At 71.1% G+C, this 44,518-nt stretch carries 45 protein-coding genes; 21 read left to right on the plus strand and 24 right to left on the minus strand.

The features are described from left to right. Window positions 1–122: 122 nt before the first annotated feature. Entirely contained in the window at window positions 123–1,982 is a 1,860-nt protein-coding gene (locus J5X75_RS24780; RefSeq protein WP_208469903.1) for a DUF5941 domain-containing protein, read from the minus strand. A 218-nt stretch (window positions 1,983–2,200) separates the two neighbouring features. Between J5X75_RS24780 and J5X75_RS24785 the strand changes: the two genes are divergently transcribed. Then, complete coding sequence (locus tag J5X75_RS24785; RefSeq protein ID WP_208469904.1) at window positions 2,201–2,398, plus strand: PspC domain-containing protein; 198 nt, start codon at window positions 2,201–2,203, stop codon at window positions 2,396–2,398. A gap of 153 nt (window positions 2,399–2,551) precedes the next feature. Here J5X75_RS24785 and J5X75_RS24790 read toward each other — a convergent pair whose 3' ends face one another. Genes J5X75_RS24790 through pdxH form a run of 7 tightly spaced genes read right to left on the minus strand, consistent with a single transcriptional unit; the run spans window position 2,552 to window position 8,382 of the window. Further along, a complete protein-coding gene (locus J5X75_RS24790; protein ID WP_208469905.1) occupies window positions 2,552–3,274 on the minus strand; it encodes a DUF4230 domain-containing protein in 723 nt (240 codons plus the stop codon). A gap of 58 nt (window positions 3,275–3,332) precedes the next feature. Next, window positions 3,333–4,508 (minus strand): acyl-CoA dehydrogenase family protein, encoded by a 1,176-nt coding sequence (locus J5X75_RS24795; RefSeq protein WP_208469906.1) that lies wholly within the window; start codon window positions 4,506–4,508, stop codon window positions 3,333–3,335. Between the two features lie 48 nt (window positions 4,509–4,556). Continuing rightward, window positions 4,557–4,853, minus strand: coding sequence for a type II toxin-antitoxin system VapB family antitoxin (locus J5X75_RS24800; RefSeq protein ID WP_208469907.1), 297 nt, complete (start codon window positions 4,851–4,853; stop codon window positions 4,557–4,559). Between the two features lie 50 nt (window positions 4,854–4,903). Next, window positions 4,904–5,521: a nitroreductase family protein gene (locus J5X75_RS24805; RefSeq protein WP_208469908.1), complete on the minus strand. Its 618-nt coding sequence runs from the start codon at window positions 5,519–5,521 to the stop codon at window positions 4,904–4,906. Then, a complete protein-coding gene (locus tag J5X75_RS24810) occupies window positions 5,521–6,441 on the minus strand; it encodes an aldose 1-epimerase family protein (RefSeq protein WP_208469909.1) in 921 nt (306 codons plus the stop codon). The genes J5X75_RS24805 and J5X75_RS24810 overlap by 1 nt, the downstream gene beginning before the upstream one ends. Window positions 6,442–6,451: 10 nt before the next feature. Next, window positions 6,452–7,699, minus strand: coding sequence for an MFS transporter (locus J5X75_RS24815; protein WP_208470077.1), 1,248 nt, complete (start codon window positions 7,697–7,699; stop codon window positions 6,452–6,454). A 29-nt stretch (window positions 7,700–7,728) separates the two neighbouring features. Beyond that, window positions 7,729–8,382, minus strand: coding sequence for a pyridoxamine 5'-phosphate oxidase (pdxH, locus tag J5X75_RS24820; RefSeq protein WP_208469910.1), 654 nt, complete (start codon window positions 8,380–8,382; stop codon window positions 7,729–7,731). A 203-nt stretch (window positions 8,383–8,585) separates the two neighbouring features. Between pdxH and J5X75_RS24825 the strand changes: the two genes are divergently transcribed. From J5X75_RS24825 to thpR, 4 genes are all read left to right on the plus strand, one after another. Further along, the gene (locus J5X75_RS24825) at window positions 8,586–9,692 is read left to right on the plus strand and encodes a citrate synthase 2 (RefSeq protein WP_208469911.1); all 1,107 of its coding nucleotides are present in this window, start codon (window positions 8,586–8,588) and stop codon (window positions 9,690–9,692) included. A 2-nt stretch (window positions 9,693–9,694) separates the two neighbouring features. Next, on the plus strand, window positions 9,695–10,813 hold the full coding sequence (gene serC / locus J5X75_RS24830) for a phosphoserine transaminase (protein ID WP_208469912.1): 1,119 nt from the start codon (window positions 9,695–9,697) through the stop codon (window positions 10,811–10,813). A gap of 201 nt (window positions 10,814–11,014) precedes the next feature. Continuing rightward, complete coding sequence (gene sepH / locus J5X75_RS24835; RefSeq protein WP_208469913.1) at window positions 11,015–12,067, plus strand: septation protein SepH; 1,053 nt, start codon at window positions 11,015–11,017, stop codon at window positions 12,065–12,067. Beyond that, complete coding sequence (thpR, locus tag J5X75_RS24840; protein WP_274383644.1) at window positions 12,064–12,546, plus strand: RNA 2',3'-cyclic phosphodiesterase; 483 nt, start codon at window positions 12,064–12,066, stop codon at window positions 12,544–12,546. Before sepH ends, thpR begins: the two co-directional genes overlap by 4 nt. A gap of 4 nt (window positions 12,547–12,550) precedes the next feature. Here thpR and J5X75_RS24845 read toward each other — a convergent pair whose 3' ends face one another. The 4 genes from J5X75_RS24845 to J5X75_RS24860 all read right to left on the minus strand — a co-directional run bounded on the left by J5X75_RS24845 (window position 12,551) and on the right by J5X75_RS24860 (window position 16,642). Beyond that, on the minus strand, window positions 12,551–13,117 hold the full coding sequence (locus J5X75_RS24845; RefSeq protein WP_208469914.1) for a hypothetical protein: 567 nt from the start codon (window positions 13,115–13,117) through the stop codon (window positions 12,551–12,553). A 102-nt stretch (window positions 13,118–13,219) separates the two neighbouring features. Further along, window positions 13,220–14,566: an MFS transporter gene (locus J5X75_RS24850; RefSeq protein ID WP_208469915.1), complete on the minus strand. Its 1,347-nt coding sequence runs from the start codon at window positions 14,564–14,566 to the stop codon at window positions 13,220–13,222. A gap of 73 nt (window positions 14,567–14,639) precedes the next feature. Then, complete coding sequence (locus J5X75_RS24855) at window positions 14,640–15,074, minus strand: MarR family winged helix-turn-helix transcriptional regulator (protein ID WP_208469916.1); 435 nt, start codon at window positions 15,072–15,074, stop codon at window positions 14,640–14,642. A gap of 116 nt (window positions 15,075–15,190) precedes the next feature. Further along, the gene (locus tag J5X75_RS24860) at window positions 15,191–16,642 is read right to left on the minus strand and encodes an NCS2 family permease (RefSeq protein ID WP_208469917.1); all 1,452 of its coding nucleotides are present in this window, start codon (window positions 16,640–16,642) and stop codon (window positions 15,191–15,193) included. Window positions 16,643–16,776: 134 nt separating this feature from the next. Between J5X75_RS24860 and J5X75_RS24865 the strand changes: the two genes are divergently transcribed. Further along, window positions 16,777–17,082, plus strand: coding sequence for a DUF2530 domain-containing protein (locus tag J5X75_RS24865; protein WP_307798244.1), 306 nt, complete (start codon window positions 16,777–16,779; stop codon window positions 17,080–17,082). 3 nt (window positions 17,083–17,085) lie between these two features. On the opposite strand, the gene J5X75_RS24870 is transcribed toward J5X75_RS24865, so the two are convergent. Then, entirely contained in the window at window positions 17,086–17,955 is an 870-nt protein-coding gene (locus tag J5X75_RS24870; RefSeq protein WP_238489222.1) for a DUF3027 domain-containing protein, read from the minus strand. A 45-nt stretch (window positions 17,956–18,000) separates the two neighbouring features. Here J5X75_RS24870 and J5X75_RS24875 point away from each other — a divergent pair, with 45 nt between their 5' ends. From J5X75_RS24875 to J5X75_RS24890, 4 genes are all read left to right on the plus strand, one after another. Continuing rightward, on the plus strand, window positions 18,001–19,905 hold the full coding sequence (locus J5X75_RS24875; RefSeq protein ID WP_372450945.1) for an MFS transporter: 1,905 nt from the start codon (window positions 18,001–18,003) through the stop codon (window positions 19,903–19,905). Window positions 19,906–19,952: 47 nt separating this feature from the next. Continuing rightward, window positions 19,953–20,585, plus strand: a complete 633-nt coding sequence (locus J5X75_RS24880) for a futalosine hydrolase (RefSeq protein ID WP_208469920.1) — start codon at window positions 19,953–19,955, stop codon at window positions 20,583–20,585. A 385-nt stretch (window positions 20,586–20,970) separates the two neighbouring features. After that, window positions 20,971–22,167 carry an MFS transporter gene (locus tag J5X75_RS24885; protein WP_208469921.1) on the plus strand — a complete coding sequence of 399 codons (1,197 nt, stop codon included), beginning with the start codon at window positions 20,971–20,973 and terminating at the stop codon, window positions 22,165–22,167. 102 nt (window positions 22,168–22,269) lie between these two features. Next, a complete protein-coding gene (locus J5X75_RS24890) occupies window positions 22,270–22,866 on the plus strand; it encodes a TetR/AcrR family transcriptional regulator (RefSeq protein WP_208469922.1) in 597 nt (198 codons plus the stop codon). On the opposite strand, the gene J5X75_RS24895 is transcribed toward J5X75_RS24890, so the two are convergent. The 3 genes from J5X75_RS24895 to J5X75_RS24905 are packed head-to-tail and all read right to left on the minus strand — an operon-like array spanning window position 22,851 to window position 27,399. Then, complete coding sequence (locus J5X75_RS24895) at window positions 22,851–24,203, minus strand: GH1 family beta-glucosidase (protein ID WP_307798245.1); 1,353 nt, start codon at window positions 24,201–24,203, stop codon at window positions 22,851–22,853. The genes J5X75_RS24890 and J5X75_RS24895 overlap by 16 nt on opposite strands. A gap of 11 nt (window positions 24,204–24,214) precedes the next feature. Then, window positions 24,215–25,390, minus strand: coding sequence for an MFS transporter (locus tag J5X75_RS24900; RefSeq protein ID WP_208469924.1), 1,176 nt, complete (start codon window positions 25,388–25,390; stop codon window positions 24,215–24,217). After that, window positions 25,387–27,399 carry an amidohydrolase family protein gene (locus tag J5X75_RS24905; RefSeq protein ID WP_208469925.1) on the minus strand — a complete coding sequence of 671 codons (2,013 nt, stop codon included), beginning with the start codon at window positions 27,397–27,399 and terminating at the stop codon, window positions 25,387–25,389. The genes J5X75_RS24900 and J5X75_RS24905 overlap by 4 nt, the downstream gene beginning before the upstream one ends. 124 nt (window positions 27,400–27,523) lie before the next feature. On the opposite strand from J5X75_RS24905, the gene J5X75_RS24910 reads away from it, so the two are divergent. Then, window positions 27,524–28,333, plus strand: a complete 810-nt coding sequence (locus tag J5X75_RS24910) for a 1,4-dihydroxy-6-naphtoate synthase (RefSeq protein WP_208469926.1) — start codon at window positions 27,524–27,526, stop codon at window positions 28,331–28,333. A 6-nt stretch (window positions 28,334–28,339) separates the two neighbouring features. On the opposite strand, the gene J5X75_RS24915 is transcribed toward J5X75_RS24910, so the two are convergent. The 3 genes from J5X75_RS24915 to J5X75_RS24925 are packed head-to-tail and all read right to left on the minus strand — an operon-like array spanning window position 28,340 to window position 29,596. Continuing rightward, complete coding sequence (locus J5X75_RS24915; protein WP_208469927.1) at window positions 28,340–28,726, minus strand: cold-shock protein; 387 nt, start codon at window positions 28,724–28,726, stop codon at window positions 28,340–28,342. A gap of 46 nt (window positions 28,727–28,772) precedes the next feature. Continuing rightward, window positions 28,773–29,399 (minus strand): HAD family hydrolase, encoded by a 627-nt coding sequence (locus J5X75_RS24920; protein WP_307798246.1) that lies wholly within the window; start codon window positions 29,397–29,399, stop codon window positions 28,773–28,775. Next, window positions 29,396–29,596, minus strand: coding sequence for a hypothetical protein (locus J5X75_RS24925; RefSeq protein WP_208469928.1), 201 nt, complete (start codon window positions 29,594–29,596; stop codon window positions 29,396–29,398). Before J5X75_RS24925 ends, J5X75_RS24920 begins: the two co-directional genes overlap by 4 nt. A gap of 79 nt (window positions 29,597–29,675) precedes the next feature. Between J5X75_RS24925 and J5X75_RS24930 the strand changes: the two genes are divergently transcribed. Together J5X75_RS24930 and J5X75_RS24935 are read left to right on the plus strand one after the other, a co-directional pair. Continuing rightward, a complete protein-coding gene (locus J5X75_RS24930; RefSeq protein WP_208469929.1) occupies window positions 29,676–32,060 on the plus strand; it encodes a helicase-associated domain-containing protein in 2,385 nt (794 codons plus the stop codon). A gap of 190 nt (window positions 32,061–32,250) precedes the next feature. Continuing rightward, window positions 32,251–33,912, plus strand: coding sequence for a DNA repair helicase XPB (locus J5X75_RS24935; protein WP_208469930.1), 1,662 nt, complete (start codon window positions 32,251–32,253; stop codon window positions 33,910–33,912). Between the two features lie 39 nt (window positions 33,913–33,951). On the opposite strand, the gene J5X75_RS24940 is transcribed toward J5X75_RS24935, so the two are convergent. The 3 genes from J5X75_RS24940 to ligD (J5X75_RS24950) form a co-directional block, all read right to left on the minus strand. After that, window positions 33,952–35,076, minus strand: a complete 1,125-nt coding sequence (locus J5X75_RS24940; RefSeq protein ID WP_208469931.1) for an Ig-like domain-containing protein — start codon at window positions 35,074–35,076, stop codon at window positions 33,952–33,954. 65 nt (window positions 35,077–35,141) lie between these two features. Beyond that, window positions 35,142–36,050, minus strand: a complete 909-nt coding sequence (ligD, locus tag J5X75_RS24945; protein ID WP_208469932.1) for a non-homologous end-joining DNA ligase — start codon at window positions 36,048–36,050, stop codon at window positions 35,142–35,144. Continuing rightward, window positions 36,040–36,981, minus strand: a complete 942-nt coding sequence (gene ligD, locus J5X75_RS24950; RefSeq protein ID WP_372450949.1) for a non-homologous end-joining DNA ligase — start codon at window positions 36,979–36,981, stop codon at window positions 36,040–36,042. Before ligD (J5X75_RS24950) ends, ligD (J5X75_RS24945) begins: the two co-directional genes overlap by 11 nt. A gap of 64 nt (window positions 36,982–37,045) precedes the next feature. On the opposite strand from ligD (J5X75_RS24950), the gene ku reads away from it, so the two are divergent. From ku to J5X75_RS24965, 3 genes are read left to right on the plus strand one after another with little or no spacing between them, the layout of a single operon-like run. Then, entirely contained in the window at window positions 37,046–37,984 is a 939-nt protein-coding gene (gene ku, locus J5X75_RS24955; protein WP_208469933.1) for a non-homologous end joining protein Ku, read from the plus strand. 39 nt (window positions 37,985–38,023) lie between these two features. After that, window positions 38,024–38,512, plus strand: a complete 489-nt coding sequence (locus J5X75_RS24960) for an NUDIX domain-containing protein (RefSeq protein WP_208469934.1) — start codon at window positions 38,024–38,026, stop codon at window positions 38,510–38,512. 55 nt (window positions 38,513–38,567) lie between these two features. Next, window positions 38,568–39,872 (plus strand): MFS transporter, encoded by a 1,305-nt coding sequence (locus J5X75_RS24965; protein WP_307798247.1) that lies wholly within the window; start codon window positions 38,568–38,570, stop codon window positions 39,870–39,872. A 21-nt stretch (window positions 39,873–39,893) separates the two neighbouring features. On the opposite strand, the gene J5X75_RS24970 is transcribed toward J5X75_RS24965, so the two are convergent. Both J5X75_RS24970 and J5X75_RS24975 read right to left on the minus strand, forming a co-directional pair. Beyond that, complete coding sequence (locus J5X75_RS24970; RefSeq protein WP_208469935.1) at window positions 39,894–40,652, minus strand: hypothetical protein; 759 nt, start codon at window positions 40,650–40,652, stop codon at window positions 39,894–39,896. A gap of 177 nt (window positions 40,653–40,829) precedes the next feature. Continuing rightward, window positions 40,830–41,288 (minus strand): DUF2231 domain-containing protein, encoded by a 459-nt coding sequence (locus J5X75_RS24975; protein WP_208469936.1) that lies wholly within the window; start codon window positions 41,286–41,288, stop codon window positions 40,830–40,832. Between the two features lie 374 nt (window positions 41,289–41,662). Between J5X75_RS24975 and J5X75_RS24980 the strand changes: the two genes are divergently transcribed. The 5 genes from J5X75_RS24980 (at window position 41,663) to J5X75_RS25000 (ending at window position 44,423) form a co-directional block, all read left to right on the plus strand. Then, on the plus strand, window positions 41,663–42,100 hold the full coding sequence (locus J5X75_RS24980; RefSeq protein ID WP_208469937.1) for a DUF6232 family protein: 438 nt from the start codon (window positions 41,663–41,665) through the stop codon (window positions 42,098–42,100). 190 nt (window positions 42,101–42,290) lie between these two features. After that, window positions 42,291–43,187, plus strand: a complete 897-nt coding sequence (locus tag J5X75_RS24985; RefSeq protein WP_208469938.1) for a helix-turn-helix domain-containing protein — start codon at window positions 42,291–42,293, stop codon at window positions 43,185–43,187. Between the two features lie 43 nt (window positions 43,188–43,230). Then, entirely contained in the window at window positions 43,231–43,428 is a 198-nt protein-coding gene (locus J5X75_RS24990) for a DUF397 domain-containing protein (protein ID WP_208469939.1), read from the plus strand. A gap of 213 nt (window positions 43,429–43,641) precedes the next feature. Then, a complete protein-coding gene (locus tag J5X75_RS24995; protein WP_208469940.1) occupies window positions 43,642–43,845 on the plus strand; it encodes a DUF397 domain-containing protein in 204 nt (67 codons plus the stop codon). 53 nt (window positions 43,846–43,898) lie between these two features. Then, window positions 43,899–44,423 carry a DUF6226 family protein gene (locus tag J5X75_RS25000; protein ID WP_208469941.1) on the plus strand — a complete coding sequence of 175 codons (525 nt, stop codon included), beginning with the start codon at window positions 43,899–43,901 and terminating at the stop codon, window positions 44,421–44,423. Window positions 44,424–44,518: the final 95 nt, after the last annotated feature.

Here is a 44,518-nt window from a genome sequence, read left to right on the forward strand (position 1 = left end):
CCGAGGTCCCGCCGGTGCCCGAGGTCCCGCCGGTGCCCGAGGTCCCGCCGGTGCCCGAGGTCCGGCCGGTGCCCGAGGTCCGGCGGGTGCCCGAGGTCCGGCGGGTGCGGCGGGTGCGGGGGCTAGTGGGACGCCTTCCAGTCCTTTACGGCGGTGAGGGTGAACGTGAACAGCACGGCGGCCGTCAGGAGGGCGGTCGCGGCGGTGGCGTAGCCCAGGAGGGCCACCACGACCAGGAGCAGGACTCGGCCGTCCCAGCCGAGGATCGCGCCACCCGCGCCGGTCGCCGGGGCGCCCTTCTCCATCCGGGCGGTCAGGTCGTAGTGGCGCATCGCCAGGGCGAACAGCAGCAGGAAGACCACCGCCGGCGGTACCGGGCCGTAGAGGCCCACGGCCGCCACGGTCAGGTATTCGGCGGCCCGCAGGGCGGCCGGCACCAGCCAGTCCAGGGAGCCGTCGTGCCGCACCCGGGCCGGGAAGCCGCCGACCAGCACCGGGATCACCACGAGGGCGAGCAGCCACGGACGATGGCCGGGCCCGGCGGCGGCCGTGGCGGCCACCGCGGCCAGGGCGTAGACCGTGAAGAGGGCGGCGAACGGCAGCGGCCACCCGGCGCCCACCCGGCTCAGCACCGACCGCACCAGCGGCCCGTCGTCGCGGTGCCGCATGGTGTCGACCGTGTGCAGCACCCCGACCCGCATGGAGAGGGCCCGCAGCGACCGCAGCGCCAGCGTGTACGCCGCCGCCAGCAGACCGAATCCGACCAGGGCGGCCAGCGTCACCCGGCCGTCGGTGAAGGCGGCCAGCACGGCGATCATCGCCCACCGTTCACCGATCGGGAAGACCACGATCCGCTTGGCCCAGTAGATCAGTGATCCGCGCTGGCTCTGCGCTTTGACCGAGGCCGCGGTGAGCCGGGCCCCGACGCCACCGGACGCGGCCGGGGCGGGGCGGGCGGCGGCCTCGTCGTGCAGGGCGCCGTACCAGGTGTCGGTCATGTGCCGGGCGGTCTGGAGGATGATCGCGGCGATCGCGAGCGGCCACGCGTACGGCAGCCCGATCCGCTCGGCCCCGGCCGCCAGTCCGGCGTAGACCGCGTACTCCTTGGCCCGGTCGGCCATCGTGTCGAGCCAGCCGCCGAAGGCGTCGAACTTTCGCGTGTACCGCGCCAGTTGCCCGTCCACGCAGTCGAGCACGAACCCGAGGTAGAGCAGCACCCCACCGAGCACCATGGCGGCCCGGGAGGCCTGCCAGAACAGCAGCGCGGCGGCGACCGCGAAGAGCACCGACAGCCCGGTCACCGCGGTCGGCGTCAGCCGGAGCCGGGCGGCGGCCCTGGTGACCAGCGGCGACCAGCTGCTCACCGCGTACGTCGTGAAGAAGTCGTCCTGTTCCTTGACGGCGAGCCGGAGGCGCGCCGCGTCCTCGTCGACCGCGGCGATCGCGTCCCGTGCGGCGGCCAGCTCCGCCTCGGTGGTGACCTGTTCGGCGTGCAGCAGGCGCACCCGGGTGGCGACCGGCACGAATCCGTCGGCGAGCATCTCGGCCAGCACGTCCGGCTTGCCGGCGGCCTTCTCCAGCAGCGGCAGCTCGGCGGGGGCGACGCACATGGCGCCCAGGTAGCGCGTGGTCCCGCCGCCGGGCGGGGCGGCGATGACGCGGCCCCGGTCCTCCTTGAGGTCACCGGCCGGGTCGGCGGCGACCAGCACGGTGCTGCGGCCGGCCGGTTCGGTGGCCAGCGTCCAGAGCAGGCTGCCGTGGGCGACCAGGTTGTCGGCGCAGATCAGGAGGGGGACGCCGGCGTCGCGGGCCTGCCGGGCCAGCTCGCGCAGCCGGGCCGCCGCGCCGTCGCCGGGGGTGAGGCGGTGGACCGCCGAGATGCCGGCGGCCCGCAGCGCATCGGTCAGGTCGCCGGCGAGCCGATCGGCGTCACTGTCCGGGATGGCGGGGCCGGTTCGTGCGGTCAGAACGGCCAGCGTCACCGGAGCACCACCGCTTGCCTCCTCAACCCGGCGGACCGGTCTCACCAGGCCCGAAATGCGGTCCAGGTTAACAGCGGGCGTCAGCTGGGTACGGGTGACCCTTACGGGAGCCGACTCGCTCGCATCCACCCGTGGAACGAGGGACGGCCCGGCTCCCGTGCCTACCGTCGAAGTGGCCACGGCAGAAAGCCGGGGCCACCGCCGAAGGAGTGGATGACGTGACCAGCCCCCTCAGGACCCGCTCGTTCTCCCGCCCCCGCCACAACCGCCGGATCGCCGGTGTCTGCGCCGGTCTGGCTCAGCGTTTCGGGATGCGGCCCGGCACCGTCCGGCTGCTGTTCGTCCTGTCCTGCCTGCTCCCGGGCCCGCAGTTCCTGGCTTACCTGGTCCTCTGGGCGCTGATGCCCAGCGAGTGACGCCCGTCGGAGGGCGTGAGCCCTCGAACGGGTAGGCGACACCGGCCTGGTCGGCTCCCCCCGTACGCCGGCCGGTGATCGCCGGTGGCGGGGGGGGGGGGGGGGGGGCGCCCCGCGGGGGGGGGGGCCCGGGCCCCCCACGACCACCGTGGGTCATGGGTTGGCGAAGGTCACCGTGACCGTCGAGTAGCCCAGCCGCGCGAAGAGGCTCTCCAGCATCCGCTGTGTGTTCTCCCGGGCCCGTTCGTCCAGCCCGCTCGCCCTCGCCGCCTCGGTGATCCGCTGCTGGGCGAGCTGATAGACCTGCTGCTGCTTGGCCGGATCGTCGCGGAAGGCGTCGCCGATCCGGTTGAAGAGCCCACGCTCCTCGGCGACCACGTAGCTGCGCTCCATGTCGAGAGCGGCCGTGGACTGCTGCGGGGCGGGCAGCCGCAGCTCGATCGTCTTCTTCTCCTCGTCCACCTTGAGCGCGTCACCGGCCAGGCCGCCGAAGTCGACATAGGCCTCGACGGTGCCCGAGCCGACGAACAGGGTCCGCCGGTTGATCAGGAAGTCGGGGATGTTGTCCCGGTTCTCCTGGAGATCGACGATGACCTGGAAGGTGCCGTCGGCCGCCACGAACCGCTCCAGGTCACGCATGGACTCGAGGAGCACCGGCTGGCTGCGGTCGGTCGTCCGGTCGGCGAACGGGTTGTCGAAGGTGGGCAGCACGTTGATCGCGCGCAGCCCGAGGCAGGACGCCACCAGCAGGGCGAAGACGACGCCCACGAAGATCAGCAGCCGGGCGAACCCACTGGGTCCGCGCTGAACGGCCGGAAACTCGCTGGTCGGCTCGGGCTCGGGGTCGGGGGATGCGGGGGCGGGCGATTCGGCCATGTCTAAACGGTACGGAGGGGGTACGACAATCCGCGACCGGAGCACCCACTCGCGCCGCTCACCGTGCGAAAGCGTTCAATCCGGTCAGCTTCTGCCCGATCGACAGCTGGTGGATCTCCGACGTCCCCTCGTACGTCAGCACGCTCTCCAGATTGCTGGCGTGCCGCATCACCGGGTACTCCGCCAGGATCCCGTTGCCGCCCATGATCGTCCGGCACTGCCGAGCGATCTTGATGGCCTCCCGCACGTTGTTCAGCTTCCCGACACTGATCTGCTCCGGCCGCAGCGGGCCGTCCTGCCGTTCCCGCCGCCGCCCCAGATGCAGCGCCAGCAGGAATCCCTTCTGCAGCTCCAGAGCCATGTCGGCGAGCTTGGCCTGGGTCAGCTGGAATCCGGCGATCGGCCGCCCGAACTGCTCCCGCGCGGCCGCGTAGTCGAGCGCCGTGTCCAGGCAGTCCCGGGCCGCCCCGAGCACACCCCAGATGATGCTGAGCCGGGCCTCGGTGAGGCAGGACAGCGGCGCCATCAGGCTGCGGGCGCCGGGCAGCCGGGCGCTCTCCGGCAGCCGGACCCCGTCCAGGACGATCTCGCCGGTGCTGGACGCGCGCAGCGACATCTTGTGGCTGATCTCGCGGGCCGCGTAGCCGGGCACGTCGGTCGGGACGACGAATCCGGCCACGCCCTTGTCGGCTCGCGCCCAGATGATCGCCACGTCGGCGATCGGCGCGTTGAGGATCCAGGTCTTCACTCCGTCGAGCACCCAGTCGTCGCCGTCCCGGCGGGCCCGGGTGGACATGCCGGTCGGGTCGGAGCCGTGGTCCGGCTCGGCCAGGCCGAAGCAGCCGATCGCCCGGCCGGACGCCAGCGCCGGGAGCCAGGTGAGTTTCTGCTCCTCCGAGCCGTAACGCCAGATCGCGTACATGACCAGGGAGCCCTGCACGGAGATCAGCGAGCGGATCCCGGAGTCGGCGGCCTCCACCTCCATGCAGGCCAGGCCGAGGGCGACCACCGACGAGCCGGCGCAGCCGTAGCCGGTCAGGTGCATGCCGAACAGACCGGCCTTGCCGAACTCGACGGCCAGTTCGCGGATGGGGGCATCGCCGTTCTCGTACCACTCGGCCACGGCCGGACGAACGTGATCGTCGGCGACGCGGCGGGCGAGAGCGCGGGCGTCGCGCTCCTCGTCACTCAGCAAATCGTCAAGATCCAGCAGGTCAAGCGGTCGAACACCCATGAGGTCAAGCTAACCGGCCGCCGTCCAACATCGACAGACCCGGATCGATCAGACCTCCAGGACCAACACCCGCGCGTGGATCTCCTTGCGCTGCTGGAGAGCCGCGCGCAGGGCGCGATGCAGACCGTCCTCCAGGTAGAGGGCGCCCTGATATTCCACGACATGGGGGAAAAGGTCGCCGTAGAAGGTGGAGTCCTCGGCGAGGAGCTTGTCCAGTGCCAGCTCACGCTTGGTGGTGATGAGGTCGGCGAGCCAGACCTTGCGCGGCGGAATCTCCGCCCACTCCTTGAGCGTGGTCTGGTGATCGGGGTACGGGGCTCCGTCCCGGACCGCTTTGAAGATCACGGCGGCTGCCCTTTCCGTGAGAACCGTATGCCAGCGTAACCTCGGGCCGGTCAGACCTCGCCCGCCGAAGTCCACCGGCCATGATGCACCACCGAGTCCACCGGACGGTGGCCACGCTTCAGTGACGGTGACCTCTTGTCCTCGCCCCGGTAGCCGATCGTCAGCGCTCCGATCGGGCGGAACTCCGGCGGCACCCCGAACGCCTGCCTGACCGCGTCCACCCGGCCGGCGGGCAGGCCGATGAAGCACGAGCCGAGGTCCTCGTTGACCGCGGTGAGGTGCATGAGCAGGGCGGCGAACCCGGTGTCGATGTCCCAGAACGGCGCGGACCAGCGTGCCTCGTCACGATCCGTCCAGCCCTTGTCGGGCTGGGCGTAACGCTCCAGGTAGGCCGATTTGTTGGACAGCGCCAGGATGATCAGCGGCGCCGTCCGCATCCGGGTCAGCCAGCCGTCGGCCGGCGCCTCGGCGTCCGCGGTCGCCGCCCAGAACCGGTCGCGATCGGCCCGCTCGGTGAGGACCAGGAAACTCCAGCCCTGCGAGAAGCCCGCCGACGGCGCCCGCAGCCCGTGCCGGACGATCTTGTCGACCAGCTCCGGCGGGACCGGGCGATCCGGGTCGTAACCGCGCACCATCCGCCGACGGCGGACCACCTCGTCGAAGTCCATCAGGCCCGGATGCCCCAGGACGTCGACCAGGCCACACCGGGCTGTAGGACGACCAGGTCACGGCCGGTCCGGAAGGCGTCCGGCGGGCAGGTCATCGGCTCCACCGCGACGGACCGCCGGAACCGCTCGCCGTGCAGGGTGTCGGCGGTGAAGACCTGCCAGTAGCGGTACTTCCCGTCGGCCCAGACCACGATGTCGCGGCCGGACGCCGGGTCGGACAGGGTGACCGCGGTGATCCCGTCGGGGCCGAAGTCGATGTCCCCGAAAGTGGTGTCCAGGACCAGGTCACCGATCCGGCGGGGCTCGCTGAAGTCGAACTCGGTCCCGGCGACCTTGGAGGCGCCGATCGGCAGCAGCCGGTTGTCCGCCAGGATCCGCGACCTGGCCGGCACGTGGAGCACGGTGTCCTCCACGGTCACGCCGGGCAGCCGCAGGTAGGGGTGGACGGAGTAGCCCCAGGGCGCGTTCGACTCCGAGGTGTTCACCACCTCCTGCACCGCCCGGAGCCCGTCGGCCGACACCGACCAGCGGTTACGCAGGCGCAGCGACCACGGGTAGCCGACCTGGGCGGGCAGGTGGTACTCCAGCGTGACCGCGTCGGCGGTCTGCTCGACGGCGTGCCAGCGTGACCAGTTGACCAGCCCGTGGATGGCGTTGTGCCGGGCCGGCTCGGTGAGCGCGAGCTGGTAGGTCTGCCCCTCGAACTCGTACCTCCCGTCCCGGATCCGGTTGGGCCACGGAGCCAGGATCTGCCCGGCCGAGCCCGGGGCGATCTCGTCCTCGCGGAAGCCGTCCAGCAGGTCGGCGCCGTCGACGGAGTACGCCCGCAGCGTGCCGCCGACCTCGGTGACGACGGCGCGGTGTCCCGCCGCCTCGATCGACCACTGGATCCCGGACCTCGCGGCTGACTCTGCGCTCATACCCGCGACACTATCCGGCGTCCACCCGCTCCGGCTCGGACTGGTAGCGGATCAGTGCGGGCGAGGTGCACGCGAGCAGCACGGCCAGTCCGGCCGCGACGAACCCGCCGCCCACCCAGGACGTGCCGACGCTGGTCAGGTCGGCGGTGGCCCCGGCCCGCAGGTCGCCGAGGCGCGGCCCACCGGCCACCACCACGGTGAACACGCCCTGGAGGCGGCCGCGCAGCCGGTCCGGCGCGAAGGTCTGCATGATCGTCTGCCGGTAGACCGCGCTGACCAGGTCGGCCGCGCCGGCCAGGGCGAGCATCAGCACCATCACCCACAGGTGGCCGGCCAGCCCGGAGAGGCCGATCGCCACCCCCCAGCAGACCACCGCGACCACCAGGGCCAGCCCCTGCCTGCGGATCCGGCTGATCCAGCCCGAGGTGAGCCCGCCGATCATCGCGCCGATCGCGATCGCGCTGTACAGCCAGCCGACCACCGAGCCGCCGCCGAACTGCACCGCGACCGCCGGGAACAGCGCCCGGGGCATGGCGAACACCATGGCGATCAAATCGATGGCGAAGGAGAGCAGCAGCACCGGCTGGGTGACCAGGAACCGCAGGCCGGCGAGGATGCCGCGGAGTCCGGCGCTGGGCTTCTCGTCGCCGTCGCCGTGGGCCGCAGGCGGGATGTCCGGCAGCTTCCAGGTGGCCCAGAACGTGACGCTGAACAGCAGGGCGTCCAGCGCGTACGCCACGGTCACGCCGGCGCCGGTGGACCAGATGCCCATGATCACGCCGGCCGCGAGCGGACCGAGCACCCCACCGGCCGTGATGGTCGTGTAGTTCAGCGTGTTGGCGGCCGGGACCAGGCTCTCCGGCACGATCCGCGGCACGATCGCCTGCCGGGCCGGGGAACTGACCGCGAACCCGGCCGACTGCACCGCGGTGAGCGCCAGCAGCAGGTGCCCGCTGCGCACCCCGAGCAGCGCCTGGGCCAGGAGCGCGAGCGTGCTGACCCAGGTGATCACCGAGCTGCACAGCAGCAGCTTGCGCCGGTCCACCACGTCGGCCACCGCGCCGCCCCAGAGACCGAAGATCAACAGAGGGACCAGCCCGGCCACGCCGAGCAGGCCCACCCAGGTGGGCGATCCGGTTATCGCGAACATCTGCACCGGTACGGCCACCGCGGTGAATTGGAAGCCGAAGTACGACGCGCCGTTGCCGATCCAGGTCCGCCGGAACGTGGGCACGCGCAACGGCCGCGTGTCGATCATCCAGGACCGCGGCCGCCGGGTCGCCACGCTCAAGGCGCCAGCCTCTCGACCACCCAGCCCGCGCCGGTCGCGCGGTAGCGGAGGCGGTCGTGCAGCCGGCTGGTCCGGCCCTGCCAGAACTCCACGGCGTCGGGCCGCACCCGCAGCCCGCCCCAGTGCGGCGGGGCCGGCACCGGCCCGGTCCCGAACCGATCGGCCACCGCGGCCAGGTGATCGTCCAGCGCCTCCGGGCCGGGCAGCACCGTCGACTGCGGGCTGGCCCAGGCGCCGAGCTGCGAGCCGCGCGGCCGGGACGCGAAATACTCCTCGGTCTCCGCGCGCGAGACCCGCTCGACCGGGCCGGTCACGATCACCTGACGCTGCATCGGAAACCACGGGAAGACCAGGCTCGCGTACGGATTGGCGGCCGCCTCCCGGCCCTTGCGTGACTCGTAGTTGGTGAAGAAGACGAAACCGCTGTCGTCGTACCCCTTGAGGAGAACGGTCCGCGCCGAGGGACGCGCCCCGGCGTCCGCGGTGGCCACGATCATCGCGTTGGGCTCCGGCAGGCCGAAGGCCGCCGCGTCGGCGAACCAGAGCGCGAACTGCTCCGGCCAGGTGGCGGCGAGAACACTCTCGGTCAGCGGCGGCCACTCCCCGTAGTCACGGCGCATCCCCGCGGGTGACGGTGCTTCGGCGCCCATGCCGCTCCCTCGCTCTCGGCCCTTCCCCGGCGCAAACTACTGAGGTGACCCCGGGATGTGAAACGACGGTAAATCCCCCACCGCGAATCGTCAGTTGAACCAGGATGGGTGTCATCCAGAGCACAATCGCGATGGGTCGACCATGCCGTTACCCGGCGGGCAAGATGAATGGCCCACCGCAGTTCGGTTCCACAGGGAGTGCCGTGACCGACTTCAAGCCGGGGCTCGAGGGCGTCATCGCGTTCGAGACCGAGATCGCCGAGCCCGACCGTGACGGCGGCGCCCTGCGGTACCGCGGCGTCGACATCGAGGACCTGATCGGGCAAGTCTCCTTCGGCAACGTCTGGGGCCTGCTGGTGGACGGCCGGTTCGGCCCGGGGCTGCCACCGGCCGAGCCGTTCCCGGTGCCGGTGCACTCCGGAGACATCCGGGTCGACGTGCAGTCCGCCGTCGCGATGCTGGCGCCCTACTGGGGGCTCTCCCAGATGCTCGACATCAGCGACGAGCAGGCCCGCCGCGACCTGGCCCGGGTGTCGGTGACCGCGCTGTCCTTCGTCGCCCAGGCGGCCCGCGGGCTGGGGCTGCCGGCCGTCCCGCAGAAGGACATCGACAAGGCCGAGACCATCGTGGAGCGGTTCATGCGCCGGTGGCGCGGCGAGCCGGACCCGCGGCACGTGAAGGCCGTCGACGCGTACTTCATCTCCTCCTGTGAGCACGGTCTCAACGCGTCCACCTTCACCACCCGGATCGTCGCGTCCACCGGTGCCGACGCCGCCGCCTGCATCTCCTCCGGAATCGGCGCGCTCTCCGGGCCGCTGCACGGCGGGGCGCCCACCCGGGTGCTGCACATGATCGAGGCGGTCGAGCGCAGCGGCGACGCGGTCGGCTACGTGAAGGACCTGCTGGACCGGGGCGAGCGGCTGATGGGCTTCGGCCACCGGGTCTACCGCGCCGAGGACCCGCGGGCCAAGGTGCTCCGCCGGATCGCGAAGGATCTCGGCGCCCCGCGCTTCGAGGTGGCCGAGGCCCTGGAGCGGGCCGCTCTGGCCGAGCTGCACGAGCGCAAACCCGACCAGCATCTGTGGACGAACGTGGAGTTCTGGGCCGCCGTGGTGCTCGACTTCGCCGAGGTCCCGGCGCACATGTTCACCTCGATGTTCACGTGCGCACGGGTGGCCGGCTGGAGTGCGCACATCCTGGAGCAGAAGAAACTCGGGCGGATCCTGCGGCCGGGTCTCCACTATGTGGGACCGGAGCCCCGGAAGCCGCAGGAGGTCGAGGGCTGGGATCAGCTCCCGCATAATGTGTGATCGTGGCTGACATCCGGATCCCCGACACGATCAAACCCGTCGACGGCCGTTTCGGCTCGGGCCCGAGCAAGGTCCGTCCCGAGGGTGTCGAGGCGCTCTCCGCGGTGTCCCGCACCTTCATGGGCACCTCCCACCGGCAGAGCACGGTGAAGGACCAGGTGGCCCGGCTGCGCCGCGGCCTGGCCGAGTTCTTCTCGATCCCGGACGGCTACGAGGTGATCCTGTCCAACGGCGGGACCAGCGCCTTCTGGGAGGTCGCCACCTTCGGCCTGGTCCGGGAAAAGGCCCAGTTCGCCGAGTTCGGCGAGTTCGGCGCCAAGTTCGTGCAGGCGGTCACGGACGCGCCGTTCCTGGCCGAGCCGACCGTGCACCGGGCACCCGGCGGCCAGGCGTCGTACCTGACCGCCGAAGCCGGCGCCGACGTCTACGCCACCGTGCAGAACGAGACCTCCACCGGGGTGGCCGTCCCGGTCCGCCGGGTGGCGGGCGCCGACCCGGGCGCGCTCCTGCTGACCGACGCCACCTCGGGCGGCGGCAGCCTCGACGTCGACGTCCGGGAGACCGACGTCTACTACCTGGCCCCGCAGAAGGCGCTCGGCTCGGACGGCGGGATCTGGCTGGCCCTCATGTCGCCGGCCGCGATCGAGCGGGCCTACCAGATCAAGGCGTCGGGGCGGTACGTTCCCCAGTTCCTGGACCTGGTGACCGCGATCGAGCAGTCCCGGCTGGAGCAGACCTACAACACTCCGGCGCTGGCCACCGTCTTCCTCGCCGCCGAGCAGGTCGACTGGATGAACGCGCAGGGCGGCCTGTCCTGGGCGGTCAAGCGCAGCGCGGAGAGCGCGGCGGCGATCTACGGCTGGGCCGACCGGTCGTCCTTCGCGCAGCCGTTCGTCACCGATCCGGCGCTGCGCTCGGCCGCGGTGGCCACCATCGACTTCGAGGGTGTGGACGCCGCGACCATCGCCAAGGTGCTGCGCGCCAACGACGTGGTGGACACCGAGCCCTACCGCAAGCTGGGCCGCAACCAGCTCCGCGTGGCCCTCTACCCGACCGTCGACCCGTCCGATGTGGCCGCTCTCACAGCCTGCATCGACTATGTGGCCGAGCGTTTGAGTTAGTGGTGTTGACGGGGCTCCGGGCGTACCGATAAAGGTTGAAAGGAAGCCGGCGGCGGAGAACGAAGATCATCTCCGCTGGTCAGCAGTTTGACGGCGTGGCTTACCCCCATCGGGTGACCAAGGGGCGTACCGTGTTCCGAAACGCGCCCGGGTGAATGACTCTCGGGAGCACAGGCCAACGCGACGAGACGGAGGCAACGCATGCGGCCGGTACGCTTCGTCGCCCTCTCTGAAGACGGTCAGGCTCTCGTGCTCGCCGACGAGGTCGGGCGCCTGCTGGCTCTTCCCATCGACGAGCGGGTGTCCGGGGTCCTCACCGAGGGGCCCGCGGCTCCCGGCACGGCCGTGGCGGTCCTGTCCGCCGAGTCGGCGCCCTCGCTGTCCCCACGCGACATCCAGGCCCGCATCCGGTCCGGCGAGTCCGCGGAGGATGTGGCCCGCATCGCCGGTGTCCCGGTCGACCGGGTCCTGCGCTACGCGGGCCCGGTGCTGCAGGAGCGGGCCATGCTGGCCCAGCACGCTCGCCGGACCAGGCTGAAGACGTCCGACTCCGGTCAGCCGCTGTCCGAGGTGGTCGACAGCCGTCTCGCGCAGCACGGCATCGACACCGAGAAGATCTCGTGGGACGCGTTCCGCCGCGACGACGGCACCTGGCGCATCGTCGCCACCTGGCCGTCCGGCAAAGCCACCGCCCAGGCCATCTGGGATCTGGACAAGGGCCGTCAGGTGGTGTCGCCGCACGACGACATGGCTCAGTACCTGTGCGCCGAGCGCCCCACCCAGATCCTCGGCCAGGAGCCCGCTCCGGAACGCGGCGGCCACGGTCTGCCCGGTCCGGCCCGGAGCAGCGAGCCGAGCCGTGGCGGTCACGGCCTGCCCAGCGCCGACCCGGTGCCCGCCCGGCCCGGCCGTGACCCGATCCGCGCCGGCCGTGACGCGCTGCTGGCCTCGCTCGACCGGCCGCTCGAGGGCTCGTCCGGCCGTGGCCTGGAGCCGGCTCCCCGCCGCCCGGTCGCCGGGGGCGCCGCGGCGCTGCTCGGCGGCGGTTCGGGTTCCGCCTTCGACGACGACGCCGACCTTCCGAAGGAGGTGCCGGCCGTGCCGTCGCTGGCGGTGCTGCGCCCGCGCCGCACGGTGGGCCAGAGCCCGTCGGCCGGCACCGAGTCGGAGGAGAGCAACAAGCCGCGCAAGCGTCTCCCGAGCTGGGACGACGTGTTGTTCGGCGGTGGCCCGGCGGCCCGCGAGTCGTCCTGACCGGCCCGCGCCTCTTCGTCGCCGTCTTCCCGTCCGCGGAGGCCCGCGACCATCTGCGCCGTCACCTGCCGCCGCACGCCGCCCGCCGCCCGGACAAGTGGCATGTCACCCTGGCGTTTCTCGGCGACGTGCCGGAGGAGCCGGTCGTCGAGGCCCTGACCACGGTTCCCGGTCCCGGCCCGGTGCGTCTGCGCCTGGCCGGCAGCGGGCGGTTCGGCTCGGTGGTCTGGGCCGGTCTGCTCGGTGATCTGGAACCGTTGACGGCCTTCCGCGAGCGGGTCCGGGTCGCGCTGACCGAGGCCGGGTTCCCGATCGAGGGGCGGCCGTACCACCCCCACCTGACGATCTCCTACCGCTTCGACCGGCGCGTCGTGGCGGCGCTCGACGGCTATGCCGGACCGTCCTGGGAGGTCGGCGAGTTCGCCCTGGTCGGCAGCGCGGACGGCGAGTATCACCGGCTCTGGGCCGCCCCGCTCTGACCGCTCAGGCGGCCGGGCCGGTCTCCCGGCGCAGGATCAGGCCGGCCGCCTCCAGGGTGGCCTCCACGCGGAGCCGCTCCAGATCCAGATCCCGGCCGGTCAGCGACTGGAGGCGCTCCGGCACGCCCAGGCAGCGGCACGCCATCCGCAGGTACGTGTCGTAGGCCAGCATCACGGCGTTGTAGAGCGCCTCCGACTGCGCCACGAGGGAGCTGCGCCGCTGGTGGTCGAGACGGCGCAGTTCGTACGCGATCCGCTCGATCGGCGGCGGGCGCAACGCGGACAGGCGGGACGGGTCCCAGCTCTTCATCCCGCGTTCGAGGCGCCGCAGCGAGGCGCGTTCGTGGCGGCCCCGCGGGCCCCGGTCGACCGGGCGGCGGGCCCGGCGGGCCAGGTGGCGATGGGCGGCGCGGTCGCGGCCGTTACGGGCACGCAGCTCGCGGCGGCCCCGGCGGGTGAGCAGATGGCGCAGGTCGGAGGCCTGGCCGCTGAGCATGATGGTGGCGGCGCACGGCAGGATCAGCAGCGCCGAAAGCGCCGCCGAAAGCACAGCGAGGTGCGCGATCGCCACGGTTAGACGCTAGGCCCTGTCCGGCCGGGCCGGAATACCCGTTTGGTGGACCCGGCCTGCCGAGCTTGCCGAATACCGGATTTCTCCGGGATCCCGGGCCGGTCAGACGTTCACCCCGGAACTGGAGTGCGCGAGCGGTTCGGCGTGCGCGCGGGTCGTGCCGCGCGGCCGCGGCACCACCGGGGTGACGGCCAGCCGGATCCGCCGGCGCGGCCGCTTCTCGATCCGCAGCCGCTCGCCGCTGGCCCGCAGCTGCCAGGCGAGCGCGCCCAGCGCGGCCACGAAGCTGACCAGACCGGCCGCCCAGATGCTCGACGGCACCCCGAACCGCTCGCCCCACCAGCCGGACAGCGTCGCCCCGATCGGTGTCGTGCCGAGGAAGACCAGCACGTACAGGGCCATGACCCGGCCCCGGTACTCCGGGTCGACGCCCATCTGCACCCGGTGGTTCGCCCCCTGGGCCAGGTAGATCGAGAAGAAGCCGGTGGGCACCAGCAGCAGCGCCGCGACCGCGAAGGTGGGCGCGAACCCGACCGCGAACTCGAACATCCCGAAGAACAGCGCCGCGCCGATCACCCGGTAGACGCCGGGGCGGGTCCGGCGGCGGGTGCCGGCCAGCGCGCCGCCCAGCGAGCCGATGGCCAGACACGTGGTGAGCAGGCCGAACGACGACGGGCCGGCGTTGAACTCGATCTTCGCGAGGGCGGCCAGCGTGACCGGGAAGTTGAAGCCGATCATGCCGATCACGGCCATCATGCCGATCGGCAGCAGCAGGTCGTGCCGTTTGCCGACGTAGCGCAGGCCGTCGATCACCCGGGCGCCGCCACCGGCCCGGCGGTCGGTGCCGTGCAGCTCGGCGGGGCGCATCCGCAGGTAGGTGAAGACCGGCGCGACCGCCAGCGCCGTCGAGATCAGGAACACGGCGGGCGTGGAGAGCACCGCGAGCAGCACGCCGGCCAGGGCCGGGCCGCTGATCCGGGCGATGTTGAAGGTGGCCGCGGAGAGCGCCAGCGCGTTCGGCAGCAGCCGCAGCTCGACCAGCTCGGAGACGAACGCCTGCCGCACCGGGGTCTCCACCGCGTTCGCGATGCCGAGGAACAGCGCGGACACGAACACGTGCCACAGCTCGACCACCCCGGCCGCGACCAGCACCGCGAAGAGGATCGCGAAGGCGGCGAAAGCGGCGTTCGCCGCGATCAGCAGCTTGCGCTTGTCGTACCGGTCGGCCAGGCGGCCACTCCAGAGGGTCAAGAGCATCACCGGTACGAACTGAAGCGCCGTGACCATGCCCAGTGCCCCGGGTGAGTCGCCGGAGAGCTCCAGGACCAGCCAGTCCTGTGCGGTGAACATCATCCACACCCCGACCAGCTTGACCAGCTGCCCGCCGGCGAACAGTCGGTAGTTCGGCACCCGCAGGGATAGGAATGTGCTGTTCAGGGCTGTCCGCACGCGGTATGCGCCTCCTCGGTCGTACGCGTCATCGCCGAGTGATGAAGCGAGCGACCTCGGAAGGGGCCGGGGGTCAGCCCCGGGCGACCCGCTGCAGGATCTCCGCAGCGCGTGCCAGGGTGTCCCGTTCCTCGGGGGTGAGCCGGTCCAGCTGGACGGCGAGCCACTCGTTACGGGCCCGCTCGTGCAGTGCGTAGACCGCCCGTCCCTGATCCGTGGCGGCCAGGATCACCTGGCGCCCGTCGGTCGGGTGCGGTGTCCGCGCGACGAGCCCGCGCTCCTCCAGCTTCCCCACGATCTTCGTCATCGTCGGGGGCTGGACGCGTTCCACGTCGGCGAGCTCACGCGGAGTCAGCGCGCCGGCCAGCTGGAGGCTGGTCAGCGCGGACAGCTGACTGAACGTCAGATCACCCACGGGGCGGGCCTGCCGGACCCGCCGGCTGAACCGGATGATCGCATCCCGCAGCGTCTTGGCCAGCGATTCCGCTGTCGTGCGCTCCGTCGTCATCACCCGCTCCATCACGGTCCTTAGCCTAGCTAATGAGCATGGCTAACGACATCCGATTATCCGTATGACAGCCGTCACCGGGCACGCTAGCGCACCCGGTTGACGGCCGAGAATCCTCAGAGGATCCAGGACTCCAGCGGACCCCTGGCGAAGTACAGAACGAACAGGGCGGTGATGCCGTACATCATCGGGTGGATCTCCCGGGCCCGGCCGGTGGCCAGCTTCAGGACGACATAGGTGATGATCCCGGCCCCGATGCCGTTGGAGATCGAATAGGTGAACGGCATCAGCGTGACGGTGAGGAACGCCGGCAACGCGATGGTGTAGTCCGACCAGTCGATCTGCCGGACCGTGGTCATCATCAGGAAGCCGACCACCACCAGCGCGGTCGACGCCGCCTCGAACGGCACCACCTTCACCAGCGGCGCGAAGAACATCGCCACCAGGAAGAGCACACCGGTGACCACGCTGGCCAGACCGGTCCGGGCGCCCTCACCGACACCGGACGCGCTCTCCACGTACGAGGTGTTGCTGGAGACGCTGGCCGCGCCACCGGCCGCCGCGGCGACCGAGTCGACGAGCAGGATCTGCGTGGACCGCGGCGGCATGCCCTCGGCGTCGAGCAGGTCTGCCTCCTGACCGACCGCGACCATCGTGCCCATGGTGTCGAAGAAGTCCGTCACCAGCAGCGTGAAGACGAACATCAGCGCGACCAGCGGACCCGCCGTCGACCACGAGGCGAGCACGTTGAACTGCCCGATCAGCGACAGGTCGGGGGTGTCGATGATCCGCTCGGGCAACGCCGGCACGTTCAGCGACCAGCCGCCCGGCTTGACCACGGCCGGGCCGAGACCGGCGATCGCCTCCACGACGATCGCGATGACCGTGGTGCTCAGGATGCCGATCAGGATCGCGCCCTTGACCTTGCGGACGAACAGCACCAGCGTGATCAACAGGCCCACCACGAAGACGAACGTGGGCCAGGTCACCAGCGTGCCGCCGAGGCCGAGCTCGACCGGGACGGTGGTGTTGGCGGCGTCCGGCACCCGGTGCACGAACCCGGCGTCCACCAGGCCGATGATCATCAGGAACAGGCCGATGCCCACGCCGATCGCGGTCTTCAGCTGCGTCGGAACCGCCTTGAACACCGCGGTACGCAACCCGGTCAGCACCAGCACCGCGATCAGCAGACCCTCGACGACCACCAGGCCCATCGCGTCGGCCCAGGTCATCTCGGGCGCGATCTCGTACGCCACCAGGGCGTTCACACCGAGGCCGGCGGCCAGCGCCAGCGGGAACCGGCCGACCACGCCCATCAGGATGGTCATCACACCGGCGACCAGGGCGGTACCGGCCGCGAGAGCCGCGATCGGCAGCTTGGCGCCGGTCTCGTCCGCGCCACCGGCCAGGATCAGCGGGTTCAGCACCACGATGTAGGCCATCGTGAAGAACGTGACGACGCCGCCACGCACTTCGCGGCCCATCGTCGAGCCGCGCTGGGATATCTCGAAGAACCGGTCGAGGGCCCTCTTGGCCGTGCCGGTGCCGGGCTCGGAATCTACAGACATGGGACCTTCCGAAAGGTGGCGCATGCATGGACGCGCGCATGCTTTCAGATGCAACTACCTCGGTAAAAGCCGTGCGATGTTACAACTCTCACGCGCTGCGCCGATGCGATCCGTAATGGCCGTACCCTGGCGGAGTGAGTGACCTGTCTCCCGCCACGCACACCGGCGACCCGCTGCCGGCCCTCACCGTGGTGACCGGGACGAAACCACGGCCCGCACCACTCGATCCCCCGATGGTTCCGTTCGCGCTGGCCGGCGTCGCGGCCTTCGCCGTCGCGACGTTGATCACATGGCTCGCCGAGGTGCCCGACCTGTGGTTTCAGACCAGCCTGGCCGGACTGCTGTGGGGCATCCCGGGCACGCTGACCATGGTCGTGCACGACCGGAACAGGCGTCGCCGCCGGGCACTGACGCACCCGGAATTCACCGTCGACGCCTAGGCCCTAGCTGTGGCCGTAGTCCTCGGCCGGCTCGCCGGACTCCACCGAGCCGTGCCCGCGGCTGACCGCCACGGCCTCCACCTCACTGTCGTCGTAGACCGTGGGGAGCTCGTCGACCGGCTGCTCGGCCGCGCTGAGCAGCGCCTCCGAGTGGGCGCCGCAGCCGTGGTCGGCGCTGACCGCCCGGCCGTCGTCCGGCGCGTACAGATTGCCGCAGACGCCGAACATCTGCCGCATCGTCCCGGCGAGCGGAAGGTAGAAGCCGCAGGTGCCGCAGCGGGCGTTGCGCGGGGCGGCCGCGGAGATCGGCGCCTCCGGGCCGGCGTCGCCGTCATACCACCGCTGGGCCGTCTCCATCCGGCCGTCCTTGGACATCACCCGGGACCGGCCGAGGCCCAGCTCCCAGGAGACCTCCTCGACGGCCGCGTCGTCACTGAGCACATAGCCCGGGGTGAGCCGCTCGTCGTCGGGCGCGGTCGGCATCAGGTCGCCGACACCCAGGTCGCCGGGCTGCACCCGCTCGTTCCACGGCACCCAGCCGGGGGCGAGCAGCGCGTCCGGCCCGGGCAGCAGCACCGTCTCGCAGACCGTGACGTGCCGGCTGCGCGGGACGCGGGTCACCGTCACGGCCCAGCGCCAGCCCTGGTAACCGGCGAGATGGCTCTCGAAGAAATGGGTGACGACCCGATCCGCCTCGGCGACGGCTTCGAGATGCTCGCCGATGTCGGAGGGATCCACTTCGGTGATGGCACCACGGGCCACCCCGACAGCATCGGCACAGACCTGGTCGAGTCGGGCGGCGCGGGTGGTGGTCCTGGAGGTCACCCGCCCATTGTTGCCTACCGAACCCCGGTCCCCGCAACGACTCCCCAGATAGACCGGCGCGGAACAGCGCGCGTGTCGCCCGCATCAGTCAGGATGGTTCCCATGCCGCTGCTTCCCACTCTCGGACGCACCGTCGGCACCGGCGTCAAGGCCGCCCGCCTGCTGGTGCGCGGATCGGTGCGCGGCGGCGCCTGGGCCACCCGCCGCGTCGGCTCGGCCCGCGCCCGCGGCGCCGCCAACGAGATCGGCATGATCCGGCTCTTCGACCTGCACGCCGTCTCGTGCGCGGGCGACGCGCTCATCGCGATCGGCCTGGCCGGCACCATCTTCAGCGTCCCGCTCGGCGAGGCACGCAGCAAGGTGGGGCTCTACCTGCTCATCACGATGGTTCCGTTCGCACTGCTCGCGCCGGTCGTCGGGCCGCTGCTCGACCACTTCCGGCACGGCCGGCGGTATGCGCTGGCCGCCACCTTCCTGGGCCGCGCCTTCCTCGCCTACGTGATGTCCGACAACCTGCTCGGATGGGGTCTCTATCCGGCGGCCTTCGGGGTGCTCGCGCTCTCCCGGGCGTACGGGGTGGCCCGCTCCGCCGCCGTGCCACGCCTGCTGCCGGAGGGTGTCGGGCTGTCCCAGGTGGGCGCGCGGGCCAGCGTCTACGGCACCTTCGCCGGCATCCTGGTGGCCCCGATCGGCCTGCTCGCCTTCAAGTTCGGGCCACAGTGGCCGCTGCGGGTGGCCACCCTGATCTTCCTCATCGGCATGGTCGTGTCGCTCCGCCTGCCGCCGCGCGCCGACTCCGACCCGCCCGAGGAGCTGCCCCGTGCCTGGCACACCGTGCTGCGCATGGGCCGCGGCGGGGACCGCCCCCTCTCCGGCCCCCTGGTCGTCGCCACCCTGATCGGCAGCAGCAGCCTGCGCCTGCTCTACGGCTTCCTGCTGCTCTTCCTCACCTTCGCGATCATGGGCGGCCAGCTGACCACCTCGGTCCTCGGCACGGAACTCTCCCGCGGCGCCGCGGTCGGCCTGGTCGGCGCCGCCCTGGCCGTCGGCACCTTCGTCTCCACGGCGGCCGGCACCGGCCTGCGCATCCGGCGGCCCCTGGCCCTGCAGTCCAGCGGCCTGATCGTCACGGCCGGCGTCGCGGTGCTCACCACGATCTTCTACAACCTCGCGATGGTCACGCTGCTGGCGCTGCTCACCGCGATCTTCAGTGGCATCGCCAAGCTGGCCGTGGACGCCAGCATCCAGGAGCGGGTCCCGGAACGGCAGCGGGCCACCGCCTTCGCCCACTCGGAGACGGCGCTGATGCTGGCCTGGGTGGCCGGCGGCGGCCTCGGCATCATCCCGTTCGACGGCCGCCTCGGCATCGGCTTCGCCGCCCTGCTCGCCGTCCTGGCCGCGGCGCGGGCCGCGTGGTCGGCCGCCCGCCTGCACAACGAACGCCTCGCGGGCCGCCCCGACGCCCTCCCCCTCGACCCGGACAGCGAACCGGGGCAGGACAGCACCGACCCGGACGCCCTCTGGACCTCGGACGCCGCCGACGCCGAGCCGGCGAGCGGGTCACGCCCCGGCGGTGACCCGGCCCGCCGTACCACTTCGCGGCCCGGCCCGCCCGGCCCCGGCGCTGACCCGGCCCGCCGCAGCACCCCGAAGTCGCCGCGCGTGGCCGGACCGACCTCCCGGACCCGCAAGGTCGCGGCCACCACACCCACCCCTCGCCGCCCGGCCGACGCCGAGCCCGGCGACACCGGGCGACTCGACCCTCCGCCGGCAGGTCGCCGCTGGTGGGGAGGCAAACGGGAGAACACGGCGACCGGCCCCGCACGCGAGCCGGACGGCGCGGGCCGCCCCACCTCGCGCACCGGGAACCGGGACTGGAACGACCTCCCCGATGACGAGCCCACCACCCGGCAACCGCCGGCACCCCCCGGATTCCACGTCTACCGGCCGTCCTCCGCCGCGCCCGGCACACGCGACGAGGACGCCCCCGAATCGTGAGCCCACGACTGCGGGCACGACACTGATCCGGTGAACGGCGAGGACCTGTGACCGCGTACCCCCTCCTGATCGTGACCGCGGTGGCCGCCGAGGCCGATGCCTTCCGCGCCCACCTCGACCCGGACCGTGCCGTGGTCGAGGCCGTGGGCGTCGGCCCGGCCGCGGCCGCCGCCGGAACCGCCCGCCTGCTCGCCACCGGCCACTACCGCGCGGTGCTCAGTGCCGGCATCGCGGGTGGCTTCCCCGGCCGGGCCCCGGTCGGCAGCCTGGTGATCGCGACCCGCAGCATCGCCGCCGACCTGGGCGCCGAATCCCCCGGTGGCTTCCTCCCGATCGAGGAGCTCGGCTTCGGCAGCAGCGTGCTCGACGCCGATCCCACCCTGGTCGAGGCCCTGCGGACCGCCCTGCCGGAGGCGATCCCCGGCGAGATCCTCACCCTCGCCACGGTCACCGGCACGGCGGCGACAGCGGACCGCCTGGCCACCCGCTTCCCTCTCGCTGCGGCGGAGGCGATGGAGGGGTACGGCGTCGCCGTCGCCGCCTCCGGAGCCGGCCTCCCGTTCGCCGAGCTCCGCGCCGTCTCCAACCCGGTCGGCCCCCGCGACCGCGCCGCCTGGCGCCTGGCCGACGCGTTCGCCGCCCTCCGCGCCGCCACCCCGGCCCTCAACGCACTCCCTTGATCAGACCTTTCCCGGGTACGCCGACCCCTTCCTGAACAGGCCAACAGCCACCGGCTGGCCGTGAGAGTCGTCTCAAGCGCCTTGGAACAGCCCTGACAGCCAGCCGGAACACCGGCTGGCCGTGAGAGCTGTCTCGAGGGGCGCGAAACAGCCCGGAGAGCCGACCGAGGGGGCGGTGTGTCTCGGGCGGCGCAGGCCGTACCCGGGGAAGTGCGGAGGTTTGCGGGGAAGTGGCCTGATCGCAGGCTCCCCGGGTCCTGATCGTGACGGCAGTCGAGTGGATCTTTTACATCGAAGCTGTTGCCGTCGGCGGCCGCGGGCGGCATGCTGCGCTGAACGAAGGATGTGACCGAGAACACCGCCGCCGGCACCGAAGCGAGGATCGATGGACGACGTCAGCGGCACCCCCATGTCGGCGGGAGCGCGGGCCCGGTTGATCGGCGCCGGATATGCCGCGCAGGGTCTCGGTTACGCGACGGTCGTGACGGCGCTGCCCGAGTTCAAGGACCGGCAGGGCATCGACGACACGTTCGTCTCGGCGATCCTGCTGCTGGTGTGCGTCGCGGCGGCGGGCGGCTCGGTGCTGGCCGACCGGATCGCCGCCCGGTGGGGCAGCCGGTACGCCCTCGCCTCCGGCCTCCTGCTCGTCGGCCTGGGCCTGGCCGGCACCACCTTCCGGTCGCCGAACGCGGTGTTCGCGGCCATCCTGCTCGCCTACGGGGTGGGCCTGGGCGCGGTGGACGCCTCGCTGAGCATGCAGGGTGTGCTGGTGCAGGCCCGTCTCGGGCGCAGTGTGATGAGCCGGCTGTTCGCCGCCTACACGGCCGCGGCCATCGCGGCGGCGCTGCTCATGTCGGCGGTGCTGGCCGGCGGCGCGGGAGCGGCCGTGGCGGTGGCGGTGGCGGCCCTGTTCGCGATCGTGGTGGGGCTGGTGGGCTGGCGGCTGTTCGAGCCGGGGCGCACCTTGCGGTCCGCGGTCGCGCATGCCGGGGGCGGTCCCGGCGTACGCAGGATCGTGCTGGTCTGCGGGATGTTGATCTTCACGGCGTTCCTGGTGGACTCGGCGGTCAGCACGTGGAGTTCGGTCTACCTGAAGGACTCGTTGGCCGCGGCCGCCTCGGTGGCGCCGCTCGGGTACGCCGCCTACCAGGGTGCGGTGCTGGTCAGCCGGCTGGTGGCCGACCACATGACGCCGCGGGCCGGGCGGGTGCCGCTGGCGCTCGGCTCCCTGGCGGTGTGCGGCGTGGGCTGCGGGCTGGTGGTCGTGCTGCCGGCGGTGGGCGCCGCGGTGACCGGGTTCGCGATCGCCGGCATCGGGGTCGGCGTGCTGGTGCCGCTGGCCTTCAGCGCGGCCGGTGAGGCGGCTCTGGCCAGCAGCGACGAGGTGATCGCGAAGGTGAACCTGTTCAACTACGGCGGCGCGCTGGGCGGGGCGGTCCTGATCGGGGCGCTGTCCGAGCCGATCGGGTTGCGCTGGGCGTTCCTGATCCCGGTGGTGGCGGTGGTCGCGACCCTGCCGCTGGCCCGGCGCCTGGCCAACCTGACGGTGACCGCGCCGACGGTGGACAAGGCGGCGGCCTGACCGCCGCGCCGACGGTGGACGAAGTGGCGGCCTGACCGCCGCGACGGCGGTGGACGAAGCGGCGGCCTGACCGCCGCGACGGCGGAGGCATAAGCTGGCGCGGTGCCGAAGCTGGTGGACCACGACCTGAGACGGGCGGAGCTGCTGGCGGCGGCGTGGCGGGTGGTCCGGGCGCGCGGCGTCGAGGGCACCACCACCCGGGCGATAGCCGACGAGGCCGGTTGCTCGCTCAGCGTGCTGGCGCACTTCCTGGGCGGCAAGGACGACATCCTGGTGGCCGCGCAGCGGGCGGTCTACGACCGGATCGTGGAACGCGCCTTCCGGATCGGTGGTGACCTGTTCGGGCTGGACGCGCTGCGCGCCGCCCTGGAGGCGGTGCTGCCGATCGACGAGGAGCGGGCCGCCGACGCGCATGTGAACGTGGCCTTCGCCGGGGCGGCGCTGTCGCATCCACGGCTGGCCGAGTCGCGCCGCACGTCGCACCGGGAGATCCGCGGCCATCTGCGGACCTGCCTGCGGGAGGCGCGGGAGCTGGGCGAGCTGCGTGCGGGCGTCGACGACGAGGCCGTGATCGACGACTTCATCATCCTGGTCGAGGGCAGCACCCTGCTCAGTCTGGTGGACGGCTGGGCGGAGGAGGGACGCGCCGAGCGGCTGTCCCGCCTCGCCACCAGCTTCACCGATCAGTTGCGGGGCTGAGCCGCTATCAGGTCTCGATACCAGAACCAAGAATCCTTTTTCGTACGCTCAAGCGTTGAAAAATCGACGTAAATGAGCCCGAAACGTTCGTCATACCCCGCGGCCCACTCGAAGTTGTCGATCGCCGACCAGACGTAGTAGCCGTCCACCCGTACCCCGGCGGTGATCGCGTCCGAGACCGCACGCAGGTGCGCGTCCAGGTAGGAGATGCGCCGCTCGTCGCGGATCCGCCCGTCCGGACCGGGCGGCGAGTCGTGGAACGACGCCCCGTTCTCCGTGATGATCACCGGAGGCAGGTCCGGGTACCGGTCGCGCAGCGTCACGAGGATGTCGGTGAGCCCGGCCGGCACGACGGCCCACCCGAAGTCGGTCCGCTCGTCGCTCTCGACCGGCACCGGCGAGAACGGCATGTCCGCCGGAATGTCCACCTCGAGCACGCCGGAGTAGTCCTTACCGGCCTTCGGCGCCTCGATCATCGTCGGCTCGTAGTAGTTGACCCCGTAGAAGTCGAGCCGGGCCCGGATCAGTTCGAGGTCCCGGTCGAGCTGGGCCTCCGGCACCCCGACCGCGGCCCGGATCAGCTCGTCCGGGTAGTCGCCGAGCAGGATCGGGTCGGAGAAGGTCCAGTTGGTGAGCGCCGAGAACATCGCCGCCGCCTCGACGTCGGCCGGATCGTCACTGGCCGCCGAGACCGGGAAGTGCTGCTGCGCCACCCCGACCGAGCCGGCCCCGTGGGTACGCAGGACCCGCACCGCCAGCCCGTGCGCGAGCAGCTGGTGGTGTGCCGCCGGCAGGGCGCCCAGGCCGAGCCCGCGGGCCGGGGCGTGGTCGGTGAGCGCGTACCCGTAGAGGGTGTGCACGTTCATCTCGTTCATGGTGATCCAGTCCCGGACCCGGTCGCCGAGGCGCGTCACGAGCGTGCCGGCGTAGTCGGCGAGCCGGTGGGCGGTGTCCCGGTTCGTCCAGCCGCCGGCGTCCTCCAGCTCCTGCGGCAGGTCCCAGTGGTAGAGCGTGGGCACCGGCCGGACCCCGGCGGTGAGCAGCGTGTCCACCAGCCGGTCGTAGAAGTCGAGGTCACCGGCGAGCACCCGGGTCCAGGAGAAGGAGAACCGGTAGTCGTGCACCCCGGCCGCCGCGATGAGTTCGATGTCCGACGCGTACCGGTGGTAGTGGTCGCTCGCCACCCGGGCGTCCTGGCCGTGCCGGACGGCGCCGGGGCGGGCGGTGAAGGTGTCCCAGATGCTCGGGGCCTTGCCGCCCGCGTCGGCCGCACCCTCGATCTGGTACGCCGAGGTGGACATGCCGAACCGGAAACCGGGTGGGAATCGGGGGTACACGGTGGTTCCTTTCATCGCAACGCCCGCAGGCGGGGCAGGAGGGCCAGCGCGACCAGCGCGATGGCGGCGGTGAGCAGGTAGAGGGTGGGATAGCCGCCGAGGCCGGTGACGATCGGCGCGGCCAGCACCGGGGCGAGCAGCTGCGGCAGGGTTCCGGCGACGTTGGCGACGCCGAGCATGGTGGCGCGGGTCTCGGCGTCCGGCAGGACGTGGGTCATGACCGCCATGTCGACCGCGATGTAGGCGCCCCAGCCGACGCCGACCAGCACCGACGCCCCGATGACCACCGGTACGACGGGGACCAGGGCCATCAGCGCGGTGCCGAGGGCGAGCAGGACCGCTCCGGCCGCCACGAAGACCTTGCGCCGTTCCCAGCGGTCGGACAGCACTCCCCCGGCGAATCCGGCGACGCCCGCGAAGAGCACGTTGACGACGGTCACGATGAGCACCCAGGTGGCCGCGTCGCCGACCCGCACCCGGTCCGACAGGTAGTAGAGCAGGTAGACCAGGACCAGGGCGTTGACCAGGTTGAGCAGGAAACGGATCAGCCAGGCCCAGGCGAACTGCCCGCCCGGCCAGGCCCAGTGGATCCGCTCCCGGGCGGAGACCACCGGCACGTCCCGGTGGACGAGCAGCAGCGCCCCGCCGAGCGCCGGGACCGCGATCGCCACCGCGACGTAGCCCCACGATCCGGCGCCGACGGCGACCGCGATCGCGGTGCCGAGCACCACGCCGACGATCTGGGCCACCCCGAAGAGGGCGCCGACCGTGCCGCGCTGCCTCTCCGGCACCCGGTCGCCGATCATCGCGGCCAGCGCGGCGAGCGGTCCGTTCAGCCCCACCTGGACGAGGATCCAGCCGGTGGCCATGGTGCCGGTGGTGTCCGCGCCGGAGAGCACGAGCAGTCCGGCGACCCCGGTGACGGTTCCGGCCAGGAAGATCGGGCGACGGGCCCGCAGCCGGTCGGAGAGGATCCCCCAGAGCGGGTTGGCGACCATGGAGGCCGCCGCTCCCCAGGCCGTGACCAGGGCGAGCAGCGCCTCCTTACCGTCGTCGCCGGCGAGGCGGGCGGCCTGTTCGGGCAGCAGGATCTGGATCGGCCCGAACCAGCCGGCCGCTATCCCGATCATGGCCAGCGCGTAGGCCGTCATCCAGCGACGGCCGACGCGCGCCTCGACAAGGGTCACGCACGTGCCCCTTCCCACATCACCGTGTACGCCTCGGCGCCGCCCAGCAGTTGCGACCGGAGCAGCGGCCCGTCGGATCCGGCCTGGGCGATCAGGTCGGTGACCCAGTCGGCGTAGAGGCCGTACTGGGCGACGCCGTCGGTGTTGAGGTCGAAGGTGCGGGAGCCGTAGACCTGTTTGGTGACGGTGGTTCCGTTGATCGCGGTGAACGGGTAGGTGAGCGGGCTGGTTCCGGCGTTCAGGCGGGGCGCGGCCTGCGGGCCCAGCCCGTTCACGTCGGTGCCCACGCCGTACCCGGTGATTCTCGGGCCGTTGGCGAGGGCCCGATGGGCGCGCCACTGGTCGAGGAAGGTGCCGGTGGCCTGGCCGTCGTCGGTGGCCGAGAAGGCGTAGCTGGCCACGAAGCCGCCGAGCCCGAGGAGGCGGTCGACCATGGCCGGGTCGGACCAGGTGTGCACCGAGGTGACGCCCGGGTAGCCGGCCCGTTCGGCGAGATCGAGGACCGCTGACGCGGTCTTCACCCCCATGTGGTCGATGTGGATGATCATGCCGCGGGCCATCATCGCTTCGACGAGGTACGTGCCGAGCTCGGTCAAGCCGCGCGTGTTGCAGATCTTCCCGCTCGGGTAGACCGGCAGGACCGTCCCGGCCGGCAGGTTGACCCCGAGTGCCAGCAGCTTGGCGAGGTCGTCGCTGACCAGCGGCTGCTCGTTGTCGGAGGGCCCGGTGCAGCTGGTCGCCTGCCACCAGTGCCCGGTGGAGATGAGGTTGCCGACGTTGACGGCCGCGCCGGTGACGCCCTCGTCGAAGCGGGTGCCGCCGAACGCGTTGTCGAACTTGTGCACCGGGTAGAAGCCGCTGACGCCCATGCCCGCCAGCTCGTCGAGCCCGGCGTCGATGTCGGCCGTGGTGCACTGCGGCACGCCCTTGATCTCCCGGCAGCCGAAGATCTCCGAGTTCTCCACGCCGATGGTGACCGCGAGCTTGCCCTGCGCGGCGATCTGCCGGACCTGCTCGGGGGTGGTGGCCAGGCGGAACCAGCCCTTGCCGGGCCCGCCGCTGCGGGCGTCCACATAGTCCTGCATCTTCCGGAGATAGGCGGACTGCGCCCTGATCTGGTCCATCTCGTCGCAGGAGGTGTGCTGCGGGGTCAGCCCGCAGATCACCCGGTTGGCCACCAGCAGCACGTTGAGCACCCGCTGGCCGGACTGCCAGGCCCGTTCCAGGCTGCGGAAGTAGGACGCCTCGTGCAGCATCGTGTCGTGCTGCGGCCAGTCGCCGAAGGTGGGCCAGCCGTCCTCGGCCGAGTTGACCGGGTCGGTGCCGGCGATGATCGCTTCGAGCAGGGCGCCCCAGCCCAGGGTGGCGTGCGAGGCGCAGCCGCTCAGCGCGACCGGGGCGCCGCCGGGGGCGTAGGCGTCCCCGCAATGCAGCGACCCGCCGAACGCCTCCGCCGCGGTGATGTGGGCGTGCGCGTCGATCCAGCCGACCAGCCGGCCCTGCGCGTCGACGCCGGCGGCCGGGGTGCCGCTCACGCCGGTGGCGATGTCCGGGATCGGGGCGCAACCGGTCGCCGGGGTGAACGTGAAGGTGGAGCCGCCGGCGCCGAGGCCGCCCAGGTAGTTGCCCATCTGCTGCCCGGTGGCCGTGGACACCAGCCGGTACTGGCCGTCGGCGGCGCTGACCGTCCAGTCGGCGCGGTCGCCGTACCCGGATCCGGCCCAGACCCAGCCGAGGACGCTCTGATAGATCGGGGCGCCGGTCGAGTCGCGCACCTGGTAGCGGCCGAGCTGGGTGGCCTCGAAGCGGAACTTCTCGGCGCTCGACGCGGTGCCGGTGAACCCGTAGCCGACGCTGTCCTTGAAGACGTACCTGTTCGAGGTCTTGAGGGTGACGCACGCACCCTCCAGATCGTTCGCGGGCGTCCAGCTCGCGGCGGCGTGGGAGGGCGCGGGCAGCCCACCGACGAGGCCGAGCACCAGGACGCCCGCGACCAGCGAACGAGTCACGAGACACCCCCTTGATCGATCACTTGATCCAACAAGGCGGAGTGTAGGAATGGTCACACCTCTGAGACCAGAGGAAGACATGAATATTTTTCTCTGGAGGCAGACGGGGGATAGCGTGGTGGACGTGACGCTCTCTTTGGCGGTCTCCCCGTGCCCCAACGACACCTTCGTCTTCCACGCGCTGATCCACGGCCTGGTGCCCGGCGCCCCGCCGGTGGATCTGACCTTCGCCGACGTCGACGTCACGAACACGGCCGCCCTCGACGGCGCCTTCGACCTGGTCAAGGTCAGTTACGCGGCACTGCCCTGGCTGCTCGGCGACTACGAGCTGCTGCCCTGCGGGGGCGCGCTCGGGCGTGGCTGCGGCCCGCTGGTGCTGACCCGGGACCGCGCCGACCTCGACGGTGCGACCGTCGCGGTGCCCGGCGACCGCACCACGGCGTACCTTCTCTTCCGCCTCTGGGCCGCCGACCAGCGCCCGGCCCGGATCGAGGTCGTCCCGTTCCACGAGATCATGCCGGGGGTGGCCGAGGGCCGCTTCGACGCCGGCCTGGTGATCCACGAGGCCCGGTTCACCTACCCGAGGTACGGACTCTCCGCCCTGGTCGACCTCGGTGAATGGTGGGAGACCGACACCGGCCTGCCGATCCCGCTCGGCGCCATCCTCGCCAAACGCGGCACGGTCGACCCGGCCGCCGCCACCGGGTGGATCCGCGAGTCGCTCCGGCACGGCTGGCGTGACCCGGCCGCCAGCCAGGACTTCGTCCTCGCCAACGCGCAGGAGATGGAGCCGACCGTGGTGAAACAGCACATCGAGCTGTACGTCAACGAATTCACCCTGGAACTGGGCGAAGACGGACTCGCCGCCGCCGACGCCCTGCTCGGGCGCGCGGCGGCGGCGGGTCTGACGCCTGCGGTGCCGTCCTTCCGGTAGCGGAACCTAGATCTCGAACTCGCGGGCGACCGCGTGCACCAGCTGCGCGATCTTCAGCGAGGTCTTCTTGTCGGGGTAGCGCCCACGCTGCAACGACGGCTGCACCGAGCTCTCCAGCACCTTGATCATGTCTTCGATCATGCTGGCCAGCTCGTCCGCCGGGCGGCGGCGCAGCTCGGCCAGGGAGGGCGGCGCGTCCAGCAGCTTCACACCGAGGGCCTGCGCGCCCTTGCGGCTGTCGACGACGCCGAACTCGATCCGCTGTCCCGTCTTCAGCTCGGTGACCCCCGCCGGCAGCGATCCCTTGGGCAGGAAGACGTCACCACCCTCGTCACTGGTGACGAACCCGAATCCCTTCGTCGCGTCGTACCACTTCACTCGACCCGTGGGCACCGCTGACCTCAACTTCACTCAATGGACACAACCGCTCACGGCTAGGCTATCCAGAGAGGCGCTCGGACCCAACTGCAATCTCACTCAACAGTGCCGGGAATGTGGTGAGATCGGACAGCACGTGAGACGCCCCCGCCTCCCACAGCTCCCCCTCGGAACACGGGCCGGTGGTCAGCCCGATCCCCGGGACACCCGCCGTCCGGGCGGCCACCATGTCCGCCGCATGATCGCCCACATACCACCGCACACCGTGCTCCACCAGCGCCGACGCCTTGCCCTCGGCGAACAGGTCGCCGGCCAGCTCGTCGGCCCGCAGGCCCAGGTGGTCGAGGTGCAACCGGGCCAGCCGGCCCAGCTTCGAGGTCACCACCACGACCCGCAGCCCGGCCGCCCGCACCGCGGCGAGCGCCTCGACGGCGCCGGGCATGGGCCGGCTCGGGGTGACCGCGTGATCCGGATAGAGCCCCCGGAAGGTGGTGACCGCCTCCTCGACGGCCTCCTCCGCGAACCAGTGCCGCAGCTCGGTCCGCAACGGCGGGCCCAGCCGGGAGACCGCCAGGTCGGCATCCACGTGCACGCCGGTCACCGCGGTGAGCGCCCGGTACGTCTCCCGGATGCCCGGCCGGGAGTCGATCAGGGTCATGTCCAGGTCGAAACCGACCGCACCCGTCACGGGTGCCGGCTGGCGGCCCGGTAGCTCAGGCTCTCCACCGGGAGCGGGAAGGTCTGGTCGTCACCGAACGGCGACGGGGCCGCGGCACGGTCGGAGATGAGCTCGGACACGTGCAACTTGCCCTTCATGTCCACGCCCCGCAGTCCGGCGACCTCGTTCGCCGGCGTCGACGAGCCCGCGGTCTTGGCCTTCGCCACTTTCGGTCCTCCTCGCAATCGAGGTCCGGCCACGCCCGGACCGGACACCATCGTCCCATGAACGTTAGCGTTGAAGACGATGGCCACCACATTCGCCGATCAACTCCGGTCGCTGCCCGACGAAGCTCTGGGCGCGCTCATACAACTGCGCCCCGACCTCGTCGTCCCGGTGCCCGCCGACATCTCGGCCCTCGCCGTACGCGCGCAGTCCCGTAACTCGGTCGCCCGCTGCCTGGACGGCCTCGACGAGTTCACCCTCCTCGTCCTCGACGCGGCCCGCCTCAGCCGGGCCGCCGACACCGCGCTGACCTCGGTCGACGCCATCCTCGCGCTGGCTGAGGGCGCCCCCGCGGAGGACACCCGCGTCGCTGTCGACCGGCTCCGGGTCCGCTTCCTGCTGCACGGGCCGCCCGAGGCGCTCCAGATCGTCGGCGCGGTCGACGAGGTCACCTCCCCCTACCCGGCCGGGCTCGGCCGGCCCGCCGACTACCTGGACGCGCAGGCCGCCGCGCTCTGCGCCGACCGGGCCAGGCTGCGCCGCACCGTGCTGGCCGCGCCGCCCGGCGCCCGCGCCGTGCTGGACCGGCTGGCCGCGGGTCCCCCGATCGGGGCACTCAACCGTGACTCCGTCGCCGAGCCGGTGACATGGCTCGTCGACCAGCACATCCTGGTCCCGGTCTCGGAGGCGGGCCGCGCCCCCCGGCCGGACGGCGACCTGGTCGAGCTGCCCCGCGAAGTGGGCATGCTGCTGCGCCGCGACACCGGGCCCCTCGGTGTGCTGCGGCCGGTCGCGCCGGTGCCGGACGGTCCGTCCCGCGACCCGCAGGCCGCCGACTCGGCCGGCGCCGGGCAGACCATGGAGGCGGTCCGCGCCACCGAGGCGATCCTCGAGGCCCTCGCCGCCGAACCCGCCGCCGTGCTGCGCACCGGCGGGCTCGGCGTCCGCGACCTGAAGCGGCTGGCCAAGGCGGCCGGCATCGACGAGGCGGGCGCCGCGCTGCTGATCGAGACGGCGTACGCGGCCGGCCTCCTCGGCGAGTCCGAAGCCGCCCCGGCCCGGGCCACCACGCCCGCCCAGGACGTGTTCCTGCCCACCGGGGCGTACGACCTGTGGCGCGCCACCGGAGTCGCCCACCGCTGGGCCGCCCTGGCCCGGTCCTGGCTCACCATGACCCGGCAGCCCGGACTCGTCGGCCGCCGCGACGAACGCGACCGCCCGGTCAACGCCCTCGCCCCCGACGCCGAACGCGCCGGCGCCCCGCAAGCCCGCCGGGAATCCCTCGGCACCCTCGCCGGCCTGGAACCCGGCGCCGCGCCCACGGTCGACGACCTGCTCGGGCTGCTGTCCTGGCAGAACCCACGGCGGGCCCGCGGGCGGGAGGCGGCACACCGGGACGCGTACTTCGGCGCCGCCCTGCTGGGCGTCACCGGGTTGGGGGCGCTCACGTCGTACGCCCGATTGCTGCTCGCCGATGGAGAGACGGACGGCGGCGACCCGCTCGGGGTGCATCCGGAGGATGCCCATGCCGACGCGGTGCGCGCGCTGGACCGCCTGCTGCCCGCCCCGGTCGACCACGTGCTGGTGCAGGCCGACCTGACCGTGGTGGTGCCCGGCCCGCCCGAGCCGGAACTGGCGGCCGAACTCGACGTGCTGGCCGAGCCCGAGTCGGCCGGCGGCGCGAGCGTCTTCCGGGTCACCCCGGCCAGCGTGCGGCGCGCCCTCGACGTCGGCTATCAGGCCGCCGACCTGCACGAACTGTTCCGTCGCCGGTCCCGGACCCCGGTGCCGCAGACGCTGACCTACCTGATCGACGACGCCGCCCGCAAGCACGGCGGACTGCGCAGCGGCTCGGCCGGCTCCTACCTGCGCAGCGACGACGAGGCCCTGCTCGCCGAGGTGGCCGGCGACAAACGGCTGACCACCCTCGACCTGCGCCGGATCGCGCCGACCGTGCTGGTCAGCCCGCGCCCGGTGGCCCGGCTGCTGGGCGCCCTCCGCGACGCCGGGTACGCGCCGGTCGCCGAGGACGCCGGCGGCGCCACCGTGCTGACCAGGCCGAAGGCACGCCGCGCACCCACCCGCTCGGCCCGCGCCCCGGAGACGGCCGGCCCGGTGCTGACCGGCCCCCGGCTCGCCGGCGTGGTGGAGCAGCTGCGGCGCGGCGACATCGCCACCCGGGCCGCGCGGCGCGCGCCGGTCACCGTCCGGGCCGCGCACGGCCACGCGGTGCCCGGCCTGACCGCCGTCCAGCAGCACACCCAGGCCATGGCGGTGCTCCAGCAGGCGGTCCGCGACAAGGCCCGGGTCTGGGTGGGCTACGTCGACTCACACGGCGCGACCCTGTCCCGGCTGGTCCGCCCGGTCTCCCTGAGCGCCGGCTACCTACGGGCCGAGGACGAACGAGGCGAGAGCCTGCACACCTTCGCCCTGCACCGGATAACAGCCGCCGTAACCGAGGAGTAGGAGCTTTTGCCGGGTCGCGCGCCCCCGTATTGCGCACGACCCGGCACCAGTAACACGCACCGGGGCGGCGGAACGTTGCAGTCGATTTCGAAGATCGCGTTGCGCCTGCTCAGGCCCTCGTCATGCCGGTTCCGCCGGACGCGTGGCAAACTGGAGGGTCGGTTTTTCCCCAGGTTCGGAGGCGTGCAGGGTGAGCGGCGGACCACTGATCGTGCAGTCGGACAAGACCCTGCTTCTGGAGGTCGACCATCCGGACGCGCAGGCCTGCCGGATGGCGATCGCGCCGTTCGCCGAGCTGGAGCGGTCGCCGGAGCACGTGCACACGTACCGGCTGACCCCGCTCGGCCTGTGGAACAGCCGGGCCGCCGGGCACGACGCGGAGAGCGTGGTCGACGCGCTGATCAAGTTCTCCCGCTACCCGGTGCCGCACGCGCTGCTGGTCGACGTCGCCGAGACGATGGACCGGTACGGCCGTCTGCAACTGCTGAACGACCCGGTGCACGGCCTGGTCCTGCGCGGCCTCGACAGGATCGTGCTGATCGAGGTGGCCAAGTCGAAGAAGCTGGCCGGCATGCTCGGCGCCCGGATCGACGACGAGACCATCGCGGTGCACGGCTCCGAGCGCGGCCGTCTCAAGCAGGCGCTGCTGAAGCTGGGCTGGCCGGCCGAGGACCTGGCCGGCTACGTCGACGGCGAGGCACACGCGATCGCCCTCAAGGAGGACGGCTGGACGCTCCGGTCGTACCAGCAGGAGGCGGTCGACGGCTTCTGGGCCGGAGGCTCCGGGGTGGTGGTCCTGCCCTGTGGCGCGGGCAAGACGCTGGTCGGCGCGGCCGCGATGGCGCAGGCGTCGGCGACGACCCTGATCCTGGTGACCAACACGGTCGCCGGCCGCCAGTGGAAGCGGGAACTCCTGGCCCGCACGACGCTCACCGAGGACGAGATCGGCGAGTACAGCGGCGAGCGCAAGGAGATCCGCCCGGTCACCATCGCGACGTACCAGGTGCTCACGTCACGCCGCGGCGGCGCCTTCACCCATCTCGACCTGTTCGGCGCCCGCGACTGGGGCCTGGTCGTCTACGACGAGGTCCACCTTCTGCCCGCGCCGATCTTCCGCTTCACCGCGGACCTCCAGGCCCGGCGTCGCCTCGGCCTCACCGCGACTCTGGTACGCGAGGACGGTCGCGAGGGTGACGTGTTCTCGCTGATCGGCCCGAAACGCTACGACGCCCCGTGGAAGGACATCGAGGCCCAGGGCTGGATCGCGCCGGCCGAGTGCGTCGAGGTCCGGGTCACCCTCACCGAGGCGGAGCGGATGGCGTACGCGGTGACCGAGGCCGAGGAGCGGTACCGGGTCGCGGCCACCGCGCGTACCAAATTGCCGGTGGTGAAAGCCCTGCTGGAGAAGCACCCGGGCGAGCAGGTGCTGGTCATCGGCGGTTTCCTGGACCAGTTGCACGAGCTGGGCGAGTTCCTGGACGCCCCGATCGTGCAGGGCGCCACCACGAACAGGGAGCGGGAGCGGCTCTTCGACGCGTTCCGTGACGGTTCACTGCGGACGCTGGTGCTGTCGAAGGTCGGCAACTTCTCGATCGACCTGCCCGAGGCGGCGGTGGCGATCCAGGTGTCCGGCACGTTCGGTTCCCGCCAGGAGGAGGCCCAGCGGCTGGGCCGGGTGCTGCGTCCCAAGGGCGACGGCCGCCAGGCCCACTTCTACACGGTGGTCTCCCGGGACACCATCGACACCGAGTACGCGGCCCACCGCCAGCGCTTCCTCGCCGAACAGGGCTACGCCTACACGATCATCGACGCCGACGACGTCCTCGGCCCGCCCCTCCCCAAGATCGACTGAACGGTGTGGGGCCGGCGTCACCGCTGCCCCACACCGTCGTCAGCGTTTCCAGGTACGAACGGCCGTGGTGGTGACGTTGCCGGCCCTGTCGTACGCCCGCAGCTGGAATTTGATCGTCTTGCCGTACCTCTTGGTGTTGATCGAGAAGGCGTAGCCGGCCTTGAGGTCCTTGGCCACCACCTTGCCGTTGATCAGCAGCTCGACCCGGGCCACCCCGTTCCGGTCGCCGGCCGCTGCCGTCACCTTGACCGTGCCCTTGACCTTGGCCTTGTTCTTCGGCGCTTTGGTCACCTTCAGCGACGGCCGGGTGTTGTCGACGGTCACGGTCCGGCTGATGGAGCTGTGGTTTCCGAGACGGTCACTGAGACGCCAGGTGAGGGTGTAGCGGCCGTCCGCGCCGACCTGACGGTAGGCGACGATCTTTCCACTGGTCTCCGTCACCGGCGGCGCGCTGGACGTGTAGCCACCGGCGAAGCTGCCGAAGATGCCGGCCGGGTCCGCGACCTGGACGGTGCTCCAGATCCGGTCGCCCCGGAGGAGGCTGCCGGCCTGCGGTGACACGAAGGCGGCCTGCGGCCCGGTGGTGTCGACCACGAAGTCCCGGCTCTTCGACGACTGGTTCCCGAAGCGGTCCCAGGCCCGCACCTCGACGGTGTGCGTGGTGCCGCCCGCCCCGAAGGTGTGCTTGATCTGCATGGACGTCGAGACCAGGATTCCGTCGATCCACCACTCGAGGCGTGCGGGCGTGGAGGGGTCGGTCAGCCAGGCGTTCAGTTCGTCCGTCTGGGACACCCGGCCGGGCACCAACGAGTTGATCTCGATGGCCGGTCCGGCGTTGTCGACGATGTAGTTCATGTAGCGACGGGTCACCTTGCCGGCCCGGTCGATGATGTCGATGTATGCGACACCGGTCCCGACGTCACCGGTCGCGGTCCACGGCGCGCCGGTCGCTCGCGCGATGACCCGGCCGCCACCTCCCATGACGGTGATGTCCACGACGTCGTCGGGCACATTGGTGAATGTCCACGCGGTCTCGCCGTGGACCCATGAATACGGCGCCGGCGAGACCCGCACGGTCGAGGTTTCGGCGAACGCCGGGACCGCCGCCGAGATGATCAAAGAGCTGGAAAGCGCCGCGACGGCGGCGATACGCAGCATGCCCATGGATGGCTCCCCGCTGAAAAAGGCTGCGGGAGCAGGTTACGCGCCAAGATCAAGCGAGTCGATCCCTATTCGGGCACAATCGGTCCTGGTTGGAGCATCGCGGCCAGCAGGTCGCCGTGTTCTTCGACGCGCTGCAAGGTCTCGGTGGCGCCGCACTGCCAGGAGGGGATCTCCTCGGTGGCCATGGCCATGACCTCGTCCCAGGTCAGCGGCGTCGACGCGGTCGGTGTGGCGCCGGCCCGCAGGGAGTACGGCGCGACCGTGGTCTTGAACGCGTTGTTCTGGCTCCAGTCGATGAAGATCTTGCCGGGGCGCAGCTGCTTGGCCATCTTCGCGGTGATCGAGCCGGGCACCATCTTCGCCAGTTCCTCGGCGACCTTCTTGGCGTAGCCGGAGACCACGTCGGCCGACTGGGTTCCGGAGATCGGGCAGCACAGCTGCATGCCCTTCTTGCCGGACGTCTTCGGATGGGCGTCGATCCCGTCGGCGGCGAGCCGGTCGCGCATCAGCATGGCCACCGCGCAGCATTCGCGGAGGCCCGCGGGCGCGCCCGGGTCGAGGTCGACGACCAGCAGGTCCGGGTCGGCGCCGATCCGCCACTGCGGGGTGTGCAGTTCGATGGCGGCCAGGTTGGCGAGCCAGACCAGGGTGGGCAGGTCGTCGACGACCACGTAGTCGATGGTCTCCCGGCTCTTCGTGGAACCGGGTACCGGAAGGGTCGCCACGCGTACCCAGTCGGGGGTTCCGCCGGGTTTGTTCTTCTCGAAGAAGTGCGCCTCGTCGACCCCGTTGGGGTAGCGGATGCGGGTGACCGCCCGGTTCCGCAGGTGCGGCAGCAGCACCGGGGCCACCCGGGTGTAGTAGTCGATCACCTCGCCCTTGGTGAATCCGGCCGACGGGTACATGACCTTGTCCAGGTTCGAGAGTTCGAGGTCACGGCCCTCGATGTGCACCAGGAACCGGTCACGGGGCATCGTCGGCGCACTCCTCGGGCTTCTTGTCGTCGCGCAGCCGCAGGAAGCGGGGGAAGCGCAGGCGACGGTCGGGAGTCAGGTTGCCGTAGCGGATCTCGGCCACGAGCTCCGGTCGTACCCAATGGGCGCCTCTGGAATCCTCTCGCGGCACGGCGCCGGCGGCGAACGGCGACTTCTCGGTCGCGAGCGGCGCCAGCCGTGAGAGAAGTTCCTTCTCGGCGGCCGCGCCGATGCCGCCGCCGACCCGCCCGCGGAAGGCCAGGCCGTCGGGGGTGGGCACGCCGACGAGCAGGCCGCCGAGTTTGCGGGCGCCGGGCCGCCAGCCGCCGATGACGTAGTCGCCGGTCCGGTCGAACTTGACCTTCACCCAGTCCGCGGAGCGCTGTCCGGGCAGGTAGACCGAATCGGAGCGTTTGGCCATCACCCCCTCGAGATGGTTCTCCCGGGCGGCGGCCTCGGTGGCCGGGCCGTCGCCGAACGACGGCGGGACCATCCAGCGGGTTCCGGCCAGGTCGAGTTCCTCCAGGCGTTCGCGGCGGGCCAGGTACGGCAGTCCGGTGTAGTCCATGCCGTCGAGGTAGAGCAGGTCGAAGATGAGGTAGGTGACCGGGAGGGTGGCGGCGAGCCGGGCCGCGCGGTTGCGGTCGCGGACGTGCATGCGCTCGGCCAGGGCGGTGAAGGACGGCCGCCCGGCCGCGTCGAGGACGACCATCTCGCCGTCGAGCAGGGTGCCTTCCGGCAGGGTCAGGTCGGCGATCTCCGGGTAGGCCGCGGTGACCAGCGCTCCGGACCGCGCGTAGAGGGCCGGTGGCCCGCCGCTGAACAGGGCCAGCACCCGGACGCCGTCCCACTTGAACTCGTAGCTCCAGTCCGCGCCCACCGGCAAGGTGCCCGCGGTCGCGAGCATCGGGGTGAGCGGTGATCCGGACACCCGATCACCATAGGCAAAAGCGTTCACCTTACGCAGGCGTCCCAGTGATGCCATTCTGGGGAGCATGCGAGCGATCTGGAAAGGCGCTGTCTCGTTCGGCCTGGTGTCGATTGCGGTCAAGCTGTATTCGGCGACCGAGGAGAAGGACATCCGCTTCCACCAGGTGCATCGCACCGACGGCGGGCGGATCAAGTACCAGCGCACCTGCTCGGTGGACGGCGAGGTGGTCAGCTATGACGACATCGCCAAGGGGTACGACATCGGCGGCGGCGAAATGGTGATCTTGACGGATGAGGATTTCGCCGATCTTCCGTTGAGCACGTCCCGGGCCATTGACGTCCTGGAATTCGTGCCGGCCGAGCAGATCGACCCGATCCTGTTCGCCAAGGCGTACTACCTGGAGCCGGAGGGTCAGGCCGCGAAACCGTACGTTCTGCTGCGCGACGCCCTGCGGGACGCCGACCGGGTGGCCATCGTCAAGATCGCGATCCGGCAGCGCGAGCAGCTCGCCACCCTGCGGGTCCGCGACGACGTGCTGGTGCTCAACACCATGATGTGGCCGGACGAGGTGCGCACCCCCGAGTTCGGCTTCCTCGACGACGACATCGAGACCCGTCCGGCCGAGTTGGCGATGGCCAGCTCGCTGATCGACTCGATGGCCGGCAGCTTCAAACCGGACGAGTTCACCGACAACTACCGGGCCGCGTTGCAGGAGGTCATCGACGCCAAGGTGGAGGGCCGGGAGGTGGTCCAGCCGGAGGAGGCCGAGGAGGCGCCGGCCGCGGCGATCGATCTCATGGCGGCGCTCAAGGCCTCCGTCGAACGCGCACGCCAGGCGCGTGGCGAAAACCCCTCCGAGGGTACGGGGAAAGCGTCCCCACCGGCGAAGAAGGCGTCCTCGCCCCGGAAGCGGGCCGCTCCCGCCAAGAAGGCCGCCCCGGCCAAGAGCACGACCGCGAGGAAGACCACGTCCGCCGCGAAGGCCACGAAGAAGTCCGCATGACTAGGCTCCTCCCATGGGTGATGCATGTGGGGTGGCCCGATGGCGTTGACGTGGGCGGAGTCTTACCTGGGGCGGGTGCGGGCGAGCGTCGGCGACTCCGACACGATCTTCTTCGTCGGCGCCCGGACGGTCGTGCTGGACGAACAGGGCAGGCTGCTGCTGATCCAGCGGTCGGACAACCACCGGTGGGCGATTCCGGCCGGCGCCATGGAACTCGGCGAGAGCATGGCCGAGTGCGCCGTCCGTGAGCTGTGGGAGGAGACCGGCCTGCGGGCCACGTCACTGACGCCGTACGCGTTCTACACCGCCTACACCTACACCAACGAGTACCGGCACACGTACCAGCAGGTGTTGATGTCCTTCGTCGTGCACTCGTGGGAGGGCGAGCTGCTGCGGCAGACCGAGGAGAGCGTGGATGCCGGCTTCTTCCCGCTCGACGCGCTGCCCGGGCAGAAATCGTTCGTGATCGACGAGGCGCTGGCCGACCTCGCCACCTTCCAGAAGACCGGCGTCCTGGTGATGAAGTAAGGGTGGGTTAAATCGCGGTGCGGTCTGCCGCTCCGCTGAGGCATCATGGCGCTTCGTGAGCACCAAGCGACGCCGGATGAGCCTGGACCTGTCCCCGTTACGCACGTCCCGGGACTTCCGGCTCGTCTTCACCGGTGGGGTGGTGACGGCTTTCGGGTCGTTCATCAGCTATGTCACCATTCCGTACCAGGTGGCGAAGCTGACCGACGACCCGCTCATGGTGGGCCTGATCGGCGTCTGCGAGCTGCTGCCCCTGCTGATCATGTCGTTCGTCGGCGGCGCCCTGGCCGACTACATCGACCGCCGCCTGCTGGTTCGCGGCAGTGAGTTCGCGCTCGCCCTGATCTGCGGCATCCTGCTGGTCAACGCGCTCTCCGACGAGCCGCACCTGTGGTTGCTCTACGTGGCGGCGTTCCTGACCGCCGCGGTGGCCGGGCTGCAACGTCCCGCCCTGGACGCGATGCTCCCCCGGCTGGTGAAGCCGGAGGAGCTGCCGGCCGTCATGTCGCTGCACTCGCTCGGCATGCAGTTCGCCCAGCTCTTCGGCATGCCGCTGGCCGGGATCCTGCTGGCCAGCTTCGACCTGGCCTGGGTGTACGCGTTCGACCTGCTGACCTTCGCCGTCTCGCTGATCTGCCTGACCCTGGTGAAGGCGGTCCCGCCGCCGGTGGCCGCCGACCGCCCGTCGCTGAACAGCGTGGTCACCGGCCTGAAGTACGCGAAGTCCCGCCCCGAGCTGCTGGGCACCTATCTGGTCGACATCAACGCCATGTTCTTCGGCATGCCGTCGGCGCTCTACCCGTTCCTGGCCCAGGACCTGGGCGGCCCCAAGGTGCTGGGCCTGATGTACGCCGCACCCGCGGTCGGGTCGCTGATCGCCACGATCGGCTCCGGCTGGACCGCCCGGGTGCACCGGCACGGCCTGATGGTGCTGATCGCGGCCGCGTTCTGGGGTGTCGGCATCATCGGTGTCGGCCTCTCCGGCACCCTCTGGCTGACCCTGCTCTGCCTGGCCTTCGCGGGTGCGGCGGACATGGTCTCCGGCCTGTTCCGCATGATCATCTGGAACCAGACCATCCCCGACCACCTGCGCGGGCGACTGGCCGGCATCGAGATGCTGTCGTACACCACCGGCCCGCTGCTCGGTCAGCTCCGGGCCGGCGCGATGGCCCGTCCCGGTCTCGGCCTGGGCGTGGCCGGCTCCATCTGGATGGGCGGTGTCCTGTGCGTGGCCGGCACCGTGGCCCTGGCCGCCGCCCTGCCGAAGTTCGTCCGCTACAACGGCAAGGACGGCATGGCCTTGAAGAGGGCCGCGGACGAGGAGTGGGTGGCCACCGCCGACGCCCGCACCGGGCGGTGAGTACGGCGGTGGCGGGCCCGGTTACTTGACCTTGACCGCGTCGAACCTGGTCTGCGGCTGCCGGGTGCTGCTGCCGGAGTAGACGACCATCCACGTACCGGACTTGGTGGCCTTGAACTTCTTGCTGTACTTGCCGCCGGACCCGGTGGTGGTCTGCCCCTTGTAGGTGTAGCTCTTGGCGCCGGTGGCCTTGAAGTAGAACCTCAGCACCGCACCCTTGAGGCCGTACTTCGCGCCGTACCCCACCGGGTCGGTCTTGAGGACGCCCTTGTGGGTCAGCGCGCTGTTCTTCTTGACCGGCTCCGGGGTCGCGTCGTAGCTCAGCGAGGTCGGCCGCTTGACGTAGAACGTGTCCACCCGCTCCACGACGTGGTTGACGAGGTCGTCGCCGAACCACTCCAACTCGGTCCGGATGGTGTACCGGCCGGGCCCGTCCAGGCCGCCGCAGATGAAGACGTAGTCCGTCAGGTAGGCGTAATCGCCGCTGCGGGAGGCCTGAGACGCCCACAGGAAGTCGACCGCGTCACCGTCGGCTCCCATGACGTCTGCGGTGACGCTGATGTAGTTGTCCTCGGCCTGCGGGTTGTACACCTTGTAGGTCACCTTCACCCGGTTGGCGCAGCCCGCGTCCCCGTCGAGCACCACGGTGCCGGTCGACAGGGTGACACCGGCGATCGCGGGCGCGGCCTGCGCCGGCGAGGCGGCCAGCGTCACGGTGGTGAGCCCGGTGAAAACGGCCAGAGCCGCCGCGGCGCAGCGGCGGCCAAGTGACTTACGCATGGATGTCCTCTCCCCCAACGAACGGACGGTTCCGTCTCGTTGTCACGCGAAGGGAATCCTGCATCCACCCGGCCGTCACTTTCCAGGCGCGGAGCGCACTTCTGGCCTTCGGTACGGGCAACCGCCGCCGAAAGGTCAGACCGAAGCAACCGAAGAGGCTTTGCCGGTTTCGCGGTGTCAGTAGTTCCGGCTGCCGGCCGCGGCCCGGGCGAACGCGGGCGACCGGCCGTTGGCCACCTCACCGGCGAACCACGCGCCGAACCCGGCCAGCATCAGGGCGAGCAACTCGACGGCGAACAGCCCACCACCGACCACCCGGTCCGGCTCCCGCACCCGCAGCATCGCGATGACCGCGAAGACCACCAGCACGCCCACGTTGACCAGACCGCGCAGCACACCGAGACGGCGCTCCCGGGCCCGCCGGGCGAACATGACGTCGACGGCGCCGGCGACCGTCACCAGGGTGCCGCCGATCAGGCCGGCCACGATGTTCCAGTACGCCAGGGCGCCCAGGATGTTAGGACCGCCCAGCAAGTCGGCCATATCGAACATAACCGCCATCGCGAACAGGCCGAGCGGAAACATCACCAGAATCGGCTGCACCGCCTGGCCCGCGACATTCAACCGCGTCTCCATCTGGTCTTCGCCTTCCCACCTGCGGAAATACAGGCTCGTCTCGATGTCCGAAGTTGGCCTACCCGGTGTATTCGACGGGCAAACGCCCCGATGCCCACCGAGGAAGCCGACGAACCCGCACTGAGCGGCTTGTTCGCAATCTGCGACATGGCAGGTTGAGTCATGGCGGACTGCTGGGTGGCGTGCTTCACTGCAATGAGAGCAAGGGCGGAGTTGGAGGGAGAGACAAGCAACGGCACCCGGCGGCAAACGGGTGCCGTTGTCCGCCTCTGAGCCTTCGTTCGTTGCGACTCGAGCGAGGCGGGAAAGAGTCTCGCGCCATTGGTGGCTCCGCTCGTTCCCTCCTCGCAAGAAACAGCGAAGAGGAGTTCGCCATGCGCACACGGATCTACTATCGCGGTCCTGACGCCCTGGTGTCCGACGATCAGTTCGTCTGGCATCCCCATTCCGCGCCGCAGGTGTTCGCCATTTCCGATCTGCGCAACGTCGGCCTCGTGCAGGCGCCCTCACGCATCCGCCCGTACGCTCCGGCTCTCGCCGCGGGCGCTCTCGCCGCCGCGGTCGCCGGCTGGACGCTGCTGCCGGATCCGGCGATCTACGTTCTCGTCTTCCTCGGCCTGGCCGTACCCGGCGTAGCCATGCTCTGGCGCGAGCCAGGTCGTTGGGAGTTGCACGCGCAGTACCGCAAGACGGCCGTCGTGCTCTACTCCTCCGCCGACGCGAGAGTCTTCAATCAGGTGAGCCGGGCCTTGCGCCGCGCCATGGAGGACACCCGGCGGACACCCTGGGGTTATGGGCTCGCAGCCGCCTGACCTGCGCCTTCGCGAGGATCTCTCGGGTGATGTTGCTTTTTGATCAAAACCGCCCCTGACAGCGGTCGTTCTGATAGGACAGTACTAGGATGTTCCGCGACCTCGCTGGTTGCCAGGTGGCAGACAGCCAGGTCGCAGGCCGAGACTTCGCAACTACCCAGCGTCACTCCACTTCGACGATGAAGGACTCATGACCGAGGGTGACTCGCCGACCATCGCACGCCGGCGCGTACGTCTCGCGCTCCGCGAAGCGCGCGAGCAAGCCGGACTCACCCAAAATCAGGTCGCCGAAGAGATGGAGTGGTCGCACAGCAAGGTCATCAGAATCGAGCGGGGCGATGTCAGCATCTCCGCGAACGATCTGAAACCGCTGTTGAACTACCTCGGAATCAAGGACAAGGCGACCGTCACGGAGTTGCTCGCCGATGCTCGCCTCGCCCGTACCCGTCAGCGAAAAGCGTGGTACCAGGCCCCGGAATTCCGCGACACCCTCACCGATGACCTGCGTAAACTGATCGAGTACGAGAATGAGGCCGCGGAGATCCGCTCCTACTCGATCTATTACATACCTGGCCCCCTGCAGACCCGCGACTACGCGACCGCACTGATGGCCCGGTATGAGGACGAGCTGAACGAGGACCAGCGCAGGTGGCGGGTCGAGGCCCGAACGAAACGTCGTGAGGCTCTGCTCGGCCGCGCCGGGGACGTGCAGATACTGCTGATGGTCGACGAGTCCGTGCTGCGCCGTGCGGTCGGTGGCCCGGCCGTCTTCACGGATCAACTGCGCGACCTGAAGCAACATGCCGAGGACGGTTCGGTCCGGGTCCGGATGGTGCCGTTCTCACTCGACGCCTCGGTCACCAACAACGCCAGCTTCGACCTGCTCGTGCTCGGTGGCGGCGAGGTGCTGTACCGGGAGACCGGGCTGACTGACGAAATGGTCGAGGACCAGGAGACGGCCGCGAAACATCGCGCGCGATACGACCGGGTCTGGCACGAGGCCGCGGATGAAACGGACACGATTCAATTCATCGAACGGCGGATCAAAGAGCTGGAACGCGCCGATACGGACCGGCCGTCCCGGTAGACGATGGTGAAAACACGAGCATGATTCCTTTGAAAGGTCCCCAATGCAGAACGAGATGAACGCGCCCGCCTGGCGTAAGAGCAGCCGGTGCGGCACGTCGACGTGCGTCGAGGTCGCGAAGGTGAACGACCAATACCTGATCCGCGACTCGAAGGACCCCGAGGCCGCCCCGCTCAGCTTCGACCAGAACGAGTGGGACGCCTTCGTGGAGGGTGTGGCCGCGGGCGAGTTCCGCTTCTGAAGTCGTCGGCCCGCCCGCTCTGCGCTTGCCGTTCTTGCAGAGCGGGCCGGTCAAAACTATTCGCAAAACAGCTTTATCCCAATAAATTGGCGCCGCATATCTCGCATTCCGTGAGATAAGCGGCATTTTCTCTTTTTCATTCATGCACGTGCCCAGCCGAGTCCGGTTCATTCGCATACCGTGGATTCCGAACCGTCACGGAGGTGCACACACATGATCAAACCGACGGAAGAGCCACGGTGGCGCCGGAGTGGGCGATGTGCGACCGGCACCTGTGTCGAGGTGGCCAGGATCGGGAACCGGTTCCTGATCCGTGACAGCAAGAACCTCGGTGCCACGCCCCTCGACTTCACGAAGGAGGAGTGGGACGCGTTCGTGGCCGGAGTCAAGGCCGGAGACTTCGGTTTCGACGAATGACTCACCTTCCCCCGGTGTGTCCGGATGCCGCGGGCCGAGCGCGGCATACTGCAATGGTGGACGGCAACCCGGACGCCACCGACCCCGACCGCTTCGCCGCGCTGCACGAGGCGGCCGAAACCCTGCTGGACGAGCTCACTGAGCGCTACCAGGTGGAGCGCCGGGAGAGCAAGGAATCGCTCGGGCGCGACGAGGCACTCGTACGGACCGTCCGGCTCATCCCCCGCATGCCCACCGCGGCCCCGCTGGCGGTCCAGTTCGCCGACCCGGGCCTACGCCTGCGCCTCGGCCGCTGGTGGGACGAGTCTCTGCCGACCTGCTCCTGCGACGCCTGCGACGAGGACCCCAAAGTCCTCATCGACCGCCTGCGGACCCACGCCGACGCGCTCATCGAGGGCGGGCTCTGGGAACGGGTCCGGCGAGGGCTCAGCGGCTCCTGGTTCGAGACCCGGCTGATCGGCTCCGGAGTGAAATCCGACCGCGAGGGACCCCTCTCGGCGGACGGGGCCAGGGACGCCCGGCGTGGTGGTTTCGCCGCGCCGGTCCAATGGGCGCCCTGGCAGCTCCGCTCGTATTAGCCGTGTGCCGGCCGGCCGGGCTCACCCGGCCGGCCGGCCGCCCAGCAGACTCACCGCCCCGTCGACGGCCCGGCGCCGCCGCACCCGGCCCAACG

Origin of the sequence: Actinoplanes flavus (genome assembly GCF_017592555.1) — a bacterium.
Lineage (GTDB): Bacteria > Actinomycetota > Actinomycetes > Mycobacteriales > Micromonosporaceae > Actinoplanes > Actinoplanes flavus.

Excerpts from the sequence above, each read along its gene's own strand:
- J5X75_RS24795 (WP_208469906.1), bottom strand. The coding sequence starts at position 4,508 with ATGGGTGTTCGACCGCTTGACCTGCTGGATCTTGACGATTTGCTGAGT.
- J5X75_RS24875 (WP_372450945.1), top strand. The coding sequence starts at position 18,001 with ATGGTTCCCATGCCGCTGCTTCCCACTCTCGGACGCACCGTCGGCACC.
- J5X75_RS24990 (WP_208469939.1), top strand. The coding sequence starts at position 43,231 with ATGCAGAACGAGATGAACGCGCCCGCCTGGCGTAAGAGCAGCCGGTGC.
- J5X75_RS24975 (WP_208469936.1), bottom strand. The coding sequence starts at position 41,288 with ATGGAGACGCGGTTGAATGTCGCGGGCCAGGCGGTGCAGCCGATTCTG.
- J5X75_RS24960 (WP_208469934.1), top strand. The coding sequence starts at position 38,024 with ATGGCGTTGACGTGGGCGGAGTCTTACCTGGGGCGGGTGCGGGCGAGC.
- J5X75_RS24930 (WP_208469929.1), top strand. The coding sequence starts at position 29,676 with ATGGCCACCACATTCGCCGATCAACTCCGGTCGCTGCCCGACGAAGCT.
- J5X75_RS24815 (WP_208470077.1), bottom strand. The coding sequence starts at position 7,699 with ATGATCGACACGCGGCCGTTGCGCGTGCCCACGTTCCGGCGGACCTGG.
- J5X75_RS24855 (WP_208469916.1), bottom strand. The coding sequence starts at position 15,074 with ATGACGACGGAGCGCACGACAGCGGAATCGCTGGCCAAGACGCTGCGG.
- J5X75_RS24885 (WP_208469921.1), top strand. The coding sequence starts at position 20,971 with ATGGACGACGTCAGCGGCACCCCCATGTCGGCGGGAGCGCGGGCCCGG.
- pdxH (WP_208469910.1), bottom strand. The coding sequence starts at position 8,382 with ATGGGCGCCGAAGCACCGTCACCCGCGGGGATGCGCCGTGACTACGGG.
- J5X75_RS24790 (WP_208469905.1), bottom strand. The coding sequence starts at position 3,274 with ATGGCCGAATCGCCCGCCCCCGCATCCCCCGACCCCGAGCCCGAGCCG.
- J5X75_RS24980 (WP_208469937.1), top strand. The coding sequence starts at position 41,663 with ATGCGCACACGGATCTACTATCGCGGTCCTGACGCCCTGGTGTCCGAC.
- ligD (WP_208469932.1), bottom strand. The coding sequence starts at position 36,050 with ATGCCCCGTGACCGGTTCCTGGTGCACATCGAGGGCCGTGACCTCGAA.
- J5X75_RS24805 (WP_208469908.1), bottom strand. The coding sequence starts at position 5,521 with ATGGACTTCGACGAGGTGGTCCGCCGTCGGCGGATGGTGCGCGGTTAC.
- J5X75_RS24860 (WP_208469917.1), bottom strand. The coding sequence starts at position 16,642 with ATGTCTGTAGATTCCGAGCCCGGCACCGGCACGGCCAAGAGGGCCCTC.
- J5X75_RS25000 (WP_208469941.1), top strand. The coding sequence starts at position 43,899 with ATGGTGGACGGCAACCCGGACGCCACCGACCCCGACCGCTTCGCCGCG.
- J5X75_RS24940 (WP_208469931.1), bottom strand. The coding sequence starts at position 35,076 with ATGGGCATGCTGCGTATCGCCGCCGTCGCGGCGCTTTCCAGCTCTTTG.
- J5X75_RS24810 (WP_208469909.1), bottom strand. The coding sequence starts at position 6,441 with ATGAGCGCAGAGTCAGCCGCGAGGTCCGGGATCCAGTGGTCGATCGAG.
- J5X75_RS24970 (WP_208469935.1), bottom strand. The coding sequence starts at position 40,652 with ATGCGTAAGTCACTTGGCCGCCGCTGCGCCGCGGCGGCTCTGGCCGTT.
- J5X75_RS24985 (WP_208469938.1), top strand. The coding sequence starts at position 42,291 with ATGACCGAGGGTGACTCGCCGACCATCGCACGCCGGCGCGTACGTCTC.
- J5X75_RS24995 (WP_208469940.1), top strand. The coding sequence starts at position 43,642 with ATGATCAAACCGACGGAAGAGCCACGGTGGCGCCGGAGTGGGCGATGT.
- ku (WP_208469933.1), top strand. The coding sequence starts at position 37,046 with ATGCGAGCGATCTGGAAAGGCGCTGTCTCGTTCGGCCTGGTGTCGATT.
- sepH (WP_208469913.1), top strand. The coding sequence starts at position 11,015 with ATGCGGCCGGTACGCTTCGTCGCCCTCTCTGAAGACGGTCAGGCTCTC.